Source organism: Mesorhizobium sp. M5C.F.Cr.IN.023.01.1.1 (assembly GCF_003997585.1).
Taxonomy (GTDB): Bacteria; Pseudomonadota; Alphaproteobacteria; order Rhizobiales; family Rhizobiaceae; genus Mesorhizobium; species Mesorhizobium wenxiniae.
The window spans coordinates 1-54,932 of sequence record NZ_RZSU01000040.1; the positions used below are offsets into that span (position 1 = coordinate 1).

General features: G+C 62.8%; 57 protein-coding genes and 2 pseudogenes (1 of these 59 running past the window's edge). 28 read left to right on the top strand and 31 right to left on the bottom strand.

Annotated features, from left to right (window positions below):
• Positions 1-59 precede the first annotated feature (59 nt).
• The 4 genes from EOA78_RS17470 to EOA78_RS17485 form a co-directional block, all read right to left on the bottom strand.
• Entirely contained in the window at positions 60-242 is a 183-nt protein-coding gene (locus EOA78_RS17470; RefSeq protein WP_127316204.1) for a hypothetical protein, read from the bottom strand.
• Between the two features lie 158 nt (positions 243-400).
• Positions 401-1,435 carry a sensor histidine kinase gene (locus EOA78_RS17475; protein WP_127316205.1) on the bottom strand — a complete coding sequence of 345 codons (1,035 nt, stop codon included), beginning with the start codon at positions 1,433-1,435 and terminating at the stop codon, positions 401-403.
• Positions 1,436-1,584: 149 nt separating this feature from the next.
• On the bottom strand, positions 1,585-1,752 hold the full coding sequence (locus tag EOA78_RS17480) for a DUF1328 domain-containing protein (RefSeq protein ID WP_023797107.1): 168 nt from the start codon (positions 1,750-1,752) through the stop codon (positions 1,585-1,587).
• Positions 1,753-1,985: 233 nt separating this feature from the next.
• A complete protein-coding gene (locus EOA78_RS17485) occupies positions 1,986-2,780 on the bottom strand; it encodes a response regulator (protein ID WP_127316206.1) in 795 nt (264 codons plus the stop codon).
• A gap of 236 nt (positions 2,781-3,016) precedes the next feature.
• Here EOA78_RS17485 and EOA78_RS17490 point away from each other — a divergent pair, with 236 nt between their 5' ends.
• Both EOA78_RS17490 and EOA78_RS17495 read left to right on the top strand, forming a co-directional pair.
• Positions 3,017-3,211, top strand: coding sequence for a NepR family anti-sigma factor (locus EOA78_RS17490; RefSeq protein WP_127316207.1), 195 nt, complete (start codon positions 3,017-3,019; stop codon positions 3,209-3,211).
• Between the two features lie 3 nt (positions 3,212-3,214).
• Positions 3,215-3,766, top strand: coding sequence for an RNA polymerase sigma factor (locus EOA78_RS17495; RefSeq protein WP_029348707.1), 552 nt, complete (start codon positions 3,215-3,217; stop codon positions 3,764-3,766).
• A 10-nt stretch (positions 3,767-3,776) separates the two neighbouring features.
• Here EOA78_RS17495 and EOA78_RS17500 read toward each other — a convergent pair whose 3' ends face one another.
• Positions 3,777-4,157 (bottom strand): response regulator, encoded by a 381-nt coding sequence (locus tag EOA78_RS17500; protein ID WP_127316208.1) that lies wholly within the window; start codon positions 4,155-4,157, stop codon positions 3,777-3,779.
• Between the two features lie 187 nt (positions 4,158-4,344).
• Between EOA78_RS17500 and EOA78_RS17505 the strand changes: the two genes are divergently transcribed.
• From EOA78_RS17505 to EOA78_RS17515, 3 genes are all read left to right on the top strand, one after another.
• Complete coding sequence (locus EOA78_RS17505) at positions 4,345-5,106, top strand: Crp/Fnr family transcriptional regulator (protein WP_127316209.1); 762 nt, start codon at positions 4,345-4,347, stop codon at positions 5,104-5,106.
• Positions 5,107-5,232: 126 nt separating this feature from the next.
• The gene (locus tag EOA78_RS17510; protein ID WP_127316210.1) at positions 5,233-5,559 is read left to right on the top strand and encodes a DUF883 family protein; all 327 of its coding nucleotides are present in this window, start codon (positions 5,233-5,235) and stop codon (positions 5,557-5,559) included.
• 11 nt (positions 5,560-5,570) lie between these two features.
• The gene (locus EOA78_RS17515) at positions 5,571-6,035 is read left to right on the top strand and encodes a hypothetical protein (RefSeq protein ID WP_127316211.1); all 465 of its coding nucleotides are present in this window, start codon (positions 5,571-5,573) and stop codon (positions 6,033-6,035) included.
• Positions 6,036-6,136: 101 nt separating this feature from the next.
• Here the strand turns inward: EOA78_RS17515 and EOA78_RS17520 are convergent, their stop codons facing one another.
• Positions 6,137-7,669 carry an HWE histidine kinase domain-containing protein gene (locus tag EOA78_RS17520; protein ID WP_164783805.1) on the bottom strand — a complete coding sequence of 511 codons (1,533 nt, stop codon included), beginning with the start codon at positions 7,667-7,669 and terminating at the stop codon, positions 6,137-6,139.
• A 145-nt stretch (positions 7,670-7,814) separates the two neighbouring features.
• On the opposite strand from EOA78_RS17520, the gene EOA78_RS17525 reads away from it, so the two are divergent.
• The gene (locus EOA78_RS17525; protein WP_127316213.1) at positions 7,815-8,015 is read left to right on the top strand and encodes a hypothetical protein; all 201 of its coding nucleotides are present in this window, start codon (positions 7,815-7,817) and stop codon (positions 8,013-8,015) included.
• A gap of 29 nt (positions 8,016-8,044) precedes the next feature.
• On the opposite strand, the gene EOA78_RS17530 is transcribed toward EOA78_RS17525, so the two are convergent.
• Positions 8,045-8,965, bottom strand: coding sequence for a diacylglycerol kinase family protein (locus tag EOA78_RS17530; protein ID WP_127316214.1), 921 nt, complete (start codon positions 8,963-8,965; stop codon positions 8,045-8,047).
• A gap of 294 nt (positions 8,966-9,259) precedes the next feature.
• On the opposite strand from EOA78_RS17530, the gene EOA78_RS17535 reads away from it, so the two are divergent.
• Positions 9,260-10,714 carry a PRC-barrel domain-containing protein gene (locus EOA78_RS17535; RefSeq protein WP_127316215.1) on the top strand — a complete coding sequence of 485 codons (1,455 nt, stop codon included), beginning with the start codon at positions 9,260-9,262 and terminating at the stop codon, positions 10,712-10,714.
• Between the two features lie 52 nt (positions 10,715-10,766).
• Here the strand turns inward: EOA78_RS17535 and EOA78_RS17540 are convergent, their stop codons facing one another.
• Complete coding sequence (locus EOA78_RS17540; protein ID WP_127316216.1) at positions 10,767-12,344, bottom strand: alkaline phosphatase family protein; 1,578 nt, start codon at positions 12,342-12,344, stop codon at positions 10,767-10,769.
• A gap of 216 nt (positions 12,345-12,560) precedes the next feature.
• Between EOA78_RS17540 and EOA78_RS17545 the strand changes: the two genes are divergently transcribed.
• From EOA78_RS17545 to EOA78_RS17570, 6 genes are all read left to right on the top strand, one after another.
• A complete protein-coding gene (locus tag EOA78_RS17545; RefSeq protein ID WP_127316217.1) occupies positions 12,561-13,493 on the top strand; it encodes a VOC family protein in 933 nt (310 codons plus the stop codon).
• A 10-nt stretch (positions 13,494-13,503) separates the two neighbouring features.
• Positions 13,504-14,127: an alpha/beta hydrolase gene (locus EOA78_RS17550; RefSeq protein WP_127316218.1), complete on the top strand. Its 624-nt coding sequence runs from the start codon at positions 13,504-13,506 to the stop codon at positions 14,125-14,127.
• A gap of 3 nt (positions 14,128-14,130) precedes the next feature.
• The gene (locus EOA78_RS17555) at positions 14,131-14,430 is read left to right on the top strand and encodes a GNAT family N-acetyltransferase (RefSeq protein ID WP_029348700.1); all 300 of its coding nucleotides are present in this window, start codon (positions 14,131-14,133) and stop codon (positions 14,428-14,430) included.
• A 173-nt stretch (positions 14,431-14,603) separates the two neighbouring features.
• On the top strand, positions 14,604-15,662 hold the full coding sequence (locus tag EOA78_RS17560) for a dipeptidase (protein ID WP_127316219.1): 1,059 nt from the start codon (positions 14,604-14,606) through the stop codon (positions 15,660-15,662).
• Between the two features lie 136 nt (positions 15,663-15,798).
• Entirely contained in the window at positions 15,799-17,085 is a 1,287-nt protein-coding gene (locus EOA78_RS17565; RefSeq protein WP_164783801.1) for a flavin monoamine oxidase family protein, read from the top strand.
• A 273-nt stretch (positions 17,086-17,358) separates the two neighbouring features.
• A complete protein-coding gene (locus EOA78_RS17570) occupies positions 17,359-17,766 on the top strand; it encodes a hypothetical protein (protein ID WP_127316220.1) in 408 nt (135 codons plus the stop codon).
• A gap of 134 nt (positions 17,767-17,900) precedes the next feature.
• On the opposite strand, the gene EOA78_RS17575 is transcribed toward EOA78_RS17570, so the two are convergent.
• Together EOA78_RS17575 and EOA78_RS17580 are read right to left on the bottom strand one after the other, a co-directional pair.
• Positions 17,901-19,988, bottom strand: a complete 2,088-nt coding sequence (locus tag EOA78_RS17575; protein ID WP_164783802.1) for a PAS domain S-box protein — start codon at positions 19,986-19,988, stop codon at positions 17,901-17,903.
• 57 nt (positions 19,989-20,045) lie between these two features.
• Positions 20,046-20,825: a response regulator transcription factor gene (locus tag EOA78_RS17580; RefSeq protein ID WP_206533457.1), complete on the bottom strand. Its 780-nt coding sequence runs from the start codon at positions 20,823-20,825 to the stop codon at positions 20,046-20,048.
• A gap of 46 nt (positions 20,826-20,871) precedes the next feature.
• On the opposite strand from EOA78_RS17580, the gene EOA78_RS17585 reads away from it, so the two are divergent.
• Positions 20,872-21,558, top strand: a complete 687-nt coding sequence (locus tag EOA78_RS17585; RefSeq protein WP_065007437.1) for a response regulator transcription factor — start codon at positions 20,872-20,874, stop codon at positions 21,556-21,558.
• Positions 21,559-21,597: 39 nt separating this feature from the next.
• Here EOA78_RS17585 and EOA78_RS17590 read toward each other — a convergent pair whose 3' ends face one another.
• Together EOA78_RS17590 and EOA78_RS17595 are read right to left on the bottom strand one after the other, a co-directional pair.
• Positions 21,598-21,765, bottom strand: a complete 168-nt coding sequence (locus EOA78_RS17590; protein ID WP_023797130.1) for a hypothetical protein — start codon at positions 21,763-21,765, stop codon at positions 21,598-21,600.
• A 106-nt stretch (positions 21,766-21,871) separates the two neighbouring features.
• A complete protein-coding gene (locus tag EOA78_RS17595; RefSeq protein ID WP_245477552.1) occupies positions 21,872-22,207 on the bottom strand; it encodes a hypothetical protein in 336 nt (111 codons plus the stop codon).
• Positions 22,208-22,577: 370 nt separating this feature from the next.
• Here EOA78_RS17595 and EOA78_RS17600 point away from each other — a divergent pair, with 370 nt between their 5' ends.
• Positions 22,578-23,051: a L,D-transpeptidase gene (locus EOA78_RS17600; protein WP_127316223.1), complete on the top strand. Its 474-nt coding sequence runs from the start codon at positions 22,578-22,580 to the stop codon at positions 23,049-23,051.
• 96 nt (positions 23,052-23,147) lie between these two features.
• Here EOA78_RS17600 and EOA78_RS17605 read toward each other — a convergent pair whose 3' ends face one another.
• Complete coding sequence (locus EOA78_RS17605) at positions 23,148-26,231, bottom strand: efflux RND transporter permease subunit (protein WP_127316224.1); 3,084 nt, start codon at positions 26,229-26,231, stop codon at positions 23,148-23,150.
• Positions 26,228-27,499: an efflux RND transporter periplasmic adaptor subunit gene (locus EOA78_RS17610; RefSeq protein ID WP_127316252.1), complete on the bottom strand. Its 1,272-nt coding sequence runs from the start codon at positions 27,497-27,499 to the stop codon at positions 26,228-26,230. Before EOA78_RS17610 ends, EOA78_RS17605 begins: the two co-directional genes overlap by 4 nt.
• 144 nt (positions 27,500-27,643) lie before the next feature.
• Here EOA78_RS17610 and EOA78_RS17615 point away from each other — a divergent pair, with 144 nt between their 5' ends.
• Together EOA78_RS17615 and EOA78_RS17620 are read left to right on the top strand one after the other, a co-directional pair.
• On the top strand, positions 27,644-28,180 hold the full coding sequence (locus tag EOA78_RS17615) for a TetR/AcrR family transcriptional regulator (RefSeq protein WP_127316225.1): 537 nt from the start codon (positions 27,644-27,646) through the stop codon (positions 28,178-28,180).
• 248 nt (positions 28,181-28,428) lie between these two features.
• A complete protein-coding gene (locus EOA78_RS17620) occupies positions 28,429-28,719 on the top strand; it encodes a hypothetical protein (protein ID WP_127316226.1) in 291 nt (96 codons plus the stop codon).
• Positions 28,720-28,857: 138 nt separating this feature from the next.
• Here the strand turns inward: EOA78_RS17620 and ugpC (EOA78_RS17625) are convergent, their stop codons facing one another.
• Genes ugpC (EOA78_RS17625) through EOA78_RS17670 form a run of 10 tightly spaced genes read right to left on the bottom strand, consistent with a single transcriptional unit; the run spans position 28,858 to position 38,377 of the window.
• The gene (ugpC, locus tag EOA78_RS17625; RefSeq protein ID WP_127316227.1) at positions 28,858-29,949 is read right to left on the bottom strand and encodes a sn-glycerol-3-phosphate ABC transporter ATP-binding protein UgpC; all 1,092 of its coding nucleotides are present in this window, start codon (positions 29,947-29,949) and stop codon (positions 28,858-28,860) included.
• Entirely contained in the window at positions 29,942-30,979 is a 1,038-nt protein-coding gene (locus tag EOA78_RS17630; protein WP_127316228.1) for an ROK family protein, read from the bottom strand. Before EOA78_RS17630 ends, ugpC (EOA78_RS17625) begins: the two co-directional genes overlap by 8 nt.
• Positions 30,976-31,701 (bottom strand): ribulose-phosphate 3-epimerase, encoded by a 726-nt coding sequence (locus EOA78_RS17635; protein WP_127316229.1) that lies wholly within the window; start codon positions 31,699-31,701, stop codon positions 30,976-30,978. The genes EOA78_RS17630 and EOA78_RS17635 overlap by 4 nt, the downstream gene beginning before the upstream one ends.
• Positions 31,698-32,531, bottom strand: coding sequence for an alpha/beta fold hydrolase (locus EOA78_RS17640; RefSeq protein WP_127316230.1), 834 nt, complete (start codon positions 32,529-32,531; stop codon positions 31,698-31,700). Before EOA78_RS17640 ends, EOA78_RS17635 begins: the two co-directional genes overlap by 4 nt.
• The gene (locus EOA78_RS17645; RefSeq protein WP_127316231.1) at positions 32,531-33,349 is read right to left on the bottom strand and encodes a sugar phosphate isomerase/epimerase; all 819 of its coding nucleotides are present in this window, start codon (positions 33,347-33,349) and stop codon (positions 32,531-32,533) included. The genes EOA78_RS17640 and EOA78_RS17645 overlap by 1 nt, the downstream gene beginning before the upstream one ends.
• Positions 33,349-34,425 carry a Gfo/Idh/MocA family oxidoreductase gene (locus tag EOA78_RS17650; protein WP_127316232.1) on the bottom strand — a complete coding sequence of 359 codons (1,077 nt, stop codon included), beginning with the start codon at positions 34,423-34,425 and terminating at the stop codon, positions 33,349-33,351. Before EOA78_RS17650 ends, EOA78_RS17645 begins: the two co-directional genes overlap by 1 nt.
• Before the next feature lie 10 nt (positions 34,426-34,435).
• Entirely contained in the window at positions 34,436-35,257 is an 822-nt protein-coding gene (locus tag EOA78_RS17655; RefSeq protein ID WP_127316233.1) for a sugar phosphate isomerase/epimerase, read from the bottom strand.
• Between the two features lie 4 nt (positions 35,258-35,261).
• Entirely contained in the window at positions 35,262-36,098 is an 837-nt protein-coding gene (locus EOA78_RS17660; protein ID WP_127316234.1) for a carbohydrate ABC transporter permease, read from the bottom strand.
• Entirely contained in the window at positions 36,095-37,027 is a 933-nt protein-coding gene (locus tag EOA78_RS17665) for a sugar ABC transporter permease (protein WP_127316235.1), read from the bottom strand. Before EOA78_RS17665 ends, EOA78_RS17660 begins: the two co-directional genes overlap by 4 nt.
• A 3-nt stretch (positions 37,028-37,030) precedes the next feature.
• The gene (locus EOA78_RS17670) at positions 37,031-38,377 is read right to left on the bottom strand and encodes an ABC transporter substrate-binding protein (RefSeq protein ID WP_127316236.1); all 1,347 of its coding nucleotides are present in this window, start codon (positions 38,375-38,377) and stop codon (positions 37,031-37,033) included.
• Positions 38,378-38,542: 165 nt separating this feature from the next.
• Between EOA78_RS17670 and EOA78_RS17675 the strand changes: the two genes are divergently transcribed.
• On the top strand, positions 38,543-39,691 hold the full coding sequence (locus EOA78_RS17675; RefSeq protein WP_127316237.1) for a Gfo/Idh/MocA family oxidoreductase: 1,149 nt from the start codon (positions 38,543-38,545) through the stop codon (positions 39,689-39,691).
• A 16-nt stretch (positions 39,692-39,707) separates the two neighbouring features.
• The gene (locus EOA78_RS17680; protein WP_127316238.1) at positions 39,708-40,685 is read left to right on the top strand and encodes an alpha/beta hydrolase; all 978 of its coding nucleotides are present in this window, start codon (positions 39,708-39,710) and stop codon (positions 40,683-40,685) included.
• Here EOA78_RS17680 and EOA78_RS17685 read toward each other — a convergent pair.
• The gene (locus EOA78_RS17685; RefSeq protein WP_127316239.1) at positions 40,673-41,698 is read right to left on the bottom strand and encodes a LacI family DNA-binding transcriptional regulator; all 1,026 of its coding nucleotides are present in this window, start codon (positions 41,696-41,698) and stop codon (positions 40,673-40,675) included. The genes EOA78_RS17680 and EOA78_RS17685 overlap by 13 nt on opposite strands.
• Positions 41,699-41,938: 240 nt before the next feature.
• Here EOA78_RS17685 and EOA78_RS17690 point away from each other — a divergent pair, with 240 nt between their 5' ends.
• The 8 genes and pseudogenes from EOA78_RS17690 (at position 41,939) to ugpC (EOA78_RS17725) (ending at position 50,208) form a co-directional block, all read left to right on the top strand.
• Complete coding sequence (locus tag EOA78_RS17690; RefSeq protein ID WP_127316240.1) at positions 41,939-42,883, top strand: sugar kinase; 945 nt, start codon at positions 41,939-41,941, stop codon at positions 42,881-42,883.
• Positions 42,880-44,199: a D-tagatose-bisphosphate aldolase, class II, non-catalytic subunit gene (locus EOA78_RS17695; protein ID WP_127316241.1), complete on the top strand. Its 1,320-nt coding sequence runs from the start codon at positions 42,880-42,882 to the stop codon at positions 44,197-44,199. The genes EOA78_RS17690 and EOA78_RS17695 overlap by 4 nt, the downstream gene beginning before the upstream one ends.
• Positions 44,200-44,316: 117 nt before the next feature.
• Positions 44,317-45,201 carry a dihydrodipicolinate synthase family protein gene (locus EOA78_RS17700; RefSeq protein WP_127316242.1) on the top strand — a complete coding sequence of 295 codons (885 nt, stop codon included), beginning with the start codon at positions 44,317-44,319 and terminating at the stop codon, positions 45,199-45,201.
• 20 nt (positions 45,202-45,221) lie between these two features.
• On the top strand, positions 45,222-45,881 hold the full coding sequence (locus EOA78_RS17705; RefSeq protein WP_065007183.1) for a GntR family transcriptional regulator: 660 nt from the start codon (positions 45,222-45,224) through the stop codon (positions 45,879-45,881).
• 63 nt (positions 45,882-45,944) lie between these two features.
• Positions 45,945-47,282 carry a sugar ABC transporter substrate-binding protein gene (locus EOA78_RS17710; RefSeq protein ID WP_127316243.1) on the top strand — a complete coding sequence of 446 codons (1,338 nt, stop codon included), beginning with the start codon at positions 45,945-45,947 and terminating at the stop codon, positions 47,280-47,282.
• Positions 47,282-48,283 carry a sugar ABC transporter permease gene (locus tag EOA78_RS17715; protein ID WP_245477554.1) on the top strand — a complete coding sequence of 334 codons (1,002 nt, stop codon included), beginning with the start codon at positions 47,282-47,284 and terminating at the stop codon, positions 48,281-48,283. The genes EOA78_RS17710 and EOA78_RS17715 overlap by 1 nt, the downstream gene beginning before the upstream one ends.
• Positions 48,284-49,104, top strand: a pseudogene (locus EOA78_RS17720) (carbohydrate ABC transporter permease).
• Positions 49,105-49,149: 45 nt separating this feature from the next.
• The gene (gene ugpC / locus EOA78_RS17725; protein ID WP_127316244.1) at positions 49,150-50,208 is read left to right on the top strand and encodes a sn-glycerol-3-phosphate ABC transporter ATP-binding protein UgpC; all 1,059 of its coding nucleotides are present in this window, start codon (positions 49,150-49,152) and stop codon (positions 50,206-50,208) included.
• A gap of 402 nt (positions 50,209-50,610) precedes the next feature.
• Here ugpC (EOA78_RS17725) and EOA78_RS17730 read toward each other — a convergent pair whose 3' ends face one another.
• Together EOA78_RS17730 and EOA78_RS37080 are read right to left on the bottom strand one after the other, a co-directional pair.
• A complete protein-coding gene (locus tag EOA78_RS17730; protein WP_127316245.1) occupies positions 50,611-51,249 on the bottom strand; it encodes a ribbon-helix-helix domain-containing protein in 639 nt (212 codons plus the stop codon).
• Positions 51,239-51,448: pseudogene (locus EOA78_RS37080) on the bottom strand (HlyD family type I secretion periplasmic adaptor subunit); the annotation flags it as partial. The gene EOA78_RS17730 and the pseudogene EOA78_RS37080, both read right to left, overlap by 11 nt.
• Before the next feature lie 250 nt (positions 51,449-51,698).
• On the opposite strand from EOA78_RS37080, the gene EOA78_RS17740 reads away from it, so the two are divergent.
• Entirely contained in the window at positions 51,699-52,334 is a 636-nt protein-coding gene (locus EOA78_RS17740) for a hypothetical protein (RefSeq protein WP_245477557.1), read from the top strand.
• A gap of 102 nt (positions 52,335-52,436) precedes the next feature.
• Here EOA78_RS17740 and EOA78_RS17745 read toward each other — a convergent pair whose 3' ends face one another.
• The 4 genes in view from EOA78_RS17745 to EOA78_RS17760 are tightly spaced (each overlapping or abutting the next) and all read right to left on the bottom strand, a layout consistent with a single transcriptional unit that may run on beyond the window.
• A complete protein-coding gene (locus EOA78_RS17745; protein WP_127316246.1) occupies positions 52,437-53,027 on the bottom strand; it encodes a hypothetical protein in 591 nt (196 codons plus the stop codon).
• A complete protein-coding gene (locus EOA78_RS17750; protein WP_127316247.1) occupies positions 53,024-53,614 on the bottom strand; it encodes a L,D-transpeptidase in 591 nt (196 codons plus the stop codon). Before EOA78_RS17750 ends, EOA78_RS17745 begins: the two co-directional genes overlap by 4 nt.
• On the bottom strand, positions 53,598-54,761 hold the full coding sequence (locus EOA78_RS17755) for an AAA family ATPase (protein ID WP_127316248.1): 1,164 nt from the start codon (positions 54,759-54,761) through the stop codon (positions 53,598-53,600). Before EOA78_RS17755 ends, EOA78_RS17750 begins: the two co-directional genes overlap by 17 nt.
• Positions 54,758-54,932 carry the 3' portion of a TadE/TadG family type IV pilus assembly protein gene (locus EOA78_RS17760; RefSeq protein WP_127316249.1) on the bottom strand. The gene runs 461 nt beyond the window's last position, so 175 of the gene's 636 nt are visible here — the last part of the coding sequence; its start codon lies off the right edge, out of view — the gene reads right to left on this strand; its stop codon occupies positions 54,758-54,760. The genes EOA78_RS17755 and EOA78_RS17760 overlap by 4 nt, the downstream gene beginning before the upstream one ends.

Below are 54,932 nucleotides of genomic sequence, written 5' to 3' on the forward strand. Positions count from 1 at the left end.
TTGGAGAACAGGTCGACATGAGGCAAGCGCAAGCCGCCGGCCACTTTGGGTCCGACGCTCTAGATCAACTGGAACGCGGCGGCCAGGACGACCACCGCAGCCAGCCCGATTGCGGCGAGGCCGGGGGTCGGGTGGGAAGCACGGGGCGACGGCATCGCGGATGCTTCGAGATCCTGAAACCCGCCCATCGAAACGCGTGCGGCCTGTTCCAGCCTGTTGATGTCGGCAACCGTCAAAGCCATTCCTCCCGTACTGCGCAGCAGACTGCGATCGAAAACGTCATGCGGATCGGTGTCTGAACAGCTTAGGACTTTATGGTGAACAGGCGGTTAAGGCCGGCGCGGCCGGTATCGATCCCAGCCCTCTTGCCCCAGCCCTCTTTGGCTCGGCTGTTGTCCGGTCAATCCGTCTCGAAATTGCCGCGAGGAACGACAAGGCGATATTCGAGGCGGTCCCCGGTGATTTCAAGTGTCGCCGTACCGTTCAACGACGCAGGCACGACGCGCTCGAGTGCGACGCTGCCAAAACGCTTCTCGCTGGGCTGATTGTCATTGGCTCCGATGGCTTCGGCCCATGTCAGCGACAGTGCGGTCTCGCCAGCGGAAGCGGCCGTCAGATCGGCGGTCACCTCGACGAATCCGTCGGCTCGCGACAGAGCGCCGTAGCTGACCGAATTGACGGCAAGCTCGTGCATGGCCAAACCGATATGCAGGGCGGCATTGGGGTTGAGGTACGGATTTGCCCCCTGGAAACGCAAGCTGCGCACGGGGTCGGCTCCGTAGCGGCCGACCTGGCCGGACACCAGTTCGCGCAGTGCCGCTCCCCGCCAGTTGGACGAGGTCACCAAATCCTGGGATGAGGCAAGCGACTGCAACCGGCCGCGAAAGCGGGTCAGGAAATCACTGAGCGTGTCCGAATAACGGCTGGTCTGGGTGGCGATGCTCTGGATGATGGCCAAAAGGTTCTTCGAACGGTGGCTGACCTCGCGCAGCAGCGTCTTCAGGGTTTGCTCGCGACGTTTCTGCTCGGTCGTTTCGACCATGGTGGTGACGACGCCCTGCACCGCGCCGCCGTCGTCGTGATCAGCGTCTACCCATACTTGGAACCACCGAACGCCATCGTCGGCGGGAATGCTGAACTCAAGGTGTTCCGGATTGCCGGATGCAACGACATTGCGTTTGGCCGCACCGATGCGCTCCGCCTGCGCCAGCGGCAGGAGGCCGTTGCTGTCGGCCGTATCGGAAGCCCATGGCGGGCGCATGTTGCGCGCCCAGACGGTTTTCATCTCGCGATCCTGATAGAGAACCGAAATGCCGGCATTGTGCAGCGCATGGAGAAGGGCCCGGCCAAGCTGCATTCCACTCTCAGCGGACTGCAAGGCGACGATCTCATCGCTCCGTCCGCTGTGTTTCATATCTCCGGCTCTGGATTGCATGGTCACTTCACCCGCCCAATGCAGGCTGAACGGCTGACGGAAAAATGGGTTCCCAAAAGAGGTCCGCCGAGCGACGTCCCGTTAAGGACATCGCCCGGCGGTAGCTGGGAACCGCTTGAGGGGTGCGGTTCCCAGTGTTGGATCGCAGTTCACGACGCGCGTTTGAACAAGCCCGCAATAAGCGAGATGATCAGGAAAGCGAGAAAGATGAAAAACAATATCTGCGCTATACCTGCCGAGGTGCCGGCAATACCGCCGAAACCAAGAGCGCCTGCAATGATCGCGACCACAAGAAACACGAGCGCCCAATAAAGCATGATCCATCTCCTTCAAATGGTACGGCAAAAACGTCTTTCGCTGCCGTTTGTTCCACCTTTTCCCGAAAAAGACGATCCCTGGAAATCTTTCCGGCCCGAATTGAATCGTCATGAGCAGGGGAAGTTTGAGGCGCAAGTGACGTTTGCCAGCCGCAAGGGGCCGGCGTTATTCGATCAGTGGCAAACGGGCGACCCGTGGAAACGGGGCAGCGCGAGGCCGGGCCTGCCCGGTCCTATGCAGCGGCTTTCGCGTGCCGGTCGAAGAACAGCGCCTGGCTGATCAGGGCCTTGACCATATCCGGATTGAACGGCTTGGTGACGAGGAAGGCCGGCTCCGGCCGCTCGCCGGTCAGGAGGCGCTCGGGAAAGGCGGTGATGAAGATCACCGGCACCGGCGTGGACGACAGGATCTCGTTCACCGCTTCGATGCCCGAACTGCCGTCGGCAAGCTGGATGTCGGCCAGCACCATCTTCGGCCGCGTCTTTGTGAACATCGCCACCGCCTCGGCGTGGGTACGCGCAGTTCCGACGACGCGATGGCCCAGGCTTTCGACCATTTGTTCGATGTCCATGGCAATCAGCGGCTCGTCCTCGATGATCAGCACATCGGTTGCCACCTGGCGGGAAATCTCGTTGCTGGCCTCGGCGAGGAGTTCGGAGAATTCCTGATCGTCGACGTCGAGAATCTCCGCCGCCTCGCCTTCGCTGAAACCTTCCACGGCGACCAGCAGGAAGGCCTGCCGGGGACGGGGTGAGATCGCGTTCAGATTGGCGGCGGCGCGCTGTTCCCACGCCGACTGCGGGTGTTCTTGCGGAACGCGGATGGCGACCGAGGTGAACAGCCTGGCGAATACCTTGTAGAGCGCGATGCGGTCGTTCGACGCGTCCGGAAAGATGTCGACGTCGGCGATGATGGCTTCGAGCATCGCGGCGACCAGCGCGTCGCCACTCTCCTGCGATCCTGAAACGGCCCGCGAGAAGCGGCGCAGGAACGGCAGGTGCGGAGCGATGGTTGCGGACAGGCTCATGATGGACGTCTCCCTCTGACGTAATTGGATAGATTGCAGGCCAAGGTGATTACAAGCCCCGAAAATAAGCCCTGAAAACATAAACGCCGGCTTTCCGAAAAAGTTCCGACGGTTTGGAACTAATATAATGGGACGGCGTTTGAGGTCGGGACGGGCAACCAGACGAGGGGACCGCCTGCTTTGCGTCGTCTATTGAAGGGCGGCAGGGTACTGGGAACAAAGGGCGAAATGAAGAGATGACGAAAGATACCACGGCTGGCGCTGCAAACAGGCGCCGGGCAACTTCCGGCGACCCGCTCGGGCCAAACTCGGAAATCGGCCGCAAACTCAAACAATATTACGACGAGCTGGTCTCCGACAACGTGCCGGATCGCTTCGCCCAACTGCTCAGCCAATTGGAACGGGCCCAACCTGCACGGAAAAAGGACTAAGGCATGGCGGCCGTCTCCCAGAGCTTCAAGACGGATCTGCTCGGCTCGATTCCGAGCCTGCGGGCCTTTGCCGTGTCATTGACGCAAAACGCCGACAAGGCCGACGATCTGGTGCAGGAAACACTGGTGAAGGCCTGGGACAAGCATGAAAGCTTCGAGCCGGGCACCAATCTCAAGGCCTGGCTGTTCACCATCCTGCGCAACGAATTCTATTCGCAGATGCGCAAGCGCGGCCGCGAGGTGCAGGACAGCGACGGCATCATGACGGCCAGGCTAGCCGTCCATCCAGCCCAGCACGGCCAGCTCGACCTCAAGGACTTTCGTAGCGCGCTGGAGCAATTGCCCGAGGACCAGCGCGAAGCCATCATCCTCATCGGCGCGTCGGGCTTTTCCTACGAGGAGGCCGCCGAGATTTGCGGCTGCGCGGTCGGAACGATCAAGAGCCGCGTCAGCCGCGCCCGCACGCGGCTGCAGGAAATCCTGAAGATTTCCGGTGATGACGAGTTTGGCCCGGATGCGATATCGGCTCAGGTGACGGGGTCGAACGCCGCCTGAATACTGACCATCAAACAAGAGGTCCGCGCCCGCACGCAGCCGCCACCGCCTCCACGAGATCGTCTCCCGAATAGGGCTTGGTGATCAAGCTGACATCCGGAAAGGACGCCCTGATTTCGTCCATGTCGGAATAGCCCGAGGCGAAGACAAAAGGCACGCCCGATTCGCGCAGCCGCGAAGCGAAATCGAGTGTCGAAGTGCCGCCCAGCATGAGGTCGACGATAGCCGCGTCGAATCGCGAGGCAACGTTCTTCCGATCGATCTCAGCCAGATCGCGGGCGATGACCACGTCGCCAGCGCCATAGTCGCGGCAAAGCTGCTCGACATCCATGGCGATCAGGAATTCATCTTCCAGAACAAGAATCCGCAATCCGTCCAACAAGGGGGGCACGTGGCAATGTCTCCGTGGGGCGCAGGGAACAGAGGAATCATGATCCCTATTTAGCTTCCTGTCATTTAAAGTTATTTGGCATGCTGTCATTTAAAAAAGACATGCGTCGCAGATGGCGGAACCTCGATGCCTGCAGGGCGTTTGCTATCGCCTTCCGGAAGAGGGCCCGCCTCGAAGAGGGATTGAAATGTCTGGCCAGAACGGCCGTTCCTTGTCCGCCCGCCGGTATTCATGTGAAAACTGTCCACTGCGGCCGTTGCCGGCGTTCCGGGCCTTCGAGAAGCAGGAACTTGTCTTCGTCGACGCGCTCAAGAAAGGCGAACTGGCCTTCGACAAGGGGGCTACCGTTCTGGTGGAGGGAAGCCACAGCGACCATCTCTATACGGTGCTGTCGGGTTGGGCTTTTCGCTATAAATTGCTGTCGGATGGCCGCCGCCAGATTCTGAACTATTCCATGCCAGGCGATCTCATCGGTTTGCAAGGCAGCCTGATGGGCGAAATGCAGCACTCCGTAGAAGCGTTGTCGCCGATGCTGCTCTGCGTCTTCGAGCGGAAAGCCCTTCCCGAACTCTACCGCAGCCATCCGGGCCTCGCCTACGACATCACCTGGATCGCCTCGCGAGAGGAGCGCATGCTGGACGAGAACCTGCTCAGTATCGGCAGACGCACAGCGCTCGAGCGTGCAGCCTATCTCATCGCGTTCATCTCCAGTCGCGCCAGGGTGGTGGGGCTGAACGGCAGGACGCCCGTGCAGATTCCGATCACGCAGCAGCATCTCGCCGATACCCTCGGTCTGTCGCTGGTCCACACCAACAAGACGATCCGCAAGCTGATGGACCGCAAGCTTATCTTCTGGCGCGACGGCGGCTGCGAGGTGGTCGATAATGAAAGGCTCAAGGAACTCGCCCGGTGGGAAGGGTTGAGCGAAGATCGCCGACCGCTGATCTGAGCGGCTACGGGAGACGTGCCGGGCTGGACTCGCCTGCGGAAACACCCTTTCATGGGAGTTGTTCCGATTTCGGAACCTTGGGGTGGGTCGAACGTTTCGACCCGAGCAAACGCAAGGAGTTAAGTGATGGCGACTGCCGCAGGAAAGTCCCCGAACGAAAGCCGGACGAATTCGGACCTTGAAGACGACATCAGGCAGTTGAAAGCCGACATTCAAAAACTCACCGAACAGCTGGCCGAGACCGGCCAACATGGTTACGGGGCTGCTCGTCGCGTTGCTGCGGAAGGAGTCGAGCAATTGCGCGCCCAAGGCGAAGCAGCGCTTGAAAATATGCGCAGCAACGCCAGGGACCTCGAAGCGCAAGTGGTGGCCAGCGTGCGCGAAAAGCCGGTGACGTCGCTGGCAATCGCGGCAGGCGTCGGCTTTCTGTTCGCGCTTCTCGCGCGCCGCTAGCCTCTTCGCAGATGGGAATGCTGGCATCGTTGATCTCGGGCCTCGCCTCGGGTGAAGCCGTTGCAGCGGTGCGCCGCGCGCGCACGGCTGCAATCGTCTATGCGCTCGCAGCACTTGCAGCACTGTGTGGCGTCGGTTTCCTCGTCGGAGCGGCCTATGTCTGGGTGGCGGGTCGCTACGGGCCGATGGCAGCCTGCCTTGGTTTCGGGGTCGGCTTCCTGGTGATCGCAGGGCTTCTCCTGCTCTTCCATCAGCTGTCGGCCGGCGCGCGCGCCCGACGCCGGGCGCGGAGGCGCAATGCCGACATGAAGGCGGTCGGCATCACGGCCGCGCTCGCCGTGCTGCCGGCGCTACTCAAGGGGAAAGGCGGCCTGGGCACCATACTCGGCCCAGCGATTGCACTCGCCGCCTACGCCATCTACCGCGAGAACGTGAAGCCCGATGCCGACGATCCGGATGCCGGCGAAGCGAAATAGCTCGAAGCGATTCTTCTTGTTGTTTGACCACAATCTAATCCGAAAACCTGGCTTCACTTTTCGCTGACGCGGACCTTCGGTTCGGGATCATGGCCAGGCCGTCACTTCGGCAGATCCTCCAGCGGCATCGATATTTCGGCGAACACGCCTTCCGGCCGGAATTCGTGGATCACTTCGCTGGAGATGACCTTGGCCAGGCTGCGGCGGATCAGGATGGAGCCGAAGCCGTGGCGTTCGGGCGAGACAACTTCAGGCCCGCCGCTTTCGCGCCAGGTCAGCACCAGGCGCCGTGCGCCCTTTCGGCCCTGTGCCTGCCAGTCGAGATCGACCTTGCCCGAAGCCGCCGATAGCGCTCCGTATTGCAGCGCGTTGCTGGCCAGTTCATGCAGAATCAGGCCAAGCCCGACTGCCTGGTCGGGCGAAAGCAGCAGATCGGCGCCTGAGATGGTCATGCGCGGCTGTTCGGCGGTGTCGAACGGCTTGACCTCGATCTGCACGAGTTCGCGGATGCCAATGCCGCGCCACTCGCGGTCGGACAGCAGGCTGTGGGCGGCGCCCAGCGCCTGAAGCCTGGCGCTGAAGGCTTCAAGGAATTCGCTCGGCTGGCGCGCATGGCGAACTGTCTGCGTCGCCAGCGCCTGCACTGTCGCCAGCGTGTTCTTGACGCGATGGTTCAGCTCGCGCAGCAAGAGCCGTTGCCGCTCGTCGCCGAGCTTGCGTTCGGTGATGTCGTAATTGACGCCGAAGATCAGCGTCGGCTTGCCGTCGCCGTCGCGCTCGATGACACGGCCGCGCGTCGCGAGCCAGCGCGGCGGACTGAAGCCCTTGACGCGGTATTCGCCAAAATAATCGTCGCCGCCGGTCAGCGCGTCGCGAAAGCGTGTCTCGGTCTGATAGACATCACGCGGGTCGATGGCGGCAAGGATATCGCGCGCCCTCAGCCGGTTCGAGCGCGGCAGGCCGAACAGCTCGGACAACCGGACATCGCATTCGATCATATCGGTATGGATATCCCATGCCCAGCTCGCGAGCGCTGCGGCATCGAGCGCAATGCCGCGCCGCTTTTCCTCGCGCGCCAGCGCCGCAGCGATGCTGGCGCCGTTGCGGGTGGCGTCCTTCAATGCGAACAGGCTGGCAGCGAGGCTGGCGAGCGCCGTCAATTGTTCGAGCTGGGCGGCAGACGGCGCCGCGCGCGGCTTCCGGTCGAGCACGCAGAGCGTGCCGATCCGGGCGCCGGCCACCACAATGGCCACACCCGCATAGAAACGGACATGGTGCTGGCCAGTGACCAGCGGGCTGGCGTTGAAGCGTGAATCCGTGGTCGCATCGGTCACCACCATCGGCTGGTCGCCGGCGGCAATGGTATGGGCGCAGAAAGATGCATCTGTCGAGGCCTCGGTCTCATCCAGGCCGACACGGGACTTGAACCGTTGCCGCTCGACATCGACCAGCGTCACCAGCGCGATGGGCGCCAGCATCACCGCGGCGGCAAGACCGCTGATATGGTCGAAGTCACGATCGGCCGCCGTGTCGAGTGCGTCGAGACCGTGCAGTACTGCAAGCCGGTCCTGCTCCCTTACCACACTAAGGACGTCGATCGGCAGATTCGGCTTTTTCACTACCCTGCTATCCACAAGGCCCCCAAATGCATCGGCTTGCAGCCATTCGCGCCAGGCCAGTTGCCTGGCCCTGAAACCGGAACCTTCGCCTTGAGGAACCGTTACCCAACCACGTTTTACCAGCCGCGCCCGCCAGCGCCAATCGACATGGAGGCCGATCATGCCCAGGATCGTTCCTGAAGACAAAGCCCGCCAGGGACGCTGGGGGTGGCACACTTTCCGTATCTTGATCGCCGCGCTGCTTTTGGCGTTTATCGCCTGGGGCATCGCAGAGATTTACGGCAACATGATAGACAAGACGTCGACAACCGAACAGGGCGAGCTTCCCAGGGTCGAACAGGGCGAGAGTCCCCAAGGCTGAAGCTACCCGATCGACTGTGCCGGACTGCATCACGCTGCCTTCGCTTGGACAGCGCGCGCCGGGACAAGAACGTTCAGCGCGCCAGGATGAATTTCGATCGTCGTTTCGGGGTCAAGCGTGACCAGTTCGCCGTCCATGACGGCGCGGAATTTCTTGGCAGCCGAGTGCACTTTCAAAACGGCCCGGTCAGCCTGGTGGATTTCCACATGCTCACTGTCGCGCCATTTGCCGCGCGCCATGTCGAAGAGAACCCTGAGCAGCTCGCCACGCCGTTGCGCCACCGTGACATAGATGCCGAGCACGCCGCCGGCGGGATTGTCGGCATAGGGCAGGTGACCCTCACCGAACAGATTGTTGGTGATGCCGATGCCGGTGGTGCGCGTCACGATCTCGGCTTCGCCGATGGTCAGCGTCACCTTCATTGCCGACGGGTTGTTGATCGCCGCCCACGCAGCCTTGACTGAAGCCCGCATCTTTCCCAACCGCGAGCCAAACTCCATGGCCTGGCGAAGCTGAACCATCCTGGCATGCATGCCGATCGAGAACTGATGCACGAATGGCTTATTGTTGGCGGTTGCCATATCGACTGCGATCACCTCGCCGTCGGCAAGAGATTTCACGGCCGCGTCAAGGGTCTGTGGGATGCCGAGCCCGCGCGCGAACAGGTTCATCGTGCCAGCCGGTAAAATGGCAAGTGCTTTCTTCCTGCCCATCAACCGAGCAGCCGCGGCCGAAATGGTGCCGTCGCCGCCACCGGCCAGCACAATGTCGACGCTGTGCTTGGAAGCGATGCGGTCCAGCGTTGCGACGATGTCCTTGCCGGCAACGATGTCGATATCGATGGAGTGACCTGCTGCCTCCAACGTCTGGCGCATCCGGTCCGTGAAGGCGGAAAGATCGATCGTGCGCAGGGTGCCGCCCTCCTGGTTCAGCACCGCCGCAAATCGCATCCCCCCGCTCCGTTTTTTCTTGGCAACCATTGGATAATCATCGGCCAGGACAGACCCAGCCAAAGGCTGGAATCGGGTCGGCTGAAAAAAAGTTCCGCAGCTCTAACGAAAATACAGGAGCGAATCTCACCGGCCGAACGCATGATTGAGCGCGATTCGGGTGGTTTTTTCCCGACACTCGCCATGGTGTCGGAACAACGGCGCGGTCACGACGTTGTGAATATGTAACGCCGCGACCAATCTCCCACCCGGTGGCTTGTGGCGTGAACCGATAACGCACGAGGAGAGATTACGATGATCCGCACGCTCTTAACCACCACCGCACTCGCAGCGCTGCTTGCGACCGGTGCATATGCGCAGACGGCCACAACCCCGGCGCCGACGCAGGACCCGGCAGTCCAGGATACCGCTCCTGCGGCTCCCGTTGCGCGCGCCGAAGGCAGCCTGGTGACCAACATCATCGGGGAGACCGTCTATAACGGCACCGGCGACGATGCCGAGAACATCGGCAATGTCGACGACGTCGTCTTCGACGAAAACGGTCAGGCAAAATCCGTCATCATCGGCGTCGGTGGCTTTCTTGGCATTGGCGCCAAGAACGTGGCTTTCGACTACAACAAGCTGGAATGGGCCGAACGGAATGGCGACCGCTGGCTGATTGCCCAAACCACAAAGGATGAGTTGACGGCCCAGCCGGACTTCGATCGCAGGCCTTACGATCCGGTTCCTGCGGCCACCGACACCACGGCTACGGCTCCTCCAGCCCCTTCTGGCACGACCGATACCACTGCACAGAATGCTCCGGCGGCTCCGGTCGAACCGGTTCCGGCCGAACCCGTGAAGCGCGCCGATGGCAACCTTGCCACCAACATCATCGGTGAGACCGTCTATAACGGCACCGGCGACGACGCTCAAAACATCGGTGACGTGAACGACATCGTCCTGGCCAAGGATGGCAAGGCCGAGTCGCTGATCATTGGCGTCGGCGGATTCCTTGAGGTTGGCGAAAAGAATGTCGCCTACGAGTTCGATAAGGCCAAGTGGGCGGAAAGGGACGGCGATCGCTGGCTGGTGGCCGAGACCACGAAGGAAGACCTGGAGGCGTTGCCGGAGTTCAACCGCGAGCCCTATGATCCGGCCCCGGCGACAACCGCATCGACTGACGCGGCGGCGCCGGCGCCGGTGACTACCACCCCTGCTGTCACTCCAGCCCCGGCGGAGAAGACCGCGGAAGCTCCGGCGGCAACGCCTGACCCGGCTGCTCCGGCACCGGCGGACAAGACGGCGCAGGCCCCGGCAACAACGACTGACCCCGCTGCTCCAGCACCGGCGGACACGACAGCCGAGGCTCCGGCTGCAGCAACGCCTGACGCAACCCCCGACCAGACGCAGACCGCGGCGATCGACAAGTCGGCGCTGACCGAAATGCCGATCAACGAAATCCGGTCCGAAGATTTGGTTGGAACCACCGTCTACGGCGCCAATGATGTCAACGTCGGCGAGATTGGTGACGTCGTGCTGACGGGCGACAAGAAGGTCGACGCCGTCATCATCGACGTCGGCGGTTTCCTCGGTGTTGGCGAGAAGGAAGTCGCTGTCGGCATGGACAACCTTAAATTCATGACCGACAAGGATGGCAACCGCTATCTCTACACTAACTTCACCAAGGAGCAGCTCGAGGCGCAAGTCGCCTATGACAAGGGCACCTATACGCAAAAACGTGACGAACAGCGTATGATGATGCGCTAAGCCCCAGTGATTGACCCCGAAAGGCCCGCGCCGGCGACGGCGCGGGCCTTTTTTATGACTGGAAAGGCGGCAGGCGTGCGACGTGGCCGACAACGCCGTCGTCGGTCAGTTCGGCAAGCGCCAGCGACTGATCGAGATGTTCGGCCCGCCAGGCAAGCAGCCTTTCGGCAAGCTCCAGCCGGACCGGCAGATAGGCCGGATCGGCGGCGACATTGGTCAGTTCGTCTCGATCCTTCTCCAGGTCAAACAGCAGCGGCGGTAGGCCGCCGCCGAAATGTACATATTTGAATTGTTTCGTGCGGATGACGGCCAGATTGCACTGGCGCGGACCGATGCCGAAATGGCGCTCGGCATCACCGTCGGCAACCGAGCGGAAATCGAACTCCCAATGCGCAGCCTCGCGCCAGTTCCGCGGCTCCCCGGCATCCAGGAACGGCTTCAGCGATCGGCCGTCGAGATGCGGCGGGGTTTCCTCGCCAAGCAGAGCGAGCAATGTCGGCGCAATGTCCACCGCCTCAGTGAAGCGGTCGACGCTGGCGCCGGCCGCTTTGCGGCGACGCGGGTCGCGGACGATCAGCGGAATATGATAACTGCCGTCGAAAAAGCCGCCCTTGCCCAGCGTGTAATGGTCGCCCATCATCTCGGCATGGTCGGAGGTCAGCACGACGATGGTGTCATCCCATGCACCCGCCGCCTTGACCGCCTGCCAGATGCGGCCAAGCTGTGCGTCGACCTCCGAGATCATGCCGTAATAGAGTGCGCGGATGCGGCCAAAATTGTCATCGCCCCAGTCGCGCACCTTGCCCTCGGCGCCGGGGCGGAATTTCGAACGCTCCTGCAGGTCAAGATCATAGGCAAGGTAGGGGTGGCTTTCTGCCTCGGCCTGCCAGCGCACGGCGCGCTGGAAAGCCGGTCCCTCGGCAGGATCATACATCCTGTTGTAGGGCTCCGGCACGATGAAGGGCGGATGCGGGCTGAGGAAGGAAAGATGCGCGAACCACGGTGTATCGCGCTCTTGTTCGCCAAGCCAGCGGACGAACTCGCCGGCCAGGAAAGCAGCTGGGGTTTCGTCCTTCAAGTAGACGGGCGGCGCGTTGGTCACCTCGCTGTCGGTCGTGCCTCCAAGCTCGTCCGCTGGGCGATGGATGTCGGGAAAGCCGGCGCTGCTATCGATGCCGCGCGCCTGGAGCCACGACAGCCACGGTTTCTGGTGCTCCGGCAGGAGTTGGCGCACGGTGAAGCCGGGCAGCACGCCTTCGTAGCTTTTCAGCCGCGGGTCGCCCGGCGCCAGCGTGCGCGGATCGGGCGATACGTCGGTATAGCCGAACAGCGTCGGATCATAGCCGAGGCTACGCGCCGAGAGCGCGATGTTGCCGTGACGGGCGTCGAGCGGGGTGCCGTTGCGGCAAACTCGGTTGTTCATCTGGTAGAGGCCGGTGTAGAGGCAGGCGCGTGCCGGCGAGCAGGGCGCCGCGCCGCCATAATGCTGTCGAAACAGCACACCCTCGGCGGCCAGCGCGTCGGCATTCGGCGTCCGCACCACCTTGTGGCCTGCCGCCGACAGGCAGTCGCCGCGCCACTGATCGCAGGTGATCAGGAGAACATTCGGGCGTCTGTCTTTTCTGACCAATGCTGTATCCTTCATTGAAACGTGCCGCTCATGGAGCCGAATTTTTGTGGCGACGCAAGCCTGAGGTATTCGCCAAATCGTAAACAAAAGCCGCCTTATTGTTCACTCATAGAGCACAGTCCATCTGTGTTTGCGGCCTTTGCCGCCGGCTGGCCGGTTCTCATATTGGCGTGGACCGCGGCATGGGCCGCACAGGACAAGGAAAGGGGCAGAAAAATGCTCGACCAGATCAAAGGCCTGCATCACGTCACTTCGATGGCCAGGGATGCGCGCCAGAACAATGAGTTCTTCACCAAAAAGCTCGGCCTGCGCCGGGTCAAGAAAACCGTCAATTTCGACGCGCCGGATGTCTACCATCTCTATTATGCCGACGAGCTCGGCACGCCCGGTTCGGTGATGACCTATTTTCCGTTCCCCAATATCGGCAAGGGCCGCCACGGCGTTGGCGAGGTCGGCACCACGGTCTATTCGGTGCCCGAAGGCACGCTTGCCTATTGGGAAAAGCGTTTTGCCGATGAGGGCGTCGCCGGGCTGTCGCGCGAAGAGAGCTTCGGTGAGAAGCGCCTTGGCTTCGCCGGTCCCGACGGTGACGGGTTTGCGCTGGTCGAGAACAAGGCCGACACCCGTACGCCGTGGGCGAAGGGCGATGTTCCCTCCGACGAGGCGATCCGCGGCTTTCACTCGGTGTCGCTTAGGCTAAAGGATGGCGGCGCCACCGAAGAGCTGCTGAAATTGATGGGCTATGAAGAAGTCGACACGTCCGGCCCTGTAAAAAGGCTGGCGGTGAAGAACGGCAACGGCGCCAATATCGTCGATATCGAATCGCTGCCGGGCGCCGCTTTTGCCGATCTCGGCGCCGGCTCCGTTCACCACGTCGCCTTCGCTGTCGAAAACCGCGCAAAGCAACTCGAAGTGCGCAAGGCGCTGATGGACACCGGCTATCAGGTGACGCCGGTGATCGATCGTGACTATTTCTGGGCGATCTATTTCCGCACGCCGGGCGGCGTGCTGTTCGAAGTCGCCACCAACGAGCCCGGCTTCGACCGCGACGAGGACACCGCCCATCTCGGCGAGGCGCTGAAGCTGCCGTCGCAGCACCAGCATCTGAGGCCCTATCTCGAGCAACATTTGCAGAAGCTGGAAGACTGAGGACAAGGTCATGAGCAAGGACGCTTACATCTACAAAGCACTGCCCGGTTCGCCGGGCGACGCGTTGCTCTTCGTCTTCCACGGCACCGGGGCCGACGAGACTCAGCTTTTGTCGCTTGGGCGCGATCTCGCGCCGCAGGCGACTATCGTCTCGCCGCGCGGCGATGTCTCGGAACACGGTGCCGCGCGCTTTTTCCGCCGCACCGGCGAGGGCGTCTACGACATGGGCGACCTGGCGCGGGCGACGGACAAGATGGTTGGTTTCGTGAAGGCGCATGTCGAGGCGGCAAAACCCTCGTCGGTGCTTGGCCTCGGCTATTCCAACGGCGCCAACATCCTGGCCTCGGTGGTGTTCGCGGCGCCCTCTCTATTCGACGCGGCGGTGCTGATGCATCCGCTGATCCCGTTCGAACCGGAGATCGAGGGAAGTCTCGCCGGCCGTCGCATCCTGGTCACAGCAGGCAGGCGCGATCCGATATGTCCGCCCAACCTGACGTCGCGGCTGGAGGCCTATTTGCGCGCCGATGGCGCCGATGTCACAGTGGAGTGGCACGACGGCGGCCATGAGGTGCAGTCGAACGAGATCGAGGCGGCGCGGCGGTTCCTGTCCGCTACGCCGGCAGAAGGAGCGTAAGCAATGCTTGACCAATTGCCGGAGATCGAACTGGAGGATCGCGGTTCCAAAGGCCGTTACCTCTTGCGCGGGCCTGATGGCGCCGAGGCGGAGATGACCTTCACCAAGATCGGCGAGCACCAGATCATCATCGACCACACCGAGGTGCCGGATGCGTTTCGCGGCCAGGGCGCCGGGCTTCGCCTCGTCACCCGAGCCGTCGAGGACGCGCGCGCGGCGGGCAAGAAGATCATCCCGCTTTGTCCGTTCGCCAACGCCCAGTTCCATCGTCACAAGGAATGGGCCGACGTGCTGAAACAGTAGGTTCGGCTCAATTCGGCCACCTAAGCGCGCGGGATGACTGTGGAAGAGCGGGCGGCCAGAAGGGGATAACGTCTCTGGCATTTGCGCAGTTCGTACATCTTGCCTAATTAGGCGTATCGCCTGCAGACTGGCTGCGACTGAGGCCCGCCCCCCTGAAACCGAATGGCTCCCTGATGACTGAATCCGACCTCGTCCCCGTCTTCGACGGCCACAACGATACGTTGCTCAGGCTCTATCAGTCGAAGGACGCGGATGTTGAGAAGCTGTTCATCGAGGGAACGCAGGGTGGCCACATCGACCTGCCGCGCGCGAAAAAGGGCGGCTTTGTCGGCGGCATGTTCGCGATCTTTCCGCCGCCGATCGAGAAGTCCAAGCGCAGTGCGGTTCCACCTGCGCCGAGCGATACCGAGCCCTTGCCGCCCGAAATTTCGCGCGCCGACGCGCTCGCTTCCACCATCGCCATGGCCTCGATCCTGTTCAGGCTGGAACGAGCGTCGGCACTCACCGTCTGCCGCAGCGCCGGCGCCGTGCGAAATGCGATGGCGCAAGGGTCGATCGCGGCGGTGTTCCATATTGAAGGCGTCGAGGCGATCGACCCCGAACTGACGATGCTCGACGTGTTGCATGCGGCCGGCCTGCGCTCGCTCGGCGTCGTCTGGAGCCGCCCGAACGCTTTCGGCCATGGCGTGCCATTCCGTTTCCCGTCGACGCCCGACACCGGACCTGGCCTGACCGATGCCGGCAAGGGACTGGTCAAGGCCTGCAACCAGCTCGGCATCATGGTCGATCTTTCGCATCTCAAAGAAAAGGGGTTTCGCGACGTCGCCGGGATCAGCGACGCCCCGCTGGTCGCGACCCACTCGAACGTCCATGCGATCTGCGGCCATTCCCGCAACCTCACGGACTGGCAGCTCGGCGCGATCCGCGAGTCGGGTGGCATGGTCGGCCTGAATTTCGCGACCGGATTTTTGCGCGAAGACGGCCGGATGAATGCTGATACCAGTGTCGACATCATGGTGCGCCATGTCGATTCGCTGCTGCAGGCGCTGGGCGAGAACGGCGTCGGCCTCGGGTCCGATTTCGACGGCGCCATGATCCCGGCTGTTATCGGCGACGTTACCGGCCTGCCGAAGCTGCTCGATGCGTTCGCGGCGCGCGGCTTCGGTCGCGCGCTGATCGAGAAGATCGCCTATCGCAACTGGATCAACATGCTGGAAAAAACCATCGGGTAAAGCGTGTCGCCCGGCAGAGTAGCCAGCGACCTGCAATATATCGATCGAGCGGGGTTTTGATGATCTCGACAAAATCGTTGTTTCCGGAGCTCAAGCCGCGGATGATTGCGGAGTTCGAGAACTTCTGGGCCGGCTCTTGAAGCGCCAGACCGTACGAACCGATGTCGCCATCGCCGGCGCCGGCTTTACCGGCCTGTCAGCCGCGCATGAATTGAACAAGGCCGGCATTGATTTTGTGCTGCTCGAGGCGCGCGGCCGCGTCGGCGGGCGGGTCGAGTCCAAGTGGAATGGGCTTGGCGAGCTGATCGACAGCGGCGGTCAGTTCCTGTGCGAGGACATGCCGGAACTGATGGCCCTGGTGCGAACGCGCGGTAAGACGTTGGTCGAGACCTATGTTAAGGGCGAAGTCATTGCCCAGCCGCTGACGGGCGAAAAGGAAGCCGAGCGAATCTACTACGCCTCGATGGCGATCCGCGACCGTATGAACGCGATTGCACCGGGCGATCCGACGATTGCCGGCTTGACCGTCGCCGCATGGCTCGATCGCCAGAACGATCCCGGTGAGGTCAAGGCGGCTTTTCGCTCGATGATCGAGGGCCTGTGGTGCCAGGCGCTCGAAAAACTGCCGCTTTGGCACCTCATCGACAATGACCGCCGTATCACCAATGAGGTGTCGGAGCTGCAGTATTTCGTGCACGAAACCATGCAGTCTCTGGCGGATGATCTGGCTGAGGATCTCGGCGACCGCCTGCGATTGAACACGCCGGTCAGAACGATCGAGCGCAGACTGGGAGGAATTCGTCTCGCGTCGACGACGGGCTCGATCACGGCGCGAATGGCGCTAATCGCCATGCCGCCGATGATGGCTTCGAAGCTGGATTTCGCACCGGCGCTGCCGGTTGCCTTGGAAAAGGCCCTCGGTGTCTGGCAAAGCGGCGCGGTGATCAAAATGCAGGTGCGCTACCCCACAGCCTTTTGGCGCGCCAAGGGCTTGAGCGGCATGGTGATGTGGCGCGATCCGCCGGCACTTTTTGCCTGTGACGTCAGCAAGGATGGCGGCCACCCTGCGTTGGTCGTCTTCATGGGCGGGCCGCTTGCCCTACGCTGGCGGGAATTGGGAGATGCCGCGTTGCGCGCGGAGGTTACGGCGCGGCTCAAGGAGGCGCTCGGCACGGACGCAGGCAGCTTCACCGATTTCAGCTGTCGCGACTGGACCGATGATCGCTGGAGCGGCGGCGGCTACAGCGATCTCATCATCGATACGAGTGCCACCGATGCCGAACAAACCATCCTGGCCGGCGCGCCGCCAGTGTATTTCGCATCCTCGGAATTGTCGCCGTCATTTCCGGGCTATGCCGAAGGCGCAATCGTGGCTGGGCGCATTGCTGCACAGAAAATCCTCTCGGAATTTAATCCGCAATAGTCACAAGCGCCTCATGGTCGCAGGTGAGGCGTCAAGCTGGCGACCGGACGTCGCCGGGCCACAGCGGCGGCGTGATTTGATCCTGTGAACATGCGACTGCATGAAACAGTTCGGCAAAGAACTCTCGCGCCCTCGCAGACCGAATATGCCCGGTACTGCCCGGAATCCGGTTTCAAATCTGTTACACGGTCAGTTTGCGTGCGTCGTTCGTTCGTTACCGGGTGCGGCTAAGTTCGTTTCAGCAGAAAAAGAAAATCAATGAAGGGTATGGCGATGCATACGAAAATCCAGACTGCCTACGATGACCGCCCGCAGGCGCCGGAGCGCAACGATCGGCGGCCGAAGCTGGCGCTGCGCCGGCGCGCCAACGACCATCCGATGGCGCTGTTCGTGGTGCTGGGCGCCGCCGCATTCGTCGGCATGGCGTTCGTGCCGACGGTTGGACCGGCCTTTGCTTCACTGAACCCGCCGGCAAATATCGTTGACGGCGCGCCGACCACGACAAAGACCGCGCGCCTGCCGATGCCGGAGATCGATTTTGTCTGCAAGGGGCAAGCCTGGGGCGCCGAAAGTGCGGACTGCCTGCGCGTCATCGCCGAGCAGTCCGGCATCCACAAGGCTCGCGCGGTCCGCGTGATCGCCAATGCCCCGCCGCTGACCGATACGCCGAACGTTTTTTGATGCCCCCCGAGCGACCCTCCAGCGCTCCCGGCAGGCTCCCGCCGCATCGTCGGCCGGGAGTCTTTTTCTCTGGCCTCTAACCCTTCCTTTGAGCGTCGGATTCTTAAAAAGCCGATTTCCACCAGTCCGAAGTTCTAGCTGCCCAATGCCGCCTGCTCGGCGATGGCCGACAGCACGCCGCGCACGTCCAGCGTGCTGAACGGCTTTTCCAGGATCTGCGGACGCTGCGGCGCGGGCAATGCTTCGATTTCGGCCTTTGCGCCGATCAGGTCGCCGGTGACCAGAACGAAGCGCCGCGCCAGATCGGGCTTTTCGGCGAGCAGTTCGCGATAGATTGATATGCCGCTGGTGCCGGGCATGCGCAGATCGGAAAAGACGATGTCCGGCGGCATGTGGCCGGTCAAGGTCGCGGCGGCCGATGCCCAGGCCGGCACGATCCGCGACTTGATGCCCATCAACTCCAGAATATCGGACAGCGACGCGGCGACATCCGGCTCGTCGTCGATGATCAGCGCGTGACGCAATCCGCTCGAGCGCGACGGGGTTTCGCCGGAGGCGGCCGCGCCGGCGGAGATCGCCGGCAACTGGACGACGAAACGGGCGCCCCTCGGCAGAACTTCCTCGAACCAGACATTGCCATTGTGCCGTTCGATGATCGATTTGGAGATTGACAGGCCGATGCCGGTGCCGACGCCGACAGGCTTGGTGGTGAAATAGGATTCGAAGATGCGAGAGCGAATCGCTTCCGGCACGCCCAGCCCGTTGTCCTCAACTGAGAAACAGGGATTGCCGCGATCGCTGCGAAACGTGCGAACCTTGATCAGCCGGTCGCCGCCGATGCCGGCCAGAGCGTGCTGGCTGTTGATGAGGAAGTTGGCGGCCACTTGCGTCACATGGTCGGCGTCGGCCATGGCCAGCAGCGGGCCGCTGGCGAAATCGGTATCGATAATGATGCCGGTCGACCTGGCGCCGTAGGCAGTCACTTCGAGTGCCGCGCGGACCACCTGGTTGAGGTCCGTCTCGGCCTGCGCCGCCGGGTGCAGGCGGACCATTGAGAGGAAGCTCTTGACGATGCGGCCGCAACGCTCGGCGGCGGCGCGCACCTTTTCGGCGCGCACCTTGGTCTGCGGGTCTGAAGCGAACTCGTGCAATAGCGTCGATTGTGCGACGACTACGGCAAGCGGGTTGTTGAGCTCGTGTGACACGCCGGCAAGCAGCGAGCCCATCGCCGCCATCTTCTCGTTCTGGTGCAGCTTTTCGCGCTGGCGGCCGATCTCCTCTTCGGCGCGCAATTTGTCGCGAAGGTCGCGGATCGAGCCGAAGATCAGGCGGCGGTCGGCGACTCGCATCTCGGTCGCCGTCAGTTCGATCGGAAAGACCTCGCCGGCCGCATTCTGGGTGACGGTCTCGATCCGCTGGCCGACCATCGGCGCGCCGCGGCCCGACATGTATTCGGCGCCCGACACATAGCCCTTGCGATAATATTCCGGAACGACGGTGTCGAGCAGGTCCTTGCCGAGGATGTCACTGCGCTGATAGCCGAACATCTTTTCGGCGGCAGGATTGAACTCGATGATCGAACCGGTCTCGTCGATGACGATGATGGCGTCTAGCGAGGCCTGCAACATGGTGCGGCGGATGACTTCGCTGGCATGGGCATCGGAAAGCGATCGTTCGATGGCGTCGCCGATGGCCAATGCCACGATGTGCAGCGTTGCCTCTTCCTCGTTGGTCCATTCGCGCTCGTTCACGCAGTCGTTGACCGCCAGCGTGCCCCACAGATGGCCATGCGCAAAGACCGACACCGACAGGAACGACTTGATGTGCTGCTTTTCGAAGTCGGTTCTCAGAAAGCCTTCAACGTCGCGCGTGTGTCCCGCGAAGATCTTGCCTTGCCGCTCGTCCTCCGCCAACCGTTCCAGCAGTGGGTCCGAATTGACAACCGACTGCATGATTACCGTTGGCGACGCCAGTTCGCCACCAAATCGGGGGTTGATCCAGTAAGCCGCGACCGACTGGGCAAAGCCCTGGCCGGGCAGCTCGCGCAGCCGAAACAGGATGCCGCGCTGGCAATCCATGGCTCCGCAGAGCGTTTCAAGGATGCTGTCCATCTCGCGCTGCCAGTCGCCGGCTTCGCGAAGCCGGCGAACGACATGGACAGCCGCCATCGCCGCGCCTTGCCTGACGCCGTGCATATCGCTGCGTGCTGCTTCAGCCGTCATGGTCAGCCGTCATTTCACAGTCGTGCCACCGAGAGTGGTTACCGGTGGTCGCGCCGCTCAGTTGCTTTCGCCGGTCGGCAGCGAGAAGATATAGCCTTCGCCGCGGACTGTGCGCAGGTATTTCGGATTGGCCGGGTCCGCCTCGATCTTCTTTCTCAGCCGCATGATGCGGATATCGACCGCGCGCGACGATTCAGGATCTTCCGCGAAGCCGATCGCCTCGGAGATCGCCGCACGCGTCAGCAAACGGTTGGCACGCGTCAGGAAGACCTCCAGCACGTCAAACTCGCTCTTGGCCATGTCGATGACTGTCCCATTGGTGCCGGTGACGAACCGGCCGTCGAGATCGGCATGGAAAGGGCCGAAGCTCATGAAACGGCGGTTGGCAGTTGTTTCGGCCTTGGCGCCCTGTGGTTCGGCCGGCTGCGGCACGCGGCGCAGCACGCTGCGGACCCTCGCCAGCACCTCGCGCAATTCGTAAGGCTTGACGATGTAGTCGTCGGCGCCCAGTTCCAGCCCGACGATGCGGTCGAGCGCGGTGCCGGCGGCAGTGGCGTAGATGATGCCGATAGGCATTTTCGAGCGCAGCCAGCGGCCGAGCGACAGGCCGTCCTCGCCTGGCATGGCGATGTCGAGGATGGCCAAGTGAAACGACTGCGTTTCCAGCAAGGTTCGCGCGGCGCTGGCACTCTCGGCCGTCGCGACATCGTAGCCGCTGGCGCCGAGATACTCGGCGACCGCGTCCCTCAGATCCGGTTCGTCCTCGACGATAACAATTCGCGCCCGCACTATGCTCTCGCTCCCGCTTTCAGCGGAAAGTAGATTGGGTATAAACATCATGTCCAGCACTCATCTTGGGTTGCCGGTTGCAGGGTGGAAAAAAATGGCTGCACGATCCGTCATCGCGCTGGTTTCCGTCGCCGAAGTGGTCGCGACCGATCTCGCCGACCATCTCGAACGGCGTGGTCATGACGTGCGCGCGGTGCGGCAGCCGTGGGAGGCCGAATCCTTGCTTTCCGGAAAGGGCATCGATGTCGTCGTCGTCGGCGACAGCCTCAGCCAGGCGGAAGGGCGTGATCTGCTCAGGCGCCATGGCGGCGAGGGCGGGCCGGATTTCATCCTGATCTGCCGGCCGGCCGATCTCGTCGACAAGGTGCTGGCGCTCGAACTCGGCGCCGCCGACGTCGTCGAGAGCCCGCTCAATGTCAGGGAACTCGCCGCTCGTATCGGCGGCTTGCTGGCACGGCGCGGCAGGAACGCCGGGGAATTGGTCGTGCTGGAGAACGCGACGGTCGACCTCCGGTCGGCCATGGTCATGCATCGCTCCGGCACGGAAGAACAATTGTCGCCGGGTCAGGTGGCGCTGCTCAGATTGTTCCTGGCCAGTCCGCGCAAGGTCTTGACGCGCGACGACATCATTGCCGCCGCGCCCGCCGAAAATGCCGATGCCTTCGATCGCTCGATCGATTCGCGCATCGTGCGGCTGCGCCGCAAGCTCGACACCGAGACCATCACCACCATAAGGGGTGCGGGCTACCGGTTCGATCCGCCGACGCAGTTCGCCGACTGAGGCCGGGCCTCTCACCGTATTGCCCACAGGTCCAGGCGCTCAGCGGACCACAAGAAGCGACGGACCTGACGGCATTTCGCTGGCCGCGACGAATTCGCTTGCATGGGCACGATCCCTAAGAAGCACGGTGGCGAGGCCGGCAAAGCCGAGCAGGCCCTGTGCGTAGAGCAGTGCGGAAAGCACCGAAGCTGCAAATTTCGTGTTCATCGTATCCGTTCCCCAAATTCAGACCTGCTGCGTATGGCCTGTTTTCGGGCACACTCTCTTCCGGAAACCAGCACCACTTGTCGCGATGCGGTCTTTCGGCTCGGGATCATGTCTTCAGGGAAACCCCCGAAGCGCCCGCGCCGCCAGCGGAGCCCCCCGTCGCGGCGCGGGCCTTCGGTCCTCTCGGCTGCAAGTTGCCGGAGGGGCCGCGCATCTTCTTCAGCCCAAAACCGACCCGCCAGAGGGCCTTGAGCCGGTTGATGCGCAGACTGGACACGATCCAGACCGTGGCGAAAAACAGTGCGGCATGCAGCGTCGAAACTTCGCTTGAAGTCATCCCCGCAAGCTTCGTCGTCGGGCTGCCGGCGAAGGTGCCGACGCCGCCGATCATCGGTGCGGCTGTGCTTATCCTGAAGAGCCAGGAGATCGCGTTCGATTGCATGTTCATCTTCGTTTGTTCGGCTGTTTTCGTTGGGTCAACTCTGCGGGTGGCCTGTATCCAGATCATGCCGCTAGCGTCCGCGCTTTGTTGCAGATTGGTTTCGAGCCAAGTCGAATTTCTTTCATATGAGGGAAGACCGCACTTTCACTTGGAGAAGACAATACCTTTTTGCGGGCCCGGGCTCAAGCGGCCGAGGCTTTATGTCATTGGGTTCACCCCTACAAATCCCTCGGATCGGCTTTGGGCTGTTAACCATGGGAAACACATTCGAAACAGAAACGCCTGCCGTGCGAAATCAATTCGAAACGTCACCCAACGATAAGCCAGTCGTCGAATTGGAGCCGGCCATGTCCGGCAGATGGGGGACATCATGTACACTGCCATTTCTGCCAAGCTCATCAACATCGCTGCCGCCGCCCTCACGGGTGCGGTTCTTCTGTTCGGCCCCGATAATGGCGTCGCCCATGCTGCCAATCGGGCCGCCAATCAGATCGTGGCGCGGATTTCGCTTTCGCAGCAGACGATGCAAGTCCTGGTCGACGGGCGGCCGACCTTCGCGTGGAAAGTCTCGACCGGCGCAAAGGGGCATGTCACCCCGACCGGCTCGTTCAAGCCGACCCGCATGCACCAAATGTGGTATTCGAGGAAATATGACAACGCGCCGATGCCGCATTCGGTCTTCTTCAAGGGTGGCTACGCCGTGCATGCGACCAATTTCGTCAAGCGCCTCGGCCAGCCGGCCTCGCATGGCTGCGTGCGGCTGCATCCGGTCGACGCCGCCGATTTCTACCAGCTTGTCGAGACTTTCGGTCCGGCCAACACCAGGATCGTCATCGTCAAATAGGTAAGCAAAGTCGATCCGCCTGCCGGGTGAAACAGGTTCCGGGTCGGACATCACTGCCCAAGAAAAAGGCCGGAAATTTCCGGCCTTTTTTGTCAATCAATCAACCGGGACCGGCATCAGCTTCGGGTCAGGCTTCTCGGCGTGATGCGGCAGGTCCTTGCTGGCAATGAAGGTGTAGAACATCGGCACCACGAACAGGGTGAACATCGTTCCCACCAGAATGCCGGTGAAGATCACCAGGCCCATCGAATAGCGCGCCGCCGCACCCGCGCCGCTGGAGATGATCAGCGGCACCACGCCGAGCGCCATCGCAGCCGTCGTCATCAGGATCGGCCTTAGCCGCACCCTGGCCGAGGCGACGATCGCATCTCGCCGCCGCATCCCGTGGAGCTCGCGCTGCTGGTTGGCAAACTCGACCAGAAGAATGCCGTGCTTGGTGATCAGACCGATCAGCGTGATCAGGCCGACCTGCGTATAGATATTGAGCGTCCCCAGCCCCAGATTGAGCGGCACGATCGCGCCGAAGATCGACAGCGGCACCGACATCATGATGATCAACGGATCGCGGAAGCTTTCGAACTGCGCCGCCAGCACCAGATAGATGACCAGAACGGCTGCCGCGAAGGCGATGATGATCGTGTAGCCCTGTTCCTTCTCCTGCCGCGACTGGCCAGTATAGTCGATGAAGAAGGTATCGGGCAGGCTTCCCCTGGCGATATCCTCGATCGTCTTCAGCCCGTCGCCGGTGGTGACGGTGGGCAATGGCAGAGCCGAAATCGTGGCGGAGTTCAATTGGTTGAACTGCTCGATCGCGGCCGGCGATGCATTGGTCGAGATCTTCACCACCGCCGAGAGCGGCACCATCTCGCCCGACGCGCTGCGCACGAAATACTCGGCCAGCTTTTCAGGGTTGTCGCGGAAGTTCTGCGGCACCTGCGGGATGATGTCGTAGCTGTTGGATTCGCGGTCGAATTGCGCCACCTCAGCGCCGCCGACCAAGAGGGTCAGCGTCCGGCCGATGTCGGCGATCGGCAGGTTGAGCGCCGCGGCGCGGTCGCGGTCGATCGTCACCGTCACTTCTGGCGCGTCGTAGGACATCGAATTCTGCACGGCGAGGAAGCGACCGGAGGCCTGCGCCTTGTTCTTGATGTCCTCGGCCGCCTCATACACCTGGGAGGCCTCGCCGGTCGAGCGCACCACCATGGTGATCGGCAGGCCGCCGCCGGAGCCGGGCAGCGTGGGCGGTGCGAAGACGAAAGCTTCGACGCCCGCAACCTTGCTGAGGCGACCCGTGATGTCTTCCTGAAGTTCCTTCGAGCTGCGCGTGCGGTCGGCCCAGTCCTTGAATGCGAAGCCGACGAAGGCGTTGTTCGTCGGGCCTTGGAACGCGACGGCGGAGAACCGCGCCCTAGTTTCGGGGATATCATTCATCAGCCCGAGAATCTGGTTGACATAGGTTTCGGTGTAGTCCGACGTCGCATAGCGCGGCGCATTCACAATAGACAGCAAGAAGCCCTGGTCTTCTTCCGGTGCCAGTTCGCTCGCGGTCTTGGTGAACATGAAGCCGGTCGTGGCGACCAGTGCGATGACGATCATCAGTGTCACCGGGCGATATTTCAACGAGCCGCTAACCAGCCGTTCATAGACGTTTTCGACGCGCCTGAATGTGGTGTCGACAATGCGCTGGAAGCGGCTGTGCGAGCCGGCCCTGAGGATGCGTGCCGACATCATTGGCGTGATGGTGAGGGCGACGACACCCGAAAGCACCACCGAGCCGGCAAGCGTCACCGCGAATTCGCGAAACAGCGCGCCGGTCAGGCCGCCGGTGAAGGCCAGCGGCGCGAACACGGCGGCCAGCGTTATCGTCATGGCGATGACGGCGGACGAGATCTCCCGCATGCCGTTGAAGGCCGCCTGCATCGGCGACAAACCGTCTTCCTCCATATGGCGGTGGATATTTTCCACCACCACGATGGCATCATCGACGACGAGGCCGATCGCCAGCACCATGGCCAGCAACGACAAAAGATTGATCGAATAGCCCAGCGAAAACAGCAGGAAGCAGACGCCGATCAGTGACAGCGGAATGGTCACGATCGGCATCAGCACCGAGCGGAACGAGCCGAGGAAGAGCAGGATGACGACGATGACGATGGCGACCGCTTCGCCGATGGTCTTGAACACCTCCTCGATCGACGCGCTGATCTGCTCGGTCGAATCGTAGACGATCTCGATCGTCATGCCTTGCGGCAGCGTCTCCTGGATCGTCGGCACGATTTCGTGGATCGCCTCCGCTGTCGTCAGCGGATTGGCGGCCGGCGTCGGAAAGATGGCGAGGAAGATGCCGGGCTTGCCGTTGAAAGTGACCCTGGTGTCGGTGTTCGCCGCGGCGAGCTCGACGCGCGCCACATCGCGCAGCCTCACCACATTGCCGTCCTTCGATCGGAGCGGAAGGGCGGCGAAAGCCTCCGGCGTCTGCAGCGTCGAGCGAACGGTGATCGAGGAGGCGACGTATTCGTTTTCGGTATTGCCGGGCGCGGAGAGGAAATTCGATTCATTGATGGCAGTCAGCACTTCCGCCGCCGTCACGCCGCGCGCCGCCAGTTTGACCGGGTCGATCCAGACGCGCATCGAATATTCGGCGGCCCCGAAGATCTGAACGTCGGCGACACCCTCGACCGTCGACATGCGCGGCCGTACGACGCGCTCGATATATTCGGTGAGCTGTTCCGGCGTCATGTTCGGATTCTGCATCGAGATGTACATCATCGCGAACTGCTCGCCGGTGCCCTTGACGATCACCGGGTCTTCGGCCTCGTCTGGCAGATCGCCGCGTACGCCTTGTACCTTCGACAAGACTTCGTTCAACGCGACGTCGGGGTTGGAGCCGAGTTTCATCTGCACCGTCACGGTGCTTAAGGACGGCCGGCTCGCCGACGTGACATAATCGATGTTTTCGGTCGAAGCGACGGCACGGGCGATCGGCGCGGAAATGAATCCCTGGATCAGGTCGGCGCTGGCGCCTGGATAGGCCGTAGTGATCGTGATGGCCGTTTCTTCAACCTCCGGATACTGCCGGATCGATAGGTTGAAGATGCCCTGGAAACCCAGAAGCAGGATCATCAAGGCGAGCACGGTCGAAAGGACCGGGCGGCGGATGAAGAGGTCGGAAAAGCTCATTGCTGGGCTGCCTGCTGGTTCGCCGGCTTGGTCGGGTCGATCGTGTTGTCGACGGCTACGGACATGCCGTTGGAGAGCCGGTTCTGGCCGGCGGTAACGACTTCGTCGCCGGGCGCAATACCTTCCAGGATCTCAACCAGGCCGGCATTGCGGCGGCCGGGCTTGACGAACACCTGGGCAAGTGCGAGCTGCGGTTTCTGTTCTTCCGCTGTCGATTCGGCCGGGGTGGCAGCCGGTTTTTCCTCGGGTTTTCCCGCAGGCGCTTCGGCCGCGGGCTTCGCAGTATCCGTGGCTGGCTTTTCTTCCGGCTTTGCCGCCGCAGCAGGGGCGGCGCCATTGGCCGCGGCCGGCTTCGCCGGACGCACCACAAAGACGAAGTCACCGTAGAGGCTGGAGGTCAGCGCGGTCTGCGGCACCGTCAGCACGTTGTTTTCCTCGGGCAATTCGACGCGCACCTGCACGAACTGGCCAGGTGTCAGCTTGCCTTCGGGGTTGGCGACCTCGGCTCTGACCGTCACCAGCCGGCTGGTCGGGTCGATCTTCGGGTCGATACCGCGAATGGTGCCGGCGAACGGCAACTCGCCGTCGCCAATGCCCAGCCGCACCGTCTGGCCGATCTTCAGCAGCGGAAGCTGCTGTTCGGGAACCGAGAAATCGGCCCGCATCGTCTCCAGGTCCTGCAGGGTCGCTACGGAAGTGCCGGGTGAGAGATACTGGCCGAGATCGATCCTGGGGATACCCACTGTGCCGCTGAAGGGCGCGGTCAGCAGCTTCTGCTCGAGCACCGCCTGCAGCCTGTTGACCTGTGAAGCGGAAGCCGATGCGGCTGCCCGCGCCGAGTCGAGCGTCGATTCCGAGCCGACACCGCGTTTCTGCAATTCAAGGGCGCGTGTCAACGCCGTCTGGTCGAGCGCCGCTTGCGCCTTCGTCGCATCGAGATCGGCGCGCTCGGCGGCATCGTCGAGCTGAAGGAGAACCGCGTTGGCTGCAACCTTCTGATTGGCGTGAAACAGGATGTCCTTGACGATGCCGGCGGTTTCGACGGTCAGGTCGACGCCGCGGACCGCACTGACAGTGCCGATCGCCTCGACGCCCGGCGTCCAGTTCGTCGGCTTGACGATTGTCGTCGACACGGTCGCGGCCGGCGGCTTCATCGTGGCGAAGAATTGCTGCATTGCATTGTCGCGGAACAAATTGAAGCCGACGATGCCGCCGCACACCAGCACGAGCAGAATGAAGGCAATGATGAAACGCTTGATCACGAACAGTCCCCTTGGCCATGGCCCGGCATAACAGTCGGATGACCGAAACACATACCTGTGACTGGTCCCGATTTCAAATGACGGCGATCTTACTGTACCGTCTGGACGGTCTTGTCAAATCCGCGTAGGCTAATGTATGGGGAGCGACTGATGAAGGCCCGCAGAACAAATTCGCGTGATAAAATTCTCGCCGCCGCCGCCGATGTGGCACGCGAGACAGGGCCCGGCAGCCTGTCGCTGGACGCCGTCGCCAGCCGAGCCGGCGTGTCGAAAGGCGGCTTGCTGTACAATTTCCCGACAAAGGCGAAACTGATGCAGGCGCTGGTGGAGGATTACCTGCGCGCCTTTGAGCAGGCGCTGGAGTCCGCCCGCACGGCCGGCGCCAGCGGCGAAAGCCCGCTTGCGACCTACATCAAGCTTTCGGCCGAACATGCCGAGGAATCGAAACCGTCGGCTTCCTGGATATTTTCGGCGATCGCCGAGGATCCCGATTTCCTGACACCGATAAAATCGTTCAGGCGGCAGGTTTTCGAGCGGCTCAAGGGAGAGACGCCGGACCTCAAGGCGCTGCTGGTCTGCTACCTCGCCATCGAAGGACTTCGCAGCATGAACCTCTTCGACTCGGACGTCCTTTCACAGGACGAACGCCGGTTGCTGGTATCGTCCTTGCTTGAGATCGCGGGATAGATTGCCGCGAGCAATTGGCGTGAATGGCCGAAACCCCTATCTGGCGGCCAGGCGCTGTCATTGTCATGACCGGATTTCCTACGTGTTGCCGGCCGGATGCGAATAGCCTTCCCCCGCGCCCCAGGATAATTATGACAGGTGAGATCATGGTTGAGCCGGTTGGCCCAAGATGCCGTTCAGGGAACTTTTCTTCGGCTGGCGATTTTGGCTATATGGTAGAAAGCCGAACTGCCAGAAGGGTATTGCCGATGACGACAAAACGCTTTGCGATCCGCGCGCTCGCCTTCGCGATAGGCTGCAGCATGTCCGCCTCGGCTTTCGCCGGGGACAAATACCGCGACCATCGGCAACGCGACTACCGGGTTCAATCCGAACGCTACGTTCCCGCCGAAGGCGACATCATCGACATTCTGTTCGGCGGCCCGCGCTACTATGACCAGCAGTTGGTCACGACAGCCGCCGGAGCCTGCTCCTACCACAGGGTCGGGCCCGACGCGAATGCCTTGAACAAGATCAACGATCACCACTGCGGGAAGTAGGCGGCAGGCTTCAGCGCCCGCCAGCCTCCTTCATCCGCGCGATGATGTCGGCCATCAGCGCCAGGTCGCGACGGGAGTCCGCGAGGTTTGGTCAGAGGGCTTCGCCGTCACTTCGGGTCAAACTGCAGGTGCACGCGATCAGCCCGGTTGCAGCGGCGCCAGCGCCGGGCCATCCATACGAAACAGATGGCAAAGCGCGGGAGAAATATCGAGCGCGATCAGGCTGTGCAACGGCGTCCTGTCGCCACCTTCCGCCTGCACGACCAGCGTGATGTCAGGCGCGATCTCAACATGCAGGATTGTCAGACTGCCAAGCCGCTCCGCCAGCACGGCTCGCCCCTTGAATTGTCCGTTGGCCGAGATGCGGAGATGTTCCGGCCGCATGCCGAGCAGCAGCTCGTCGCCAGATTTGCTTGCACCGGCGGCAACCGGCACGGTCAACGCCTGGCCGTCCGGCAATGTCACGGTGACGCCTTCGGGGCCGGTCGACGCCACTTTCAGCTTCAGCAGGTTCATCTTCGGCGAACCGATGAAGCCGGCCACGAAGATGTTCGCTGGCCGGTTGTAGAGTTCGAGCGGCGAGCCGACCTGTTCGATGCTGCCACCGTTCAGCACCACGATCTTGTCGGCCATGGTCATGGCCTCGGTCTGGTCGTGGGTGACGTAGATCATGGTCGCGGCCAGATGTTCGTGCAGGCGCATCAGCTCGAGCCGCATGCTGACTCGCAAGGCGGCGTCGAGATTGGACAGCGGCTCATCGAACAGGAACACTTTGGGATTGCGCACAATGGCGCGGCCGATGGCGACACGCTGGCGCTGGCCGCCCGAAAGCGCCTTCGGCCGCCGGTCGAGGAGATGCGAAAGCTGCAGCACCTCGGCCGCCTCTCGCACCTTGCGTTCCTTCTCCGCGGCGGAAACGCCGGCGATTTTCAGCGCAAAACCCATGTTCTCCGCCACCGTCATGTGCGGATAGAGCCCGTAGGACTGGAACACCATGGCGAGCCCGCGCTCGGACGGATCGATATCGTTGGCGCGCAAGCCATCGATCAGCAAGTCGCCGGCGGTGATCTTTTCCAGGCCGGCGATCATGCGCAGCAGCGTGGACTTGCCGCAGCCGGACGGGCCAACGAAGACAACGAATTCGCGGTCCTCGACGTCCAGGTCAAGGCCCTTGATGATCTCGACGGAACCGTAGGACTTGCGCGCACCACGCAGCTTGAGCTCAGCCATGGCTTGTCTCCCTGGCGCCGGCAAGCTCGGTCGCGCCGTCCTTGTTGTCCTCATCCTGCGCCATCGCCAATGGCGCGCCCGGTTCGCCTTCCCACAGGATCAGGCTGGCCGCGCCGATCAGTCCGGCGCGGTCGCCAAGCTGCGCCGGCACGATCGGCACGTCCCGGTAGGCCAGCATGGCCCGCTGCTCGACGGTTGCCCTGATGGTTGGAGCCAACAGGTCGAAACCGTTCGCAAGGCCGCCGCCCATGACGATCAGGTCCGGCGAATAGAGGTGAAGCAGGTTGGTGAAGCCGATGCCGAGCCACCTGGCTTCCGCCTCGATCAGCTCGAGCGCACTGATATCGCCGGCACGTGCGGCCTCGACGACGTGCCTGGCCGAAACGTCGCCGTCGGCCGAAAGGCGCCTGAGCAGGGAGCCGTCGCCTGGCGCTGTCAGAGCCGTGGCACGCCGCCCGAGCGCGGTTCCGGAGGCGACCGCCTCGAAACAGCCGACAGCGCCGCAGAAGCAGCGGTCGCCCTCGCCGGTGATGGTCATGTGGCCGATCTCGGCGGCAAGCCCGCGCCGGCCGTGATAGATGTGGCCGTCGGCAACGACCCCGCCGCCGATGCCGGTCGATACGGTGACGAACACCAGCGATCCGGTGCCCTGGCCGGCGCCGAAGCGCCATTCGCCCAGCGCGGCCGCGTTGGCGTCGTTTTCCAGCCGCACCGGCAGGCCGAAATGCTTGCCGAGAATGTCGATCAACGGCACGTCGTGCCAGCCGGCCAGCGTCGGCGGTGCGATCACGATCCCGGCCTTGGGATCGAGCGGTCCCGGCGCGCCGATGCCGATGCCGACGACATCCGCTTGTGGGCGCTGTGTCAGAAGAGCCCCGGCCAGCGCGATGATCTGCCCGATCACCGCATCCGATCCCGCGATCGCCATCGTCGGCGCCGAAACCTGCGCGACAACGCGGCCGCCGCTCTCGACCAGCGCGCCGCGCAGCTCCGTTCCGCCGAGATCGAAGGCGAGGGCCAGTCTTGTCATGAGGCGGCGACCTTCAGCCCCTGCAGCCAGGCCATGCGCTGCGCGAGGTCGGGGTCCCCGAATGCCAGCGATCCGAGCACCACCGTCTCGGCCCCGGCGGCGCGCAGGCGCGGCACCGTCTCGTGGCGGATGCCGCCATCGGCAGCCAGGACGATGTCCGCCTCCCGACCGGCTTGCCGCATCAGTGTACGCGCCTCCATCAGGCGTGGGCAGGCCTGGTCGGAAAGGCTCTGGCCCTTGACGCCAATGGATGTGCCAAGAAGCGTCACAAACGCGACTTCGGGCAGGAATGGGGTGACCGCAGCGACCGGCGTTTCCAGCCGGAGCACCACGCCGGCCTCGGCGCCGAGCTCATGCGCCAGCCGCACGGCGCGCAGGCCGGCCCCGCCGTTTTCGGCGTGCACACTGACCAGGTCGGCGCCGGCCTCGATGAACTGGCGGGTCTGCTCCTCGACGATCTCCGCTTCGACCATCAGGTGCACATGGATCGGCCTTGCCGTCAGCTTGGCGATCCGCGCCACCAGATCCGGGAAGAACAGGAAGCCGGGAGTGAAGCGGGCGTCCGCGACGTCGATGTGGTGGAGGTCGACAAAGGGATCTATGCGCTTCAGGTCGCGCTCCATATTGGCGAGGTCGGCCGACCACAGCGAAAACTCGCCGAGCAGCCGGTTGCGCGGCAAGGCGGCGATGGCAGCGGGACCGGACAGCGATTTGGTGGTCATGACGGAATGAGGCTCCGGATGTTGAAGTGGGCGTGAAGGAAGGTCGTGATCTCGGCCTGCAGCTCGGCGAAATGCCTGACACTGTCGAGCGCCTTGGAAGAGATTTCCGCAAAGGTCGCGCCGGGGACGGCCGCCGCGAGCGTATGGGCCGCCGACAGCGGATGCACCGCATCCATGGCATTGCCGATGACCAGCGTGGGGATGCCAAGCACCGCGGCGTCACTCGCGGAAACGCCTGGGCCGTCGGCGGCAATATCAGCGAGGACCTGCGCGAATGGCGCGGCGTCCGGCCGGTCGAAATAGCCGAACAGCGAGGCAAGGTTGTCGGGCGCGTCGCGCTGCAGGCGCGCGGCGGTTTCCGATTGCGCGAAGATCGTCCTGGCCTTGTCGGGGCCGTGGTCCAGGATAAGCCAGGCAATCTCGGCGATTGGCCGCAGGTTCACCGGCGCGCTGTCGAAAATCCAGGCCGGCCGCACCAGCAACAGGCCCGCGACGCGGTCCGGATGACGGCACGCCAGGCGCAATGCGATCGCGGCGCCCATGGAAATGCCGCCGGCGATGAAACGGTCGAGGCCGGCCTGATCGGCGGCGGCAACAACATCGTCCGCGAACATCTCCAGGGAAAACGGCCGGCGGCCGCCCAGTCCGGAGGCACCGTGTCCGCGGCATTCCAGCGTGATCCGCCGCAGCCCCGGCCCGGAAGGGAAGGCCTGGGCGACCTGCACCTCGCCACCGCCCAGCCCATGCTGAAAGACGAAAGCAAGCCCGTCGCCGCGGTCGGAGACTTGAAGCAAGGCGTCATCGCGAAGCATGGTGGCAGGGCGGGCCATCAGGTCAGCCCCTTGAGGAAGCGGGCAATCTCAGGCGCTTCGCCGGCCGAAAGGCCGTGCGTGACCAGCGGCCCGTCGAAGCCTGTCGCCTTGAGCCGGGCGACGAAATCCGCAAAGTCGACGACACCCCGACCGGCGGTAGTGAAGCGGCCGTCAGCGAAACGGTCCTTGGCATGGGCCATGGCGACATGGCCGGCCGTGGTCTCGACCGCAGCGGCCACGATGGCGCGTGCTTCCTTCGGGCTCGCCTGCTCGAACAGGTTCGCCGGATCGAGCACGATGCGCAGCCGTTTCGAGCCCATCTCGGCGATGAGGCGTATCGCGTCCGATGCCGAGGTGACGATGTTGGCCTGTTCGGGCTCGATGCCGAGATCGACGCCGTGACGCTCGGCGAGTTGCAGCGCCTTTTCCATTTCGCCCGCCATGTCGTCCCATGCCTCATGGTCGGCATTGTCGGGATGATATGCCCACTGATCGTCCGCGTTGCGCGTTCCCGTGCACAGCGTGACCAGCGGAACGGAAAGGTTTGCTGCGGCCTTGATGACCACGCCAAGCCGGAGCAGGCCGTCGTCGCGCACCGTCCTGTCCGGATGGGCCATGTTATAGGTGCCCGAGAGCGCCACCAGGGCGACACCGCACGCATTCGACGCGGCCGCGATGGCATGAATGGCGTCTTTCGGGACCGCATCCGGCATCGACGGCAGGCCGGCGCAAGCCAAGTTGAACTGGGTGACGGCAAATCCCGCGTCGCGGACCGCTGCCAGCACGCTGACCGGTTCGCTTCCTGGGAAGGTCTTGGCGAACACTCCGATCTGCATCAGACCGCTCCCGTGACGGAAGCGATCTCGACGCGCTCGCCTGTTTCGACCGAACGGGAGATCGCTACCATGGCGCGGATCGAGGCGAGGCCGTCCTCGACATCGGCGCCGCGCATAGGCTTGCCGTCGAGCACCGTGTCGGCGAGGCCTTCGAGCTGCCGCCTGAAGAAATGGCCGTCGGCGCCGAGCGGCTTTCGCGATGTCGCATCCTTCTCGTGAAAGATATCGACCTCGCTGGCCCGGAAATACCAGGGGTTGAAGGTCTTCGCGATCACCGAGCCGTTTTCGCCATAGAGCTGGAAGCCCTCGTGCCAGTCCATGCGGACAGCCACGGTGAGGTCGAGATGGCCAAGGACGCCATTGGCGAACTCGGTTTCGACGAACCAGCAATAGGCGCCGAAACGCTCGTTGAGGCGGGCGCGAACGGCGACGATCTCGCCGGACAGGAAGCGCGCGGTGTCGACGAGGTGCGAGCCGTGCGCCAGCATGAAATATTGTCTGAGATCGGCTTTCGGATCGCCGCCAGGTTTCCTTGCCAGCTTGCTGGTGACGGGCAGCGGCTGGACCGCGTCGGTGTTGGTGTAGCGGTGGGTGGAATCGCAATACCAGGCTTTTAGCGCCAGGATCTCGCCGATTTCGTCGCGGACGAAATCGCGCGCCGCTTCCAGCGCCGGGTCGAAGCGCTTCATATGGCCCACCTGCAGCACCTTGCCGGAGCGTTTAACCGCATCGGCGAGCGTTTCGCCTTCCTCGACCGAGACGCCGATCGGCTTTTCGCACAGCACGTGCTTACCGGCCTCGAGCGCCTTGATCGACATCGGAACGTGGTAGGCGTCGGAGGTTGCGACGATCACCGCCTCCAGCTGCGGGTCGGCGAGCATCTCATCGTAGTCGGCGCACATCTTCTCGGGTTCATAGGTCGCGCCCATGCGCGCCAGAAGGTCGGGGGCGGCATCGCAGATCGCATAGAGATCAGCGTTCCTGGCCTTCACGCAGGATTCGAGATGGGCGAACTGCGCGATCGGCCCGCAGCCGAGCACGCCGACACGAAGGCGACGGTCTTGTTTCCGGATCATGGTCTCTTCCTCACGCGCCGTAGTCGCGCATGATCTGGCGGTTGGTCTTGACCGCGGCGGCCGGATCGGCGGCGGCGGTCTCGGATTCCTCTTCCAGCACCAGCCAACCGTTGAAATGTGGCGCGGCACCGGCGATGTCGATCACAGCGTGGGTGTCGCAGACGCCCTTGCCGAGCATCGCCCATTTGCCGCCGGCATCGACGTCCTTCAGGTGGATGTAGCGGATGCGGTCGCGGTAGGTGGTGAGCGTGTCGATCATGTCTTCATGCCCGCGCAAGATGTGGCCGGTGTCGGGCACCCAGCCGACGAGCGACGGATCAATCAGTGCGAAAATCCGGTCGTAGTCGGCACGGTCGAATAGCAGCGTGTTGTGGTGGGAACTGGGATGGACGGCGATGTCGACGCCGGCCTTGCGCCCGAGTTCGCCGGCCCTGTTGTAGACCTCGGCCGCGATGGCAAACTTGTCGTCACGCGGTCCTTCGGACACGGAGGTAGCCGAGCCCATCGAGACGAGCGCGGCGGGAAATGCGGCGGCGAAATCGATCCAGCGCTGCGCCGTTTCGAGGTCGGCGCCGATATTGTCCTTCAGGGTAAAGCCGCTATTCGAGCCGAAAGCGAAGGAGACGAGCGTCAAGCCAGCCGACTCCAGCGCCATGGCGAATTCGGCCGGCCTGTCGGCATAGCGGCCGATCATCGTGTCGGTGATCTCAATGCCGGCATAACCACCGTCAGCGATCGCTTTGAGCAGATCGTCCGGACCGCCGGCAAAACCGTCTCCGAGCATTTCCCAGGTAAAGGTCTGGCAGCCGACTTTCAGGTCTTTCACGTTCATCCTTTCATTCCTTGATGCCGCCCTGCGTCAGCCCTTCGATGATGTGGCGCTGGAAGAACAGCACCAGCACGATCAAAGGGACGGTGACGACGGCCGAAGCCGCGGCGATGTCACCCCAGGGCACGTAATATTGGTTGGTGAAATTAGCGATGCCGACGGGGATCGTCTGGCGATCGATGTTGGAGGTGAAGGCGAGGGCGAACAGGAATTCGTTCCATGCGGTGATGAAGGCGAGCAGGCCTGTGGTCACGAGGCTGGGCAGCGACATCGGCAGGATGATGTGCCAGAGCAGGCCGGGAACGCTGACGCCGTCCATGCGCGCCGCCTCGTCGATCTCGCGCGGCAGCGTTTCGAAATAGCCGAACAGCACCCAGGTGACGAGCGGCAGCCCGAGCGCCAGGTAGGTTATGATCAGCGCCGTGTAGGTATCGAGCAGGCCGAGATTGGTCGCCACCAGGTAGAGCGGCCCGACTAGCGCGATCTGCGGGAACATCGACACCGAAAGGATGACCATCAGGATGCCGAAGCGGCCCTTGACGTTGAGCCGCGACAGCGCGAAGGCGGCCAGCGATCCGACGAAGAGGCACAGCAATGTCGTGGCCAGCGAGACCACCAGCGAATTCCAGACATAGCGGTGCAGCTGCTTCTCGATGAAGGCGTTGTAATAGTGCTCGAGCGTAAAAGGCGCGGGGATCAGCGACGGCGAGCCTGACGTCAGTGCCTTGTCGAGCTGGAACGATGTCGAGAACTGCCAGATGAAGGGGCCGCCGGACCAAATGAGAATCAGCAAGGCGCCGAGATAGATGGCGATCGTCTGCAGCGGTGAACGCGCGTCGTTCATTGCGCCCTCCTGATCTGCCTGATGAGATAGAGGCAGAATACCAGTGCGATCATGCCTTCGGTGACGAACATCGCCGTCGAAACGGCGGAGCCATAGCCGAATTGCAGCGTCGAGAAGAGCACCTTGTAGGACAGCGTCGACAGCGTTTCGGTCGAATCGGCCGGGCCGCCGCCTGTCAGCACATAGACGAGGTCGAAGACGCGAAAGGCGTCGAGCGCGCGGAACAGGCCGGCAATCAGCAATGTCGGCATCAGCAGCGGCAGACGGATGTACCAGAAGGTGGTCCAGCCTTTTGCGCCATCCATGCGCGCCGCCTCGATCAGCGAATTGGGCACTGTCTGCAGCCCGGTCAAAAGCAATAGCGCCATGAACGGGGTGGTCTTCCAGACATCGGCGATGATGATGGTCATCATTGCCGTGTCGGGCGAGCCGTACCAGTTGATGTTCTGGTCGATCAGCCCGGCATGCAGCAGGATATAATTGATGATGCCGTTCTGGCCGTCGAACAGCCAGCCGAACATCTTGGAGGTGACGACGGTGGGCATGGCCCAGGGCACCAGCATGGCGGCGCGAACCAGGCCGCGTCCTTTGAAGGCCTCGCACAGGATGAGCGCCATGCCGAGCCCGATGACGGTCTCAAGTATCGTGGATGCCGTAGTGAACCACATCGTGTGCCACCAGGCATTCCAGAATTGGGCGTCACCCCATAGCTGCACATAGTTGGAGAAGCCCGAGAACTCGTTCTCCTGGGTGATCAGCGAGGTGTTGGTGAGCGAGAGATAAAGCCCGTTGATGATCGGGTAGAAGGAAACCGACGCCAGCGATACGAAAGCCGGCGTCAACAGGAGCAAGGCCCACAATGAGACTGGAAGCGCGTTGCCAAACCGCCGCGGCCGGCCAATGCCAGGAACAGTGGCCGCCGCGGTCATGGTTCAGCCGACGATCTGGTCGATTTGCGTCGCCAGCGCGTCCATCTCGGCCTGGACGTTGCCTGAGACCAGCGCCTTGGAGATGCCCGACTGCAAGGCCAGCGTCACCTTCGCATATTCGGGCGTGATCGGCCGGGCGGTGGCGCCGGTGAACACTTTCTCGAGGCTCGCCATGAACGGCTGTTCGGTCTTGATCTTCTCATCCTGGAACAGTGCCGGGCGCGTCGGCGCGAGACCGAAGTTTAGGGCGATGCGATGCTGGGTTTCGGTCGACGACAGCCAGGTCAGCAACTCGATCGCGGCTTCGCGCTGCTTCGAGTTGGCGTTGACTCCTAGCTGGTAGCCGCCGAGACAGGCCGAGCTCTTGCCGCCGGGGAAGGACGGCAGCGGTGCTACGCCTATTTTGTCCACCACCTGGGAGGCCTTGGCGTCCTGGGCGATCGGATAGACATAGGACCAGTTGCGCATGAACATCGCCTTGCCCGAGGTGAAAGGCTGCCGCGACGGCTCCTCGTCCCAGGACAGGACGTCCTGCGGGCTGATCTTGCTCGTGGCGATGGTGCCGTGCAGGAACTGGATCGCGTCGACTGCGGCCTTCTGGTTGATCAGCGATGACTTGCCGTCTGGCGCAAGGATCGCGCCATTATTGGAGGTGATGATCTCGACGGCGTCGCAGACCAAAACCTCGGCCTGCTTGCCCTGCCAGAGGTAGCCGAAATCGACGTCGCCGGCCTTCTGCGCGGCAGCGGCGATGGCCGCCATGTCGGCCCAGCTTTCCGGGACCTTGCCGCCATGCTTTTCCAGCACGTCCTTGCGGTAATAGAACATGCCCGAATCCATGAACCAGGGAAGGGCGGTCAGCTTGCCGTCATAGGTACAGGCATTGAGGGTTCCGGAGAAGTAGGCGCTGCGCTTGTCCGCCGGAAAGTATTCGTCGAGCGGCAGCGCCCAGCCGGCGGCGGCAAAGCCGGCGATCCAGATCACGTCCTGGCTGAATACGTCGGGCGTGCCGGTGCGCCGGGCGAGTTGCTGGACGAGGCCCTGGTAGACTTTCGTCGAGGAACTCGGCGGCGGCAGCTCGATGTTCTTGACCAGAACGCGGTCCTGCGATTCGTTGAAGGCCTTGATCAGGTCACCGAAAGTTTCCTTGCCGAAGAAGGCGGCGCTGGCAAAGCTGATTTCGGCGCGCGACTGCGCGCGAGCCCGGCGGACGCCCAGCCCGGTGCCGAGGCCAAGTGTTGCCGCGCCCAGTAGGCCGGCGCTGCCGATGAGAAACTGCCGGCGGTCGGCGATCGTCACATGCGCCGCAGGCTTCGAGCCGGAGACCGGCGCTTTTTTGATGTCAGTCATTTTCTCCTCCTTGCGCTGGCAGCCTCCCAGCCAGCATTTCCGCATGTTCCATAAAAATTTTACGCGCGTCAATATTTAAAATGCTGTAAAGCGGCTTTCGAATCTGATCCGTTGCTGATGTTTGGTTCAGCCAGAGCGTTGCGACGTCGGGAGGTGAAGTAGAAAATGCGAGGAAAATCAGCGGCTAAGCTCGGCATTGGCGTTGTCGGGTGCGGCAACATCTCGATGACTTATTTGCGCAATGCAGCTCTGTTCGGTGAGGTGGAGCTGCGCGCCTGCGCCGACATATCGCCCGACATGGCGGCGCTGCGTGCGAGCGAATACGGTATGCGGGCGGTCAGCGTCGAAGCGCTCCTGGCCGATCCCGAGATCGACCTCGTCCTCAACCTGACCATCCCGGCGGCGCATTTCGACATTTCGTTTTCGGCGCTTTCGGCGGGAAAGCACGTCTTCACCGAAAAACCGCTGGCGACCTCGGCCAGCGACGGCCGGCGCCTTGTCGCCGAGGCAGCGGAACGCGGGCTGCTGCTGGGTTCGGCTCCGGATACTTTCCTCGGCGCCGCCGGACGGCGGGCACGCCGCCTCATGGATGAGGGCGCAATCGGCCGCGCGGTGACCGGCACCGCCTTCATGATGGGGCGCGGCATGGAGCACTGGCATCCCAATCCGCAATTCTACTATCAGCCGGGCGGCGGACCGGTCTTCGACATGGGGCCCTATTACCTGACGATGCTTGTTAATTTGCTCGGGCCGGTGGCCCGCGTGATGGCGATGGCGACGCGAGGCCAGGAGGAGCGGCTGATCACTGCCGAAGGCCCCCATCGGAACACCAGCTTCAAGGTCGGCACACCGACCAACATCCTGTCGCTGCTGGAGTTCCGCTCGGGCGCCACCGTCACCTTCGCTGCCTCCTGGGATGTCTTCAGGCACTCTAACCATCCGATCGAGCTGCATGGGACCGAAGGCTCGCTCAGGCTGCCCGATCCGGACACGTTCGGCGGCACCGTCTCGCTGTCGGAACGTGGGGCCGACTGGGCCGACTTCCACAGTGAGAGCGAACTCTATGGCGCGCGCAACTGGCCCTATGCCGCGCCGGACCGAGCCAACTACCGAATGCTCGGCGTCGCCGACCTTTCGCGCGCACTGGCAACCGGAAGAAAGCCGCGTGCGTCCGGCGATTTTGCGCTGCATGTACTGGAGACTATGGAAGCGATTCTTTCTTCGGGAGCGAGCCGCGAGTCCGTCGCCGTCAACGCAACCGTCGATCAGCCGCAGCTCCTCCAGGAGGACGAAGCGGTTAGCCTGCTTGCCTGATATCGGAGCGCTTACGATGACGACATCGCTTTCGCCCTTGCTCGATCCGGAGGCCCGGCACGTGCTCGACCTCGACCGGCAGGCGGCTGCCCCGCCATTCGAAGCCGGCACGCCCGAAGAAGCGCGCCGCGCCTATGAGCAGGGCTTTCCGGCACTCCAGGGCGAGCGCGAGCCGGTCGGCTCACTAACCGAGCGCACCATCACCGGACCCGGCGGCCCGTTGACGCTCAGGATCTATCGCGGACACGGCGTGAGCGGGGCCGCTGCCCCGGCGCTGCTCTATCTGCATGGTGGCGGCTGGGTGATCGGCAATCTCGACTCCCATGACGAGATTTGCCGGTGGCTTGCCAATATGGCGGCCTGCGTCGTCGTCTCTCCCGATTACCGGCTGGCGCCGGAACACAAATTTCCGGCGGCCATCGAAGATTGCCGCGCCGCACTTTCCTTCATGCAGGACGGCGCGGGCGATCTCGGCATCGACGCAGAACGAATCGCTGTCGCCGGCGACAGCGCCGGCGGCAATCTCGCTACCGTGCTTTGCCTGCTTGCGCGCGGCGACAAGAACCCGCCGACTGCGCAACTGCTGTTCTATCCGAACACGGACGCCTCGCAGGCGGCGGACAGTTATCGCCGCTTTGCCGACGGTTATGGTCTCACCGCGGCGACCATGGCCTGGTTCCGCGACCACTACATCCGCGATGCCAGGGACATTGGCGACTGGCGCGTATCGCCGCTCAAAGCCCAGAGCCTTGCCGGCGCAGCCCCGGCCTTTGTCGCCATCGCGGGTCACGACATCCTCGCCGATGAAGGCGAGGCCTACGCGAAGCGTCTGGACGATGACGAGGTGCCGGTCGTCCTGCGGCGCTGGCCCGGCCAGATCCACGGCTTCGTTTCGATGGGCCGCCATGGTCCGGTGGCACGGCAAGCGGTTGGCGCGGCGGTTGCCGCATGGCGCGGCTTCGATCCTGTCTTTGGAAACGCTCAGGCCGACTGACGCATTACCAGCGTCGCGTCGAGACTGACCTTGGGGGCAACTGCCGCGTCGTCTTCGTCCAGCAAGGCCAGCAGCGTCTCGACGCTGCGTCCCGCCATGGAAGCAAAGTCCTGCGCCATGGTGGTGAGGGCAGGGCAGGTGTAGCGGCTCAGCGGATGGTCGTCATGGGCTGCGACCCGCAGGTCGCAATCGCCCTTGCGGCCGACCTTGCGGCCTTGCGAGTAGGCGGCGGCCATCACGCCGAAGGCGAGACGGTCGTTGGCGCACAGAATGGTCCTGCCCGGCAGACCGCCACGGGCGAGCATCGCTTCCATCTGCTCATAGCCGATCCGTTCGAAATCCCAGGTGTAGTCATCGGTATTGCCGATGATGACAGGCTCATGTCCGAGCCGCTGCATGGCGCCGACATAGCTGTCCAGGCGTTCGCGCGAATTGTGGTTGACGTGGGGGATGTCGAAATAGACCGGGGCAGTGCCGGAACGACAGAGATAATCGACGATGGTCGAGACGCTCTGGCTGTTGTTGTTGCCGACGAATGGCGTGTCGCCCTCGAGATAGGTGTCGAAATAGACGATCGGTATGGTCTGCGTCAGCTTCTCCAGCGTGCGATGGTCGGAGCGCAGGCCGAGCGGCGCGATCAGCGCGCCGGAAACCTTTAGCGAAAGAATGGTTCGCGTCGCTTCCACTTCGAGCTCGCGCGAGCCGTGCGAGGAGATCACGATCGGCCAGTAGCCTTCGTCGCGCAGCCTGAGTTCGATTCGGCTGACCATCTCGGAATAGAAGGGATCGGCGACCGTCGGCACCACGATGCCGATGCTGCGGGTCCGCTTGCGGTTCAGGTTGCGCGCAAAGAGATTGGGCTGGTAGTCGGACGAGCGCAGCGCTACCTCGATCCGCTGACGTGTCGCCGGCTTGACGCTGGTCGGATCGTCGAAATATTTCGACAGTGTTGGCCTGGAGACGCCGCAAGAGCGAGCAAAATCCTCCATCGTCTTGTGTGTCATCGACATCAAAGCCCTCGCGCTGCCACGAGCGCTGCCGGTCTCTACATACGGTGCGCCAGCGCGCAACTGCAAGGCGAAACTTTACAGACAATTTCGATAGTTTTCATACGTCAATTTATTAATTGACGCGAAAAAGCACAAGCCCTATCACCTCCAGTGGGCGAATTCGAAATTCATGTCACCCGGAAAGTGCTCGCGCGGTTCATCAGAAGCGAGGCCGGGGCGAAACGCCGAGAGGGATTCCGCGAGATGAGGAAGCTGGTCAGTGCCGGCGAGATTCTGGTCGAGATCATGGCCGAGCGGATCGGCCAGAGCTTTCTCGAGCCTGGTCCGCTGCTTGGACCCTACCCGTCCGGAGCGCCTGCCATCTTCATCGGCCAGGCGGCGGCGCTCGGCCAGCCGGCCGGTCTCATCGGCGCCGTGGGCGACGACGATTTCGGCAGGCTGAATATAGAGCGGCTGCGGGCCCTGGGCGCCGACGTGTCGGCGATCGCGGTACACAAGGGCCATGCAACGGGCACGGCCTTCGTCACCTACCGGGCCGACGCCAGCCGGCATTTCGTCTTCAACATCCGCAACAGCGCCTCCGGCCGGATCGAGACCGACGGGGCGGCAACAAACTTGCTCGCTAGCGCCGACCACGTCCATGTCATGGGTTCGTCGCTGTTTTCCGACCGCGCCATCGCGGTGGCGCTATCGGCGATCGAGACTGTCAAGGCCAAAGGTGGAACCGTGTCCTTCGACCCGAACATCCGCCGGGAGATCATGCAGGCGTCCGGCATGCGCGGGGCGCTCGATCATGTGCTGGCGCGAGCCGACATCTTCCTGCCGAGCGGAGAGGAGCTCTTCCTGTTTTCATCGGCGAAGGACGAGAAGAGCGCGGTCGACGAATTGCTGGCCCGTGGCCTGTCCTGCATCGTCCTGAAGAAAGGCGCTGCCGGCGCCATTTATCATGATCATCACGGTGCGGTTGCCTCGTCAGGCTTTGCCGTTGACGAGGTCGATCCGACCGGCGCGGGCGATTGTTTCGGTGCTGCCTTCGTCTCGTTCTGGCTGCGCGGGGCGGCTCCTGCCGAAGCCCTGCGGATCGCCAATGCCTGCGGTGCGCTTGCCGTCACCCGCAAGGGGCCGATGGAAGGCATTTTCCCGCTTGAAACGGTCGAGGAATTCATCGCCAGGGGGAACACGCAGTGAGTGACGCGACGCGAAGGTTTGCGGACATTGCGGCCAGGCGCGCCGTAGGCGAGAGAAGCGGCATCGCCTCGGTCTGCTCGGCGCATCCGCTGGTCATCGAGGCCGCCCTGCGCCACGGCGTCGCGCGGCACGCGGATGTGCTGATCGAGGCCACCTGCAACCAAGTCAACCACGAGGGCGGCTACACCGGGATGAGGCCCGCCGGCTTCCGCAGCTTCGTCGAGGCGCATGCGCTGAAAGCGGGTTTCCCAGTCGATCGCCTGATCCTTGGCGGCGATCATCTCGGACCCAATCCGTGGAAGCACATGGCTGTGGCCGCCGCTATGAAGAAAGCGGGGGCGATGATCGATGCCTATGCGAGCGCCGGCTTCACCAAGATGCATCTGGATACGAGCATGGCCTGCGCCGATGATCCAGCCGTGCTTGCCGATGAGACCATCGCCGCTCGCGCGGCCGAGCTTGCAGCAATCGCCGAGGCGGCGGTCGAGCGCGCCGGCAGCGAGAAGCCCGTCTACGTCATCGGCACCGAAGTGCCGGTGCCGGGCGGTGCATTGGAGGCGCTCGACCACCTGAATGTGACGGCGCCTGACGATGCCTTGCGCACCGTCGAGGTCCACGCCCGGGCGTTTTCCCGTGCCGGCCTCGAAGCCGCTTTTGGCCGTACGGTCGGCGTCGTCGTTCAGTCCGGCGTCGAATTCGGCAACACCGAGATCGTGCCGTATGCGCCAGCCAAGGCGACCGAACTCCTGGCTGTGCTCGACCGCATGCCAAAAGTCGTTTTTGAAGCGCATTCGACCGACTACCAGCCGGCCGAAGCGCTTAACGCTCTCGTTCGCGACGGTTTTGCCATCCTAAAGGTCGGCCCCTGGCTGACCTTCGCGCTTCGCGAAGCGCTGTATGGGCTCAGCCATATCGCCGATATGCTCGCGCCGGACCCTTCGCGGGAAAGCCTGCCTGCCGCGATGGAACGCATCATGCTGGCGTCGCCAGGAAATTGGCAGAATTACTATCCGGGCACTCCGGAAGAGCAGCGCGTGCAGCGGCATTTCTCGTTCAGCGACCGCATCCGCTATTACTGGCCGACGCCGGAGGCGCAGCGCGCAATGCAGGCGCTGCTGGACGTCCTGAGCGAGAAGGATATCCCCCGGCCTCTGATCAGCCAGTATCTGGGGCAGCTCGACGCTGAGGTTGCGGCAGGCCGGGTCAAGCCCCTCGCGCACAACCTTCTGATCGGCAGCATCACCCGTGTCCTCGATATCTACGCGGACGCGACGGGACAGCAGGGATCGGCTGCCGGAAAGTCGGCAACCGCCTAAATCCGCCTCATATACGTCAGATGTCGATGTTGTTTCGAAAAGGGCGTCGCCGTAATTTGCAACTGACATGTTAGTGTGCTAGTGCCGCATGCACATTGATATCTGGAGAGAATAGCAGTGGCCTCGCGCTTTGGTCTTTCGGTTGCCCTCACCACGCCTTTCGAGGCGTCCGGGCAGATCGCCATCTCTCCCATGATCACGCAGACCCGCGCTTGCCTTGGCGCCGGCTGCAGCAGCGCAACGCTGTTCGGCACCACCGGGGAAGGCGCCTCGGTAGGCACGGGGGAGCGGCGGACTGTCACCGAGGCCATGTTGGCCGCCGGCATTCCGGCGCATCAGCTCGTCGCCGGCGTGATGGTCGATGCGGCCGAAGACGCCGCCGAACAGGCGCGACATGCCTTGCAGTGCGGTGTCCGCAATATCCTGCTGGCTCCGCCGAGCTACTTCAAGAATGTCGGCGAGGACGGGTTGTTCGGATGGTTTTCCGCCGTCTTCGCCGCGCTCGGCCCGATGGCTCGCGGCGTCCTGCTTTACAACATCCCCTCTGTCACCATGGTGCCGCTCCCGCTCAGCCTGATCGGTCGGCTAAGTGCTGCCTTTCCCGGCGTGGTCGCCGGTGTCAAGGATTCGGGTGGCGACTGGAACTACAGCGAGGCGCTGCTAAGAGCCCATGGCGACCTGGTGATCCTGATCGGCGACGAGCGGCACCTGGCGAGAAGTGTGCGCCAGGGCGGGCAGGGCGCCATCTCCGGCATGGCCAATTTCGTCACCGGCGAAATCCGCGCCATGGCCGAGGACGGGCGCGACGATGCCCGCGTCGAGAGCTTCGTGCTCGAATTGCTCAAGTATCCGGTCATCCCGGCGGTGAAGGTTATGGTGGCGCGCAAAACCGGCGACGAGCGCTGGCTGGCGGTCCGTCCGCCGCTGGAGCCGATCGCTTCGCAAGGGCGGCAACAGCTTGCCGCCGCCTATGACAGGCTGTTTGCGACAGAGCCGGCCTGATCGGCAAAGGAAGCGCTGAAATGGACGACAGCAGCGAACCGGCAACCCTCAGGGAAAGAGCTTATGCCAGTTTCACGCGGCATTTGCTGGCCCGCGATCTGCGACCGGGACAATTCGTGTCGCAGCGCGAACTGGTTGCCTTTACCGGGCTGCCGCTTGGCGCCATCCGCGAGATCGTGCCGCGTCTCGAGGCCGAGGGACTTTTGATGACCATCCCGCAGCGCGGCATGCAGATCGCCCATATCGATATCAGCCTGATCCGCGAGGCCTTCCAGTTTCGCCTGTTCATGGAGCGCGAAGCGGTGGCGCTGTTCACCGTCAACGCCTCCGACGCCGAACTCGCCCGCCTGCGGCGCGAACATGAGGACATGCTGGCTCAAGCGCTGTCGCAGGCGCCGACGCCGGAAATGGAAGCCAGGGCCCAGAACATCGATTGGGCCATGCACGACACCTTCATCGATGCGCTGGGCAACGAGATCATCGCCAAGGCGTATTTGGTCAATTCGGTAAAGATCAGGCTAATCCACCAGGAGCGTTTCCGTATCGACGGGCGCGTCGTGCCGGTGATGCAGGAGCACCTGACGGTGATCGAAGCGCTCGAGAGCCGCGACCCGCAAAAGGCGGTCGAGGCGATCAGCCGGCATATCGACAACGCGCGCCGGTTGGCGCTCCAGATCTGAGGACGTATGGTTCGCGGCTGCCCGCGACGCTATCCACAACGACAGCAACCCAGGGAGGAAGAAATGTCGTCCAATCCGTTTAAGCCAACAAGAAGACAAGTCCTTGCAGGAACCACGGCGCTAGCCGCCGCGGGCCTGGCGGGCCTTCGCCCGAGTTTTTCCGCCAGCGTCGACTGGAAGCGCTTTGCCGGCACGACGCTCGACGTCAATCTGGTTAAAAGCCCGCGCAGCGACACCATCCTGAAATATATCGCCGAATTCGAGGAGCTGACCGGCATCAAGGTCAATGCCGAGGCGACGCCGGAACAACAGCAGCGCCAGAAGACGGTGATCGAACTGAGTTCCGGCAAGCCGAGCTTCGACGTCGTGCATCTCAGCTATCACGTGCAGAAGCGCCAGTTCGAAAAGGGTGGCTGGCTGGCCGACATCGCCGGCTATCTGGCCGATCCGACCCTGACCGATCCTGGGCTGGTCGAAAGCGATTTCGCCGAGGCTGGCATGCTTTTCGCCAAGGACAGTCAGGGCGTGCTGCGGTCGCTGCCCTTCTCCGTGGACTACTGGATCGTCTACTGGAACAAGGAGCTGTTCGAGGCCAAGGGCCTCAAATACCCTGAAACGTTCGACCAACTGGTGGCCGCCGCCGAAGCGCTGACCGATCCGTCGACCAACACTTTCGGTTTCGTCGCCCGCGGCCTCAAGAATGCCAACACGCCGGTGTGGACGTCGCTGATGCTCGGCTACGACATGACGCCGCTCGACGACAAGGGCAAGCTGCGCACCGAAACGCCCGAGGCGATCGAGGCCGCTGCCCTCTACCAGAGGCTGATGACCAAGTCCGCCCCTCCGGGCGTCACCGGCTTCAATTGGGCTGAAGCGCAGTCCGCCTTCCTGCAAGGCAAGATCGGCATGTGGTTCGATGGCGTGGGTTTTGCCCCGCCGATGGAAAATCCCGAAAAGTCGCGCGTGGTCGGCAAGGTCGGCTATGGGCTCATGCCCAAGGGCCCCAAGGCGCATGCTTCCGGGACGTTTGGCGACGGCCTCGGCGTGACCGCCTCCAGCGAAAAGAAGGAAGCTGCCTATCTGTTCTGTCAGTGGGCGGTATCCCCGGTCATGGGCGCACGCTTGCTCCAGGCCGGCGCCGGCGTGCCCTTCCGCAAGTCGGTGCTGGAAGACCCCAAGGTGCGCGAAGGCGTCACCATGCCGGCAAGCTGGCTCGATGCCGTGGTTCAGTCCGGTAACATCAGCAGGCTGGCGCTGCCGGTGATCATCCCGGTTACCGAGTTCCGCGACATCTACGGCGTGGCGCTGACCAACATGATTGCCGGTGCCGATCCTGCCGAAGAGCTGAAGAAGGCCACGGCGCAGTTCCAGCCGGTTCTCGACAGGAGCGAGCAGGGCTGATGTCCGCCATTGCCCCAGAACGCACCGGGGTGACGGCTGACCGCACCGGGGTGACGGCTGACCGCACCGGGGTGACGACGGATCGCACCGGGGTGACGACGGAAGCCATCGAAGGGAGCCAGACGATCCGGCTGGCTCCCAACTACTGGCCCTTCGTCGTTCCGGCGCTCGTCGTCGTTAGCGCCGTGATCGTCTTTCCCTGGGCTTTCACGCTCTGGATGAGCGTCAACCGCTGGACGCTCGGCCAGTCGCGGAGCTTTGCCGGGATGGAAAACTATCTCCGTCTGGCCAGCGACCCGCGATTCTGGGAATCCCTGGTTCATACGCTGACCTACACCTCCCTCTCGGTGGCAGCGCCGATGTTCCTGGGCACTGTTGCCGCCCTGATCTTCGACGCCAAGTTTCCGCTGCGCGGTCTGCTGCGCGGCGTCTTCGTCATGCCAATGATGGCGACGCCAGTTGCCGTGGCGCTGGTCTGGACCATGATGTTCCATCCCCAACTCGGGGTGCTCAACTACCTTCTATCGCTGGTCGGTATCCCGGCGCAGGAATGGATTTTCAACGCCACCACGGTCATCCCTTCGCTGGTCGCGGTCGAGACCTGGCAGTGGACGCCGCTGGTGATGCTGATCGTGCTCGGCGGGCTGGCCTCGGTACCGCGTGAGCCGTTCGAGAGCGCCGAGATCGACGGTGCCAATGCCTGGCAGCAATTCCGCTATCTCACCCTGCCGATGATCGCGCCGTTCCTGATGATCGCGTTGATCATCCGCACCATCGATGCGCTGAAGAGCTTCGACATCATCTATGCGATGACCCAGGGCGGGCCGGGCACGCCGTCGGAAACCATCAACATCTATCTCTACAACACCGCCTTCTCCTACTACGACATCGGCTATGGCTCGGCGATGGCCGTGGTGTTCTTCATCGTCATCGTGGCGCTGTCCTTCATCCTGCTGATGCTGCGCCAGCGCTCGCAGTGGAACGATGCGGAGGGCAAATAGATGAGCTCACGTCTGCTCAACCAGATCGGCCTGTTTTTCGCGGCTCTGGTCATCGTTTCGCCGGCGATCCTGTTCTTCCTGTGGATGATCTCGCTTTCGCTGAAATTCGAGATCGATAACGGTGCCTATCCGCCGATCCTGATCCCCGAACGTTTCGCGTGTCGAACTATGTAAAGGTGTTCGAGGAGAACAATTTCCTGCTCTATCTCTGGAATTCGGTTCTGGTGACCGGCACGGCGACATTGCTGGCGCTGCTGATCGGCGTACCGGCCGGCTATGGCATAGCGCGGCTGAAGGCCGAAAGATCGGCGATCGTCATCATGATCGCCCGCATGACGCCAGGGCTGTCCTATCTCATCCCGCTGTTTCTGCTGTTCCAATGGATCGGGATCCTCGGCACGCTCTGGCCGCAGATCATCATCCACCTGGTGGTGACGGTGCCGATCGTGGTCTGGGTGATGATCGGCTATTTCGAGACCACGCCGATGGAGCTGGAAGAGGCGGCCAACATCGACGGCGCCAGCTCCTGGCAGGTGTTCCGGCTGGTCGCCCTGCCCATCGCCAAGCCGGGCATCGTTGTCGCCTTCATCCTGTCCGTCATCTTTTCGTGGAACAATTTCGTCTTCGGCGTGGTGCTCGCCAGCCGCGAGACGCGCACGCTGCCGGTCGCCGTCTACAACATGCTTTCCTATGAGCAGGTGAGCTGGGGGCCGCTCGCCGCCGCGGCGCTGGTGGTGACGCTGCCGGTGCTGGTCCTGACCATGTTCGCGCAGAAGCAGATCGTCGCGGGCCTGACCGCCGGCGCGGTCAAGGGCGGCTGAAGCCGCATTTAACTGGACATCATTCTTTTCTCCCGGAGAAATCCAATGGCATCGGTTACAATCAACAACGTGCGGAAGGCTTTCGGAGCCACCAAGATCATTCACGACGTCAGCGTCGATATCGCCGACGGCGAGTTCGTCATCCTGGTCGGCCCGTCGGGATGCGGAAAGTCGACGCTGCTGCGCATGATCGCCGGACTTGAAACGATCTCCGGCGGGAAGATCGCCATTGGCGAACGTATGGTCAACAATCTGCGGGCGCGGGACCGGAACATCGCCATGGTGTTCCAGAACTACGCGCTCTATCCGCATATGACGGTTGCCGACAATATGGGCTTTGCCCTCAAGATCAAGAAAGCCGATCCAGCCGATACCGCTGGCCGCGTCAGAAATGCAGCCAGCATCCTCGGCCTGGAAAAGCTGCTTGAGCGCTATCCGCGTCAGCTCTCCGGCGGCCAGCGCCAGCGCGTCGCCATGGGCCGCGCCATCGTGCGCGACCCGCAGGTCTTCCTGTTCGACGAGCCGCTTTCCAATCTCGACGCCAAGCTGCGCGTCCAGATGCGCGGCGAGATCAAGGCGCTGCACCAGCGGCTGGGCACCACCACCATCTATGTCACGCATGACCAGATCGAGGCGATGACCATGGCCGACAAGATCGTCGTGCTGCATGATGGCCTGGTCGAGCAGATCGGCGCGCCGCTCGACCTCTATGATCAGCCGGCCAATCTCTTCGTTGCCGGCTTTATCGGCTCGCCCGCCATGAACTTCATTGCCGGCCGCATCGAGGAAGGCGTGTTCCGCAGCGCCGGCGGGCTGATCCTGCCGCTGCCGGGGGGCGCCAGCCCGGCTGACGCTGCAGGACGCGAACTTGTCTACGGCATCCGCCCCGAACATATCCGCGCAACCGCCCAGGGCATGCCAGGCACAGTCACGCTTCTGGAAGCCACGGGTTCGGAAATCTTCGCCAAGGTCGACTGCGCCGGCGAGGAAATTTCCTGCCTTTTCCGCGAGCGGCTTCCGCTTAAGCAGGGCGCGCAGGTACGGATCGAGATCGATCGCGCCTGCGCCCACCTGTTCGACGCGAAAACCGGCCGGCGTATGTGATTGGCGCAGGCGCCCGGGCAATCAGCGTCAGCGAACCAACCCATTCGCCAGCAAGAAACATGTGATCGCTGGTTGCGGACACTGGTCCCAGCAGGAGAAGCCTGAAGGGGTCACCGCCCTCATGCTCGACTGGCTGAAGCGGCGGTTCCCCGCGTAGCGATCGAGCGGCTGGCTAGCGATTGTGACATCAAGGGCGGCTTCGCAACGGTTGCTCCTGGCGAAGGTTCGGAGCAGGCGTGATCCCCGTAAAAATTACACAACGCGTCTTGCAGGATTGCCGTTCAGTACTGCCGGAACCGGTCTAGAGCGGTTCATTGTTTCACGGAAACGACGAACCGCTCTATCTCTTTGTTTTTGCGCAATTCCGGACGGAAAACCGTTCACACTTTTCCTGGAATTGCTCTAGCCGAAGACGAACGCTATCAGCAGCTCCGGCTCGATCACCGGCGCCCGCACGGCGCTCAACTGACCACGGTACTGGCGTTCGCCAGCGCCGATGACAAATCCGCTGGTGACCGGAGTGTCGCCGTCGAGGTCGAGGCGCGCAAAAATGTCGGCAACGTTGAGGTCCAGCGCCAGCTTGAGGTCGTGCCGCGCATCGTCGTTTGGTCCGGAAGGCAGTTGGCGCTTCACCAGTTGCTGGAACGGAACATTGAAAGTCAGGATCTTCTTCGATGACGTCAAGGCAAATGCAGGCGAGGGGCAGGCAACCAGTATGGCGTTGATTGTCCTTATTGACGCGAGCTTACTCAACGTCACGTTTTCCTCCGCCTGACCGCGTATGCAGGCTACCCGGATTGCCGATGTCAGGTTGCCGTTCTGTGCCTGAGTTCCGGCTATCTCATCGATCAGCATGCCGATCGTGCACTTCCGGCTCTCAGCCATCCGCTTCAGCGATATCCAAAAAGCCCGCTCCAGGCGGATCCCGCGGCGCATTCCGCCACGCGCCACAACTCGAAATTCCAGTGCAAAATCCTCGTTGGCGAGCGGCAGGAGTAGCGGATCAGGATTGGTGGGGGGAGAGGTGGCGCTAGCGCTCACTCATAGCCTCCTGACGCGCCTTGTTGATCGGCTTCAAAAGGTAATCCAGGATCGTCTTGCGTCCCGTCTTGATGTCGACTGAGCAGATCATGCCCGGGATGATGGAAAAAGCCTTGCCATCCCGTTCGAGCGTCGATTTGTCTGTCGCGACACGTACCTGGTAAAAGGGCCCACCCGTTTTTTGATCGACCAGGCTGTCGTATTCATTTCTACCCCACCCACGCTTCTGCCCTGTACGTTTTTATATGGCCAAGCCTTCTCACCGAGTGCTTTGACAGATTATCCGCCAATTCTTGGAATATGTGAGAGGGTTTATTGATTCAGCGCCGGCTAAAAGCAGCTAAGTTTCGGGAATGTAGCGAAAATGGCACATAGCGAGCGGCTCGCTACGGTTGTGGCAGGACGCCTGCGCCTATGATCAATGTTGCTTGCCGCGACTCCCCGGGGCCGTGGCTCAGAAGCGCCTCTATTCGGGAAGAGCGCGCCGTCCATTAAGCCTCGCGCAATCTTTGCTGCCTATTCTGCTTATCGATTGTCGAGGGAACATGACGCGCAAGCCGCTACTGCTCTTTGCCTTTCCAGCTCTCATCCTTCTGATTCTGGCAGGGGAGCGAGCAGCGACGTTCCTGCTGGGAACCTATCCGGCCAGCCCCGTCATGTGGCGGATCTGGCTTGAACTACGGCCTTTGTCGACGATGTTCTGGCAGCAGGTCGACCTCTATCTGGGCGGTTCAATGGTCCTTGATGCCGCCATCGTGACCGCCGCGTCGATCGTCTGCTGGATGGCTTGCCGGACGAGAAAATCGGCCGCGTTCTTCTTCCTTACCAACCACGTCGCTCTGCTTTTCGCCGGGTTGATGATCGCTTCCGGCAGCCATTCTGAGACAGCGAGCACGATTGCGGCATTCACCGCGCCCAGCGGACATCCATTCTCGCTGATCCTCGATTTCACATGGCAGAACAGCCTGGTGCTGCTTCTGGGCGCTGCAGCCTGCGCCTACTGTCATGTTGCGTTTCTCGGCGAAGCGCGACAGCGTTCCCAAGCGCTCGCCATACGGCTTTGTGCTCTGCAGCGGGATCTCTAGCTCGGGGCACAGCCATCGCGCTGCCGATCGGCATTGCCAACAAGGTGACGGCAGCTCGGAATCCAGCTGAGCGCACAACCGATCTCTCGATGTCTGTCGCTTCTAATTGATTTTCTTGTAATGGACCTTGCCGTCAGGCTGCACTATGCGCTGGTAGGACGAGTTTGGGGCAGGGGGCAGCGCCGCCGCGATCCTCTTTTTGGGCGGGCGCGGCGCTTCGACGATACTGGGTTCGGTCGGGTCTTCGAGATCGGTGGCTGCATCCGCCATGGTGCTGGTCGTGACCACGGAAGGCTCCGCGATGCTCGACATGTCGTCGTCACTGGCCAGGGGCAGCTCCTGTTCAAGCCGGGCAATACTGCCTTTGACTTCGTTGAAGCTGCCCTGCAGTTGACTGTCCAGTTTTTCAAACCGGCTTTGAAAGCCGTTGTTGACCGTCTCAAGCCGGGCTGCGATCCGTTGCTCGAACGATCCGAGTTGTTCCAGCCGCCGTTCGACAAAGCGCAGATCGTTGATGCCGCGGTAGAAATAGACCGCGGCCGTTATGTTCACCGCCGTGATCAGCAAGGCGCCGACCGCGACAACGCCGATCATCCTTGCATTGCTTGGTTTCCCAACAACAGCTTGCCCTCCAGTGTGGGTTGCCGGCCCAATGTCGATCGCTGGCATGTCCGGGTCGCTGATCATCGTCATTGGACCACCACCTTTGCGCCGACCGAGACGCGCTTGAAAAGATCGATCACATCGGTGTTGGTAAGACGGAAACATCCCGATGTTCCGTCGAAGCCGATGCCCTTGGGATCGTTGGTGCCGTGGATGCGGTAGAGCGTGTCGCGCCCGTCCCGCAGCAGATAGAGTGCCCTGGCACCGAGCGGATTGTAGGGACCGGCGGGCACCATTTCCGGCAGCTCCGGCTGGCGGGCGCGCATTTCCTTGGGCGGGCGCCATTCCGGCCATTTCGTTTTCGCCCCGATCTTGACGATGCCGGTCCAGCCAAAGCCGTCGCGCCCGACGCTGATCTGGTAGCGCAGCGCCTCGCCCTGCCGGGTCACCAGATAGAGTGCCTTCTCGTCCTTGCGGATGATGATCGTGCCGGGTCGTTCCACGGTTTGGAGAGCAACAGCCTTGCGCAGGCTGGGGCCCATTGCCGGCAGCGGCGGCCGGTCCGACAGCGCGGATCGGGCATGGGCGAATTCCCAGGCCGGCATCCCCAACGCCAGGCCCATGATGCAGGCGCCGGCAAGCCTCGGGACGATGCGGTATCTACCGGGCTGCGTCATCGAGCCGCTCTTTGAACATCCGCTTCAGGTCCTTGTTGAAGCGCGCCCGCCCAGCCACTTCGGAAGGCAGGATGGCTCGGTTCAGCGCGTCGGTCAGCAGCGCATTATCCATGCTGACCGACTTGATGTGTGGCGCCTTGAAGATCTTCTCGAGTTCGCGGCGCGAAAAGTGGTTGCCGAACCATTTGCGCTTATGCTTGTTGGCGACCAGCGTGATGCTCGCCGCATTGCCGCGCAGCTCGCGGATCTTGGTGTAGAGCCGCTTGCCTTGCCGCAGCGAGGCGACGTTGAGCTCGAAGACGATGAAGATTTCGTCGCTCGTCGAAAGCACGGAATTCTGCCAGGGGGTTTCGATATTCGGCAGGTCGATGACGATGTCGTCGAACCGGTAGGCGACGAGGTCCAGCAGCCGGAACACGAAATTGGCGCCCTGCGGCTCAAACGGCAGTTGTGGCCTCTCGAATGAATAGAGGGTCAGGCCGGACGGACGCGAAAGCCTGATGACGTCCATCAGTTCGACATCGAGCCTTTCCGGCTGGCCGATGATGCCGGCCAGGTCGAACTGGTTGAACAGGTTGAGGTAGGCGCCGCAATTGGCGCTCTGGAAATCGAGGTCGACGAGGCAGGTCGAAGCCGCGCGTTCGGTGGATTTCGACGCCAGGAATTCCGCAGCCGACAGAGCGAGCGTGGTGGCGCCGGCGCCGCCGCTGGCGCTGATGAAAGTGATGATGCGGCTCTTGGTGCCCTGGTTGCCGGTGTCGTGGAAAGTGACCGCGTTCAGCAGCTCCTTGGCGTCGAGCGGCTTGTGCAACCAGTCCGAGGCGTTCATGCGGACAAGGATGCGCGTCTGCTCGGAAGTCAATTCGTCGGAGACCGCGATCAGCGGCACGGATGCCCACAAGGCGCGGGCCGCGACGATGCCGGGCATGCCGAGCAACTCGCCATTGGCCAGGTCGAGGATGACGATGCCCGGCCGCGTCTCGGGGGGCGGACCATTGAGGAAGTCAACCGTCTCGGAAATTCGGACGTCGTAGATGGCCAGCGCGTCCAGCCGCGTCGCCACCTCACGCTTGAACTGCGGATCCGACGAAAACAGCGCCACCTGCTTTCGTTTGGTCGGGAGAACCTTGGTGTTGATGGCGTTCATGGGGATGTACTCCTCAGGTCTTCGCCCGTGACTGTGCTGAGCATCGAGGGCATGGTGAGGTTTCCGTATCCGAGCAGGCCGCCGAGGAAGAAGAACTGGAAGGTCAGGTTCTGAAGCCTGACGGTGATTGTCGGCACCGGTCCGCCCAGCCGGGTCTGATAGCCCAAGCCG

Excerpts from the sequence above, each read along its gene's own strand:
- EOA78_RS17470 (WP_127316204.1), bottom strand. The coding sequence starts at position 242 with ATGGCTTTGACGGTTGCCGACATCAACAGGCTGGAACAGGCCGCACGC.
- EOA78_RS17475 (WP_127316205.1), bottom strand. The coding sequence starts at position 1,435 with ATGCAATCCAGAGCCGGAGATATGAAACACAGCGGACGGAGCGATGAG.
- EOA78_RS17480 (WP_023797107.1), bottom strand. The coding sequence starts at position 1,752 with ATGCTTTATTGGGCGCTCGTGTTTCTTGTGGTCGCGATCATTGCAGGC.
- EOA78_RS17485 (WP_127316206.1), bottom strand. The coding sequence starts at position 2,780 with ATGAGCCTGTCCGCAACCATCGCTCCGCACCTGCCGTTCCTGCGCCGC.
- EOA78_RS17490 (WP_127316207.1), top strand. The coding sequence starts at position 3,017 with ATGACGAAAGATACCACGGCTGGCGCTGCAAACAGGCGCCGGGCAACT.
- EOA78_RS17495 (WP_029348707.1), top strand. The coding sequence starts at position 3,215 with ATGGCGGCCGTCTCCCAGAGCTTCAAGACGGATCTGCTCGGCTCGATT.
- EOA78_RS17505 (WP_127316209.1), top strand. The coding sequence starts at position 4,345 with ATGTCTGGCCAGAACGGCCGTTCCTTGTCCGCCCGCCGGTATTCATGT.
- EOA78_RS17510 (WP_127316210.1), top strand. The coding sequence starts at position 5,233 with ATGGCGACTGCCGCAGGAAAGTCCCCGAACGAAAGCCGGACGAATTCG.
- EOA78_RS17515 (WP_127316211.1), top strand. The coding sequence starts at position 5,571 with ATGGGAATGCTGGCATCGTTGATCTCGGGCCTCGCCTCGGGTGAAGCC.
- EOA78_RS17525 (WP_127316213.1), top strand. The coding sequence starts at position 7,815 with ATGCCCAGGATCGTTCCTGAAGACAAAGCCCGCCAGGGACGCTGGGGG.
- EOA78_RS17530 (WP_127316214.1), bottom strand. The coding sequence starts at position 8,965 with ATGCGATTTGCGGCGGTGCTGAACCAGGAGGGCGGCACCCTGCGCACG.
- EOA78_RS17535 (WP_127316215.1), top strand. The coding sequence starts at position 9,260 with ATGATCCGCACGCTCTTAACCACCACCGCACTCGCAGCGCTGCTTGCG.
- EOA78_RS17545 (WP_127316217.1), top strand. The coding sequence starts at position 12,561 with ATGCTCGACCAGATCAAAGGCCTGCATCACGTCACTTCGATGGCCAGG.
- EOA78_RS17550 (WP_127316218.1), top strand. The coding sequence starts at position 13,504 with ATGAGCAAGGACGCTTACATCTACAAAGCACTGCCCGGTTCGCCGGGC.
- EOA78_RS17555 (WP_029348700.1), top strand. The coding sequence starts at position 14,131 with ATGCTTGACCAATTGCCGGAGATCGAACTGGAGGATCGCGGTTCCAAA.
- EOA78_RS17560 (WP_127316219.1), top strand. The coding sequence starts at position 14,604 with ATGACTGAATCCGACCTCGTCCCCGTCTTCGACGGCCACAACGATACG.
- EOA78_RS17570 (WP_127316220.1), top strand. The coding sequence starts at position 17,359 with ATGCATACGAAAATCCAGACTGCCTACGATGACCGCCCGCAGGCGCCG.
- EOA78_RS17575 (WP_164783802.1), bottom strand. The coding sequence starts at position 19,988 with ATGACGGCTGAAGCAGCACGCAGCGATATGCACGGCGTCAGGCAAGGC.
- EOA78_RS17580 (WP_206533457.1), bottom strand. The coding sequence starts at position 20,825 with ATGTTTATACCCAATCTACTTTCCGCTGAAAGCGGGAGCGAGAGCATA.
- EOA78_RS17585 (WP_065007437.1), top strand. The coding sequence starts at position 20,872 with ATGGCTGCACGATCCGTCATCGCGCTGGTTTCCGTCGCCGAAGTGGTC.
- EOA78_RS17590 (WP_023797130.1), bottom strand. The coding sequence starts at position 21,765 with ATGAACACGAAATTTGCAGCTTCGGTGCTTTCCGCACTGCTCTACGCA.
- EOA78_RS17595 (WP_245477552.1), bottom strand. The coding sequence starts at position 22,207 with ATGCAATCGAACGCGATCTCCTGGCTCTTCAGGATAAGCACAGCCGCA.
- EOA78_RS17600 (WP_127316223.1), top strand. The coding sequence starts at position 22,578 with ATGTACACTGCCATTTCTGCCAAGCTCATCAACATCGCTGCCGCCGCC.
- EOA78_RS17605 (WP_127316224.1), bottom strand. The coding sequence starts at position 26,231 with ATGAGCTTTTCCGACCTCTTCATCCGCCGCCCGGTCCTTTCGACCGTG.
- EOA78_RS17615 (WP_127316225.1), top strand. The coding sequence starts at position 27,644 with ATGAAGGCCCGCAGAACAAATTCGCGTGATAAAATTCTCGCCGCCGCC.
- EOA78_RS17620 (WP_127316226.1), top strand. The coding sequence starts at position 28,429 with ATGACGACAAAACGCTTTGCGATCCGCGCGCTCGCCTTCGCGATAGGC.
- ugpC (WP_127316227.1), bottom strand. The coding sequence starts at position 29,949 with ATGGCTGAGCTCAAGCTGCGTGGTGCGCGCAAGTCCTACGGTTCCGTC.
- EOA78_RS17630 (WP_127316228.1), bottom strand. The coding sequence starts at position 30,979 with ATGACAAGACTGGCCCTCGCCTTCGATCTCGGCGGAACGGAGCTGCGC.
- EOA78_RS17635 (WP_127316229.1), bottom strand. The coding sequence starts at position 31,701 with ATGACCACCAAATCGCTGTCCGGTCCCGCTGCCATCGCCGCCTTGCCG.
- EOA78_RS17640 (WP_127316230.1), bottom strand. The coding sequence starts at position 32,531 with ATGGCCCGCCCTGCCACCATGCTTCGCGATGACGCCTTGCTTCAAGTC.
- EOA78_RS17645 (WP_127316231.1), bottom strand. The coding sequence starts at position 33,349 with ATGCAGATCGGAGTGTTCGCCAAGACCTTCCCAGGAAGCGAACCGGTC.
- EOA78_RS17650 (WP_127316232.1), bottom strand. The coding sequence starts at position 34,425 with ATGATCCGGAAACAAGACCGTCGCCTTCGTGTCGGCGTGCTCGGCTGC.
- EOA78_RS17655 (WP_127316233.1), bottom strand. The coding sequence starts at position 35,257 with ATGAACGTGAAAGACCTGAAAGTCGGCTGCCAGACCTTTACCTGGGAA.
- EOA78_RS17660 (WP_127316234.1), bottom strand. The coding sequence starts at position 36,098 with ATGAACGACGCGCGTTCACCGCTGCAGACGATCGCCATCTATCTCGGC.
- EOA78_RS17665 (WP_127316235.1), bottom strand. The coding sequence starts at position 37,027 with ATGACCGCGGCGGCCACTGTTCCTGGCATTGGCCGGCCGCGGCGGTTT.
- EOA78_RS17670 (WP_127316236.1), bottom strand. The coding sequence starts at position 38,377 with ATGACTGACATCAAAAAAGCGCCGGTCTCCGGCTCGAAGCCTGCGGCG.
- EOA78_RS17675 (WP_127316237.1), top strand. The coding sequence starts at position 38,543 with ATGCGAGGAAAATCAGCGGCTAAGCTCGGCATTGGCGTTGTCGGGTGC.
- EOA78_RS17680 (WP_127316238.1), top strand. The coding sequence starts at position 39,708 with ATGACGACATCGCTTTCGCCCTTGCTCGATCCGGAGGCCCGGCACGTG.
- EOA78_RS17690 (WP_127316240.1), top strand. The coding sequence starts at position 41,939 with ATGAGGAAGCTGGTCAGTGCCGGCGAGATTCTGGTCGAGATCATGGCC.
- EOA78_RS17705 (WP_065007183.1), top strand. The coding sequence starts at position 45,222 with ATGGACGACAGCAGCGAACCGGCAACCCTCAGGGAAAGAGCTTATGCC.
- EOA78_RS17710 (WP_127316243.1), top strand. The coding sequence starts at position 45,945 with ATGTCGTCCAATCCGTTTAAGCCAACAAGAAGACAAGTCCTTGCAGGA.
- EOA78_RS17715 (WP_245477554.1), top strand. The coding sequence starts at position 47,282 with ATGTCCGCCATTGCCCCAGAACGCACCGGGGTGACGGCTGACCGCACC.
- ugpC (WP_127316244.1), top strand. The coding sequence starts at position 49,150 with ATGGCATCGGTTACAATCAACAACGTGCGGAAGGCTTTCGGAGCCACC.
- EOA78_RS17745 (WP_127316246.1), bottom strand. The coding sequence starts at position 53,027 with ATGACGATGATCAGCGACCCGGACATGCCAGCGATCGACATTGGGCCG.
- EOA78_RS17750 (WP_127316247.1), bottom strand. The coding sequence starts at position 53,614 with ATGACGCAGCCCGGTAGATACCGCATCGTCCCGAGGCTTGCCGGCGCC.
- EOA78_RS17755 (WP_127316248.1), bottom strand. The coding sequence starts at position 54,761 with ATGAACGCCATCAACACCAAGGTTCTCCCGACCAAACGAAAGCAGGTG.